General features: G+C 71.0%; 55 protein-coding genes (2 of these 55 running past the window's edge). 21 read left to right on the top strand and 34 right to left on the bottom strand.

Features of this window, described 5'->3' with window-relative positions; translation table 11 throughout:
• Positions 1-822, bottom strand: the 5' end (the start) of a protein-coding gene (gene gltB, locus ACFYY8_RS05105) for a glutamate synthase large subunit (protein ID WP_390037294.1). It extends 3684 nt beyond the left edge of the window; only the first 822 of its 4506 coding nucleotides appear in the window; the start codon lies at positions 820-822; the stop codon falls past the left edge of the window.
• A gap of 199 nt (positions 823-1021) precedes the next feature.
• Between gltB and ACFYY8_RS05100 the strand changes: the two genes are divergently transcribed.
• On the top strand, positions 1022-2554 hold the full coding sequence (locus ACFYY8_RS05100; RefSeq protein WP_390037292.1) for a bis-aminopropyl spermidine synthase family protein: 1533 nt from the start codon (positions 1022-1024) through the stop codon (positions 2552-2554).
• A 6-nt stretch (positions 2555-2560) separates the two neighbouring features.
• Here ACFYY8_RS05100 and ACFYY8_RS05095 read toward each other — a convergent pair whose 3' ends face one another.
• The 14 genes from ACFYY8_RS05095 to ppk2 all read right to left on the bottom strand — a co-directional run bounded on the left by ACFYY8_RS05095 (position 2561) and on the right by ppk2 (position 13987).
• A complete protein-coding gene (locus ACFYY8_RS05095) occupies positions 2561-3196 on the bottom strand; it encodes a hypothetical protein (protein WP_390037290.1) in 636 nt (211 codons plus the stop codon).
• A 26-nt stretch (positions 3197-3222) separates the two neighbouring features.
• Positions 3223-4065: a hypothetical protein gene (locus ACFYY8_RS05090; protein WP_390037288.1), complete on the bottom strand. Its 843-nt coding sequence runs from the start codon at positions 4063-4065 to the stop codon at positions 3223-3225.
• Entirely contained in the window at positions 4062-4781 is a 720-nt protein-coding gene (locus ACFYY8_RS05085) for a VIT1/CCC1 transporter family protein (RefSeq protein ID WP_390037286.1), read from the bottom strand. Before ACFYY8_RS05085 ends, ACFYY8_RS05090 begins: the two co-directional genes overlap by 4 nt.
• A gap of 43 nt (positions 4782-4824) precedes the next feature.
• Entirely contained in the window at positions 4825-5937 is a 1113-nt protein-coding gene (lgt, locus tag ACFYY8_RS05080) for a prolipoprotein diacylglyceryl transferase (RefSeq protein ID WP_390037284.1), read from the bottom strand.
• 26 nt (positions 5938-5963) lie between these two features.
• Entirely contained in the window at positions 5964-6728 is a 765-nt protein-coding gene (locus ACFYY8_RS05075; RefSeq protein WP_390037282.1) for a DsbA family protein, read from the bottom strand.
• Positions 6728-7234 carry a DoxX family protein gene (locus ACFYY8_RS05070; RefSeq protein ID WP_390037280.1) on the bottom strand — a complete coding sequence of 169 codons (507 nt, stop codon included), beginning with the start codon at positions 7232-7234 and terminating at the stop codon, positions 6728-6730. The genes ACFYY8_RS05075 and ACFYY8_RS05070 overlap by 1 nt, the downstream gene beginning before the upstream one ends.
• A gap of 651 nt (positions 7235-7885) precedes the next feature.
• Positions 7886-8680, bottom strand: coding sequence for a tryptophan synthase subunit alpha (gene trpA, locus ACFYY8_RS05065; RefSeq protein ID WP_390037278.1), 795 nt, complete (start codon positions 8678-8680; stop codon positions 7886-7888).
• 66 nt (positions 8681-8746) lie between these two features.
• Positions 8747-9970, bottom strand: coding sequence for a tryptophan synthase subunit beta (gene trpB / locus ACFYY8_RS05060; RefSeq protein ID WP_390038002.1), 1224 nt, complete (start codon positions 9968-9970; stop codon positions 8747-8749).
• Between the two features lie 22 nt (positions 9971-9992).
• Positions 9993-10802 carry an indole-3-glycerol phosphate synthase TrpC gene (trpC, locus tag ACFYY8_RS05055; protein WP_390037276.1) on the bottom strand — a complete coding sequence of 270 codons (810 nt, stop codon included), beginning with the start codon at positions 10800-10802 and terminating at the stop codon, positions 9993-9995.
• 168 nt (positions 10803-10970) lie between these two features.
• A complete protein-coding gene (locus tag ACFYY8_RS05050; protein WP_390037274.1) occupies positions 10971-11411 on the bottom strand; it encodes a DUF2752 domain-containing protein in 441 nt (146 codons plus the stop codon).
• A 103-nt stretch (positions 11412-11514) separates the two neighbouring features.
• On the bottom strand, positions 11515-11898 hold the full coding sequence (locus ACFYY8_RS05045; RefSeq protein ID WP_390037272.1) for a DUF4190 domain-containing protein: 384 nt from the start codon (positions 11896-11898) through the stop codon (positions 11515-11517).
• A gap of 105 nt (positions 11899-12003) precedes the next feature.
• Complete coding sequence (locus tag ACFYY8_RS05040; protein ID WP_390037270.1) at positions 12004-12639, bottom strand: Trp biosynthesis-associated membrane protein; 636 nt, start codon at positions 12637-12639, stop codon at positions 12004-12006.
• A complete protein-coding gene (gene hisI / locus ACFYY8_RS05035; protein ID WP_390037268.1) occupies positions 12636-12983 on the bottom strand; it encodes a phosphoribosyl-AMP cyclohydrolase in 348 nt (115 codons plus the stop codon). The genes ACFYY8_RS05040 and hisI overlap by 4 nt, the downstream gene beginning before the upstream one ends.
• A gap of 44 nt (positions 12984-13027) precedes the next feature.
• Positions 13028-13987, bottom strand: a complete 960-nt coding sequence (gene ppk2, locus ACFYY8_RS05030; protein WP_390037266.1) for a polyphosphate kinase 2 — start codon at positions 13985-13987, stop codon at positions 13028-13030.
• Between the two features lie 467 nt (positions 13988-14454).
• Between ppk2 and ACFYY8_RS05025 the strand changes: the two genes are divergently transcribed.
• From ACFYY8_RS05025 to ACFYY8_RS05010, 4 genes are read left to right on the top strand one after another with little or no spacing between them, the layout of a single operon-like run.
• On the top strand, positions 14455-15519 hold the full coding sequence (locus ACFYY8_RS05025; protein WP_390037264.1) for an LLM class flavin-dependent oxidoreductase: 1065 nt from the start codon (positions 14455-14457) through the stop codon (positions 15517-15519).
• A complete protein-coding gene (locus tag ACFYY8_RS05020) occupies positions 15516-16409 on the top strand; it encodes an amino acid ABC transporter permease (protein ID WP_390037261.1) in 894 nt (297 codons plus the stop codon). The genes ACFYY8_RS05025 and ACFYY8_RS05020 overlap by 4 nt, the downstream gene beginning before the upstream one ends.
• On the top strand, positions 16406-17170 hold the full coding sequence (locus tag ACFYY8_RS05015; protein ID WP_390037259.1) for an amino acid ABC transporter ATP-binding protein: 765 nt from the start codon (positions 16406-16408) through the stop codon (positions 17168-17170). The genes ACFYY8_RS05020 and ACFYY8_RS05015 overlap by 4 nt, the downstream gene beginning before the upstream one ends.
• Positions 17171-17215: 45 nt before the next feature.
• Positions 17216-18226 (top strand): ABC transporter substrate-binding protein, encoded by a 1011-nt coding sequence (locus tag ACFYY8_RS05010; protein WP_390037257.1) that lies wholly within the window; start codon positions 17216-17218, stop codon positions 18224-18226.
• A gap of 41 nt (positions 18227-18267) precedes the next feature.
• On the opposite strand, the gene ACFYY8_RS05005 is transcribed toward ACFYY8_RS05010, so the two are convergent.
• On the bottom strand, positions 18268-20040 hold the full coding sequence (locus tag ACFYY8_RS05005; RefSeq protein WP_390037255.1) for an ABC transporter ATP-binding protein: 1773 nt from the start codon (positions 20038-20040) through the stop codon (positions 18268-18270).
• Positions 20037-21827 (bottom strand): ABC transporter ATP-binding protein, encoded by a 1791-nt coding sequence (locus tag ACFYY8_RS05000; protein WP_390037253.1) that lies wholly within the window; start codon positions 21825-21827, stop codon positions 20037-20039. The genes ACFYY8_RS05005 and ACFYY8_RS05000 overlap by 4 nt, the downstream gene beginning before the upstream one ends.
• 244 nt (positions 21828-22071) lie before the next feature.
• Here ACFYY8_RS05000 and ACFYY8_RS04995 point away from each other — a divergent pair, with 244 nt between their 5' ends.
• The gene (locus ACFYY8_RS04995) at positions 22072-22704 is read left to right on the top strand and encodes a TIGR03085 family metal-binding protein (RefSeq protein WP_390037251.1); all 633 of its coding nucleotides are present in this window, start codon (positions 22072-22074) and stop codon (positions 22702-22704) included.
• Between the two features lie 43 nt (positions 22705-22747).
• Here the strand turns inward: ACFYY8_RS04995 and ACFYY8_RS04990 are convergent, their stop codons facing one another.
• Positions 22748-23635 (bottom strand): hypothetical protein, encoded by an 888-nt coding sequence (locus tag ACFYY8_RS04990; protein WP_390037249.1) that lies wholly within the window; start codon positions 23633-23635, stop codon positions 22748-22750.
• A gap of 525 nt (positions 23636-24160) precedes the next feature.
• Positions 24161-24892 (bottom strand): MerR family transcriptional regulator, encoded by a 732-nt coding sequence (locus tag ACFYY8_RS04985; RefSeq protein ID WP_390037247.1) that lies wholly within the window; start codon positions 24890-24892, stop codon positions 24161-24163.
• 88 nt (positions 24893-24980) lie between these two features.
• Here ACFYY8_RS04985 and ACFYY8_RS04980 point away from each other — a divergent pair, with 88 nt between their 5' ends.
• The 3 genes from ACFYY8_RS04980 to ACFYY8_RS04970 all read left to right on the top strand — a co-directional run bounded on the left by ACFYY8_RS04980 (position 24981) and on the right by ACFYY8_RS04970 (position 27993).
• Positions 24981-25976 carry a hypothetical protein gene (locus ACFYY8_RS04980; protein ID WP_390037245.1) on the top strand — a complete coding sequence of 332 codons (996 nt, stop codon included), beginning with the start codon at positions 24981-24983 and terminating at the stop codon, positions 25974-25976.
• 321 nt (positions 25977-26297) lie between these two features.
• Positions 26298-26459 carry a hypothetical protein gene (locus ACFYY8_RS04975; protein ID WP_184714415.1) on the top strand — a complete coding sequence of 54 codons (162 nt, stop codon included), beginning with the start codon at positions 26298-26300 and terminating at the stop codon, positions 26457-26459.
• 139 nt (positions 26460-26598) lie between these two features.
• On the top strand, positions 26599-27993 hold the full coding sequence (locus ACFYY8_RS04970) for a glutamine synthetase family protein (RefSeq protein WP_390037243.1): 1395 nt from the start codon (positions 26599-26601) through the stop codon (positions 27991-27993).
• A 2-nt stretch (positions 27994-27995) separates the two neighbouring features.
• Here the strand turns inward: ACFYY8_RS04970 and ACFYY8_RS04965 are convergent, their stop codons facing one another.
• The 3 genes from ACFYY8_RS04965 to ACFYY8_RS04955 form a co-directional block, all read right to left on the bottom strand.
• Complete coding sequence (locus tag ACFYY8_RS04965) at positions 27996-29417, bottom strand: DHA2 family efflux MFS transporter permease subunit (protein WP_390037241.1); 1422 nt, start codon at positions 29415-29417, stop codon at positions 27996-27998.
• A gap of 76 nt (positions 29418-29493) precedes the next feature.
• On the bottom strand, positions 29494-29982 hold the full coding sequence (locus ACFYY8_RS04960; protein WP_390037239.1) for a MarR family winged helix-turn-helix transcriptional regulator: 489 nt from the start codon (positions 29980-29982) through the stop codon (positions 29494-29496).
• 50 nt (positions 29983-30032) lie between these two features.
• Positions 30033-31271: an MFS transporter gene (locus tag ACFYY8_RS04955; protein WP_390037237.1), complete on the bottom strand. Its 1239-nt coding sequence runs from the start codon at positions 31269-31271 to the stop codon at positions 30033-30035.
• A 138-nt stretch (positions 31272-31409) separates the two neighbouring features.
• Between ACFYY8_RS04955 and ACFYY8_RS04950 the strand changes: the two genes are divergently transcribed.
• Positions 31410-31769 (top strand): ArsR/SmtB family transcription factor, encoded by a 360-nt coding sequence (locus tag ACFYY8_RS04950; protein ID WP_390038000.1) that lies wholly within the window; start codon positions 31410-31412, stop codon positions 31767-31769.
• A gap of 238 nt (positions 31770-32007) precedes the next feature.
• Here ACFYY8_RS04950 and hisF read toward each other — a convergent pair whose 3' ends face one another.
• The 8 genes from hisF to hisD are packed head-to-tail and all read right to left on the bottom strand — an operon-like array spanning position 32008 to position 37631.
• Positions 32008-32778, bottom strand: a complete 771-nt coding sequence (hisF, locus tag ACFYY8_RS04945; RefSeq protein ID WP_390037235.1) for an imidazole glycerol phosphate synthase subunit HisF — start codon at positions 32776-32778, stop codon at positions 32008-32010.
• Entirely contained in the window at positions 32775-33494 is a 720-nt protein-coding gene (gene priA / locus ACFYY8_RS04940) for a bifunctional 1-(5-phosphoribosyl)-5-((5-phosphoribosylamino)methylideneamino)imidazole-4-carboxamide isomerase/phosphoribosylanthranilate isomerase PriA (RefSeq protein WP_352009036.1), read from the bottom strand. Before priA ends, hisF begins: the two co-directional genes overlap by 4 nt.
• A gap of 4 nt (positions 33495-33498) precedes the next feature.
• A complete protein-coding gene (locus tag ACFYY8_RS04935; RefSeq protein ID WP_390037233.1) occupies positions 33499-33840 on the bottom strand; it encodes a hypothetical protein in 342 nt (113 codons plus the stop codon).
• A gap of 22 nt (positions 33841-33862) precedes the next feature.
• A complete protein-coding gene (gene hisH, locus ACFYY8_RS04930; RefSeq protein ID WP_390037231.1) occupies positions 33863-34498 on the bottom strand; it encodes an imidazole glycerol phosphate synthase subunit HisH in 636 nt (211 codons plus the stop codon).
• Positions 34489-34644 carry a hypothetical protein gene (locus ACFYY8_RS04925; protein WP_390037229.1) on the bottom strand — a complete coding sequence of 52 codons (156 nt, stop codon included), beginning with the start codon at positions 34642-34644 and terminating at the stop codon, positions 34489-34491. The genes hisH and ACFYY8_RS04925 overlap by 10 nt, the downstream gene beginning before the upstream one ends.
• Entirely contained in the window at positions 34641-35330 is a 690-nt protein-coding gene (gene hisB / locus ACFYY8_RS04920) for an imidazoleglycerol-phosphate dehydratase HisB (RefSeq protein WP_390037227.1), read from the bottom strand. The genes ACFYY8_RS04925 and hisB overlap by 4 nt, the downstream gene beginning before the upstream one ends.
• The gene (locus tag ACFYY8_RS04915; protein WP_390037225.1) at positions 35258-36328 is read right to left on the bottom strand and encodes a histidinol-phosphate transaminase; all 1071 of its coding nucleotides are present in this window, start codon (positions 36326-36328) and stop codon (positions 35258-35260) included. Before ACFYY8_RS04915 ends, hisB begins: the two co-directional genes overlap by 73 nt.
• Positions 36318-37631, bottom strand: a complete 1314-nt coding sequence (gene hisD / locus ACFYY8_RS04910) for a histidinol dehydrogenase (RefSeq protein ID WP_390037223.1) — start codon at positions 37629-37631, stop codon at positions 36318-36320. The genes ACFYY8_RS04915 and hisD overlap by 11 nt, the downstream gene beginning before the upstream one ends.
• A gap of 100 nt (positions 37632-37731) precedes the next feature.
• Here hisD and ybaK point away from each other — a divergent pair, with 100 nt between their 5' ends.
• Complete coding sequence (ybaK, locus tag ACFYY8_RS04905; protein ID WP_390037221.1) at positions 37732-38232, top strand: Cys-tRNA(Pro) deacylase; 501 nt, start codon at positions 37732-37734, stop codon at positions 38230-38232.
• The gene (locus ACFYY8_RS04900) at positions 38232-39623 is read left to right on the top strand and encodes an amidase (protein WP_390037219.1); all 1392 of its coding nucleotides are present in this window, start codon (positions 38232-38234) and stop codon (positions 39621-39623) included. Before ybaK ends, ACFYY8_RS04900 begins: the two co-directional genes overlap by 1 nt.
• A gap of 9 nt (positions 39624-39632) precedes the next feature.
• Here ACFYY8_RS04900 and ACFYY8_RS04895 read toward each other — a convergent pair whose 3' ends face one another.
• Complete coding sequence (locus ACFYY8_RS04895; protein WP_390037217.1) at positions 39633-39998, bottom strand: hypothetical protein; 366 nt, start codon at positions 39996-39998, stop codon at positions 39633-39635.
• Between the two features lie 79 nt (positions 39999-40077).
• Positions 40078-40629: a hypothetical protein gene (locus tag ACFYY8_RS04890; RefSeq protein ID WP_390037215.1), complete on the bottom strand. Its 552-nt coding sequence runs from the start codon at positions 40627-40629 to the stop codon at positions 40078-40080.
• A 106-nt stretch (positions 40630-40735) separates the two neighbouring features.
• Between ACFYY8_RS04890 and murA the strand changes: the two genes are divergently transcribed.
• Together murA and ACFYY8_RS04880 are read left to right on the top strand one after the other, a co-directional pair.
• Positions 40736-42052, top strand: a complete 1317-nt coding sequence (gene murA / locus ACFYY8_RS04885; protein ID WP_352009025.1) for a UDP-N-acetylglucosamine 1-carboxyvinyltransferase — start codon at positions 40736-40738, stop codon at positions 42050-42052.
• A 52-nt stretch (positions 42053-42104) separates the two neighbouring features.
• Positions 42105-44429: a transglycosylase domain-containing protein gene (locus ACFYY8_RS04880; RefSeq protein ID WP_390037213.1), complete on the top strand. Its 2325-nt coding sequence runs from the start codon at positions 42105-42107 to the stop codon at positions 44427-44429.
• Positions 44430-44470: 41 nt separating this feature from the next.
• On the opposite strand, the gene ACFYY8_RS04875 is transcribed toward ACFYY8_RS04880, so the two are convergent.
• The gene (locus ACFYY8_RS04875) at positions 44471-45751 is read right to left on the bottom strand and encodes a serine hydrolase domain-containing protein (protein ID WP_390037211.1); all 1281 of its coding nucleotides are present in this window, start codon (positions 45749-45751) and stop codon (positions 44471-44473) included.
• Positions 45752-46467: 716 nt separating this feature from the next.
• Between ACFYY8_RS04875 and ACFYY8_RS04870 the strand changes: the two genes are divergently transcribed.
• From ACFYY8_RS04870 to ACFYY8_RS04860, 3 genes are all read left to right on the top strand, one after another.
• Complete coding sequence (locus tag ACFYY8_RS04870) at positions 46468-47061, top strand: class IV adenylate cyclase (protein ID WP_390037209.1); 594 nt, start codon at positions 46468-46470, stop codon at positions 47059-47061.
• Between the two features lie 166 nt (positions 47062-47227).
• On the top strand, positions 47228-48607 hold the full coding sequence (locus ACFYY8_RS04865) for an amino acid permease (RefSeq protein ID WP_390037207.1): 1380 nt from the start codon (positions 47228-47230) through the stop codon (positions 48605-48607).
• 24 nt (positions 48608-48631) lie between these two features.
• Positions 48632-48958 carry a PadR family transcriptional regulator gene (locus tag ACFYY8_RS04860; RefSeq protein WP_390037205.1) on the top strand — a complete coding sequence of 109 codons (327 nt, stop codon included), beginning with the start codon at positions 48632-48634 and terminating at the stop codon, positions 48956-48958.
• A gap of 19 nt (positions 48959-48977) precedes the next feature.
• On the opposite strand, the gene ACFYY8_RS04855 is transcribed toward ACFYY8_RS04860, so the two are convergent.
• The gene (locus ACFYY8_RS04855; protein WP_390037203.1) at positions 48978-49919 is read right to left on the bottom strand and encodes a chorismate mutase; all 942 of its coding nucleotides are present in this window, start codon (positions 49917-49919) and stop codon (positions 48978-48980) included.
• A 328-nt stretch (positions 49920-50247) separates the two neighbouring features.
• Here ACFYY8_RS04855 and ACFYY8_RS04850 point away from each other — a divergent pair, with 328 nt between their 5' ends.
• The 4 genes in view from ACFYY8_RS04850 to ACFYY8_RS04835 are tightly spaced (at most 53 nt apart) and all read left to right on the top strand, a layout consistent with a single transcriptional unit that may run on beyond the window.
• Positions 50248-52404, top strand: coding sequence for a protein kinase (locus ACFYY8_RS04850; protein ID WP_390037201.1), 2157 nt, complete (start codon positions 50248-50250; stop codon positions 52402-52404).
• A gap of 51 nt (positions 52405-52455) precedes the next feature.
• A complete protein-coding gene (locus ACFYY8_RS04845) occupies positions 52456-54504 on the top strand; it encodes a protein kinase (protein ID WP_390037199.1) in 2049 nt (682 codons plus the stop codon).
• A gap of 53 nt (positions 54505-54557) precedes the next feature.
• Positions 54558-55433: an AraC family ligand binding domain-containing protein gene (locus ACFYY8_RS04840; RefSeq protein WP_390037197.1), complete on the top strand. Its 876-nt coding sequence runs from the start codon at positions 54558-54560 to the stop codon at positions 55431-55433.
• Between the two features lie 10 nt (positions 55434-55443).
• Positions 55444-56084, top strand: the 5' portion of a protein-coding gene (locus ACFYY8_RS04835; RefSeq protein ID WP_352009015.1) for an AzlC family ABC transporter permease. It continues 40 nt past the right edge of the window; the window shows 641 of its 681 coding nt (coding positions 1-641); its start codon is at positions 55444-55446; its stop codon lies beyond the right edge, outside the window.

The raw sequence follows: 56084 nt of genomic DNA, 5'->3' as shown, positions 1-56084 counted from the left end.
CAGGTCGCCGGGCAGGGCGGCGGTGCTCAGCATGGCCTCGCGGGCGCGCATCCAGTTGCGGTTGCCCTTGACCGTGTTGATCTCGCCGTTGTGCGCGACGTAGCGGTAGGGGTGCGCCAGCGGCCAGGAGGGGAAGGTGTTGGTCGAGAAGCGCGAGTGGACCAGCGAGATGGCGGTCTCGTAGCGCTCGTCGCTCAGGTCGGGGAAGAACGGCTCGACCTGGCCGGGGGTGAGCATGCCCTTGTAGACGATCGTCCGTGAGCTGAGCGAGGGGAAGTAGACCTTCGTCTCGTGTTCGGCCCGCTTGCGCAGGCAGAAGGCGATCCGGTCCAGCTCAAGGCCGCTCTCCCCGCCGGGGGAGGAGACGAACAGCTGCGCGAAGTGCGGCATGGTCGCACGGGCGCTGGGGCCGGGCAGTGCCCGGTCGGTCGGGACGTCGCGCCAGCCGAGGACCATGAGGCCCTCCTCGTCCGCGATCCGCTCGATCCGCCGTACCGCGTCGTGGCGGGCTTCCGCCTCGGCGGGCAGGAAGGCGGTGCCGACCGCGTACGAGCCCGCCTCGGGGAGCGGGAAGCCCGCCTCCGCGCGGAGGAAGGTGTCGGGAATCTGCGTGAGGATGCCGGCACCGTCACCGGTGTCGGGCTCGCTTCCCTGGGCTCCCCGGTGGTCGAGGTTGCACAGGGCCGTCAGCGCCTTTGTGACGATGTCGTGGCTGCGGCGGCCCGCGACATCGGCGACCATGGCGACGCCACAGGCGTCGTGCTCGTTCGAAGGGTGGTACAGGCCCTGGGGCTCGGGGAAACCGAGGTGGGCAGCAGGCATCGAATCCCTCCCGTCGTCTCGCTGCTCTGGATCAAGCTAGGGACGACGTTGGCCCTGCTGCGTGGTGGGTAGACATTACCGTACCCTGCCGGAAAGCTACCTACCCGGTCCGCATAGCGACCATTTAGTACAGGTTTGCCCACTTCAGTCAACATGCCTGTACGGCACGGCATTCCATCGGGCGCCCTAAGGTTGGCGCATGGACGCGATTGCGGATCTTCTCGCGCGGGCGGGAGTCGACGGCAGGAGACCGAGGGCGGTGCTGGCCGCGCTGGGCGACGGCCGCTGGTGGACCCTCGCCGATCTGGTCAGACTGACCGCGACGTCACGGCGGACGGTCGAGTCCCTGCTGCGTGAGCTCGACCTGGAGCGTTCCGGCGACCGGTTCAGGCTCAGGGCCCCGCTGCCTGAGACGCCCGTGTCCCGTGCGCCCGCCGACCCGGTGGCCCATCTGCTGCCCGAGCAGGCCGGCCTGGTCGCCACGATGGAGAAGCTGATCGCCGGCGCGCCCCGGGGGCGTCACACGCTCGACCACGTGTCGGCGACCGCGGAGACCGTGGTCAGGCGGGCCCTGCTGCTTGAGGCCAGGTTCTGGCTCGACGGCGCCCGGCTGCTGTGCGTCGGCGACCACGACCTGACCTCGCTGGCCGTCGCGGCGCTGTGCCCCGGCCTTGAGGTGACCGTCGCCGACATCGACGAGCGCATCCTCGGCTACATCGCCGAGCAGGCCGGACGCCTGGGCCTGCCGGTGCGCACCCGCTGGGCCGACCTGCGCCTCGGGCTGCCCGCCTCGGCCCGTGGATGGGCCGACCTGGCGATCACCGACCCGCCCTACACGCCCGAGGGGGTCGGGCTGTTCGTCGCCCGCGCCGCCGAGGGGCTGCGCGACCGCGACCAGGGCCGCGTCCTGCTGGCCTACGGCGCCAGCGAACGCACTCCCGCCCTGGCGCTGAAGGTGCAGAACGCCCTGTCCGCCCTCAACCTCGTCAACGAGGCGATCTACCCCGACTTCAACCGCTATCTCGGCGCCGAGGCCATCGGCTCGGCCGCCGACCTGTACGTCCTGCGGCCGACCACGAAGACCTGGCCCGCCGTGGCCGCCCGCGTCGAGGGCCTCAGCGCCGCCATCTACACCCAGGGGCCCCAGGCGGTCGAGTCGGCCGCCTCGTCTGCGCCCCCTCCCCCGGTCACCGGGAGCCCCGAGGTGCTGGTCGGGGACTGGCCCGCCCAGGTTCTGCCCCGCACCCCCAGGGCCCGCCTGTCGACCTGGCTCGCCAAGCCGTACGCCACCGACCCCGCCGAGGTGGCGATCGCGGTGCCCGCGGGGCTTGAGGCCGCGCTGCCCCGGCTGCTGCTGGCCACCCGCGCCGACCGGGTCCAGATCACGCTGGCCGAACCGCCCACCGGCCTGCCCGCCGAGCTGTCGGCCGTCTACGAGCTGACCGCCGAGGGCCGGACCGTGCACGCCGTACGGCTGCCGCCCCCGCAGACCGACGAGGGCCGCGTCCTGCGGCGCATCCTGGACAACGCCCACGGCAAGGTCGCCAACACCTGGCGGGAGGCCCTCATCTCGGTCAGAGGTGAGCTGACCAAACGGCAGGCCAGGGCACTCGTCGCACTGAGCGCGCCGTGGGCGCAGGACGTCACCGTCCTCGAACTGCCCGCGCACCGGCTGCGGGAGCTCCAGGACGCGGTCGCCCGCTCCCTGACCGCGCCCGTGCCTGCGGGCTGAGCGCCCTCAGCGCACCAGGCGGTGCTGGAGCAGCAGGCTGGGGCTGTCGACGGCCACCTGCGGGTAGGTCAGGTCGGTCTTACCCGCCCCCTCCCCCGTGTTCCCGGCGGGGGCGACCCAGCTGACGGTGACGTAGTGGCCGAGGGCGCGGGCCTGTGCCCAGCCCGCGGCCCCCTGGAAGCCCTCCGGAGTACCCGGGACCGGCCGTACGAAGCCGTCACGGCCCAGCGCGCCGACGAGCCGGTCGGCGGCGGCGGAGTCGGCCAGGTTGAAGACGACGAACTGCCCGAGGACCCGGCCGTCACGGGTCGCGTAGCGGGCGCGCAACACCTGGGTGCATCCGGCCACGGCCTCCCGTGCCCCGCCCCAGACCGCCGAGGCGCAGTCGGTCAGCTGTTCGGTGCCCTGGCGCGTGAGCGTGACGCCGCCCGCACTCACCGAACCGGTGGGGAAGACCTCCGCGACGGTCAGCGGGCCGGGATCGGCGGCCCGGGTGGCGATGGGGTCGTAGTGCGCCGTGGTCCGCTCGGCCCTGAAGGTCGCCGGACGCTGGGTTTCCGTACCCGCCCGTGACCACAGGAACACCGCCGTCCCCGCGGCGGCGAGGGCCACGACGGCGACGGCGATGATCCACTTACGCATGACCGATGAGCCTACTGTCCGTGGGGTCACGAGGGGGACGCGGCGGGCTTCACCGCGACGACACGACGGAAAACGGCCCTCTCCGCGCCCCTGACCGCCAGGGACAGGGAGACGAAGTCGTCCTTCTCGCCGGGATCGGCACCGTCTGCGCGGCCGATCCAAACCAGGGCCGCGTAGTGGCCCATGGCGTTGCCGCTGCCCTCGCTGTAACCGGAGGAGGAGAACGGCGCCCTGCCGCCCTGCCCCAGCGGTTGCGGCCAGCCTCCCCGGTAGCCCGCGGTCAGGGACTGGACCAGTTCGTTGGCCGCGGCGGTGTCACGCAGGTTGAACAGGGTGTACTGCGCGGTGTAGCGGCCGTCCGCGCTGGTGTAGGTGCCCCGCAGCGCCTGGGTGCAGCCCGACCTGGTGAGCTGGTCGGCCAGTTCCTGCCCCCAGACCGCCGCCGAGCAGGTCGCGTCGAGTTTGGTGGCGCCCAGCTTCAGTGTGATCGCGCCCTCTTTGAGGGTCCTGACGGGGAAGATCTCCTTGAGGGTGAGCGGCGCCGGGTCGGCCGTGTTCCGCTCGATGGGCGCGAACAGCTTCGGCGAGTTCCACCCCTTGTAGGTGTCGGGCCTCGGCTGGGTCACGATGGCGGCGGCGGTCGCCCGCTCGGGGACGAAGTCGTTGCCGACCGCGGAGATCACGAAGGCCAGGACGACCGCGGTCACGATCACTCCGACGACGGAGCCGCCGATCATCAGCAGTCGCTGCTGGAGGCGGCTCAGCCCCAGTTCCCGCAGTCTGCCGCCGTCCACGGACTGCGCCGTCCTGGACGAGCCGCGGCGGCGCCTGCGCGGCGGGGTCGGGGCCTGGGGGGTGGGCGCGTTCACAGGCCGCCCCCGCCCAGCAGGTGGCCGAGACCGAAGGTCAGGAGCGCGGCGAGCGCGCCGACGCCGAGCTGGCGCAGCCCGCTGTACCACCAGCTGCGCGCGGTGACCCTGGAGACCAGTGCCCCCGCCCCGAACAGCGCCAGGCACGAGACGATCGCGGAACCGACCAGGCTGGTGACCCCGAGAAGGTACGGCAGCAGCGGCAGGACCGCGCCGACGCTGAAGGACAGGAACGAGGAGACCGCGGCGATCTTCGGCGAGGGAAGGTCCCCCGGGGTGACGCCGAGTTCTGCGCTGGTGTGCACCTCAAGCGCCTTGTCGGGGTTGAGGGAGATCTGCCTGGCCACCTCCGCCGCCAGCTCGGGCTGGACGCCGCGCGACTCGTAGAGCTGGGCGAGTTCGCGCAGTTCGGCCTCGGGATTGCGTTCCAGCTCGCGCCGCTCGACGTCGATCTCGGCGACGGCGAGCTCCCGCTGGCTGGCGACCGAGACGTACTCGCCACCCGCCATGGAGAACGCCCCCGCCGCCAGGCCCGCGATGCCCGCCAGCACGACGACCCTGGTGCTCGTCGTGCCGCCCGCGACACCGGCGATCAGTGCGAAGTTCGACACGAGCCCGTCCATCGCCCCGAAGACGGAGGGCCGCAGCCAGCCGCCGTTGACATCCCGGTGGGCGTGGTGGATCTCGGCGCGCTCCTGGGCGCCGCCCTGACTCATCGTTCCTCTTTCTTCGCCTGGTTCCTTCAGCGGGGAGCCCGGCTCACGCCGTGCCTTTCTCCCCGGCCGTGCGCTCGCCGTCGGCCACGGCCGTCTCGGCCTCGTCGGCCTGGTCGGACCCGTGGGCGGGGTCGGTCTCTTCGCCCGTCTGGGCGAAGGCGGACACGAGCTCCGCCTTTCCATCCTGCCCGTCCTGCCCGCCGTCCTGCCCCGAGGGGGGTGCGGAATCGGCGGGCCGGTCGTCCTCGGACTCCGCCCGCGGCGCGGTCTCGTGCTCGTCGGCCTGGTCGGCGGCGTGCGCGGGGTCGGCCGGATGGTCGGCCTCCTGGTCCTGCGTCACCCCGACGACCCGCTCCTCACCGGTCTTGTTCCTGGTGCTCCAGAACCAGACGAGCGCCGCGACGAACAGCACGATGGAGGTCCACTGGTTGAGCCGCAGGCCGAGGATGTGGTGGGCGGTGTCGATGCGCAGCCCCTCGATCCAGAACCGGCCCAGGGTGTAGCCCGCGATGTAGAGCAGGAACAACCGGCCGTGCCTGAGGGCGAACCTGTGGCCCGCCCAGACCAGCACGAGGGCCAGGCCCAGGTCCCACACCATCTCGTACAGGAAGGCGGGGTGGTAGGTGGAGACCCCCGGTATCGTGCCCGGCTTGTCGGGGTCGATCTCCAGGCCCCACGGCAGGTTCGTCGGGCTGCCGAACAACTCCTGGTTGAAGTAGTTGCCCAGCCGGCCGATGGCCTGGCCGACCGCGATGGCCGGGGCCACGACGTCGGCGACCGCGGACACCGAGATCCCCCGGTTGCGGCAGCCGAACCAGACGCCCAGCGCCCCCAGGGTGACGGCCCCCCAGATGCCCAGCCCCCCGTTCCAGATGTAGAGCGCCTCGATGGGCGTGTGGGGGGCGTCAGGACCGAAGTAGAGCTGCCAGTCGGTGATGACGTGGTAGAGACGCCCGCCGACCAGGCCGAACGGCACGGCCCAGACGGCGAGGTCGACGATGGTGCCCGGCGTTCCCCCACGGGCGCGCCAGCGGCGCTCGCCGATGGCGACGGCGACGATGACGCCGAGCACGATGCACAGCGCGTAGGCCCTGATGGGGATTACACCGAGGTACCAGACCCCCTGCGAGGGGCTGGGAATCGAGGCGAGGGGCATGTCAGGTGACGTTACCGTGTCGCGGGCTACTTGGCGGCATCGAGAACGGCTTTACGGAGATCCGCGGGCTTGAACGCGACGTCGTTGCCGATCTCGGTTCCGTTGATCTTCAACGTCGGGGTGCCGCTGAGCTTGGCGCCCTGCATGGTCCTGGTGCTGTAGTCGATCTGCTCCTGGGCCTTCTGCTGGGTGGTCACGCAGGTGGCGAAGGCCGAGCCGGTGACCCCTGCGTCTCTGCCCCAGTCGACCATGTCGTCCACCTTGAAGCCCTCGACGGTCTCGGAGGGCTGCTCCTTGAACAGCCTGTCGTGGAACTTCGACCACGGGGTCCCTCCGGGGATGCACCGGGAGGCGGCCCCGGCACGCAGGGAGTTACCCCTGGTGACGCCCTGGTTCATCTCCTGCGAGAAGATCGTGATGGGGTGGTAGACCACCTTGACCTTTCCCTCGGCGGCCAGGTTCTTGATGGTGGGCCCGCTGGTCTGCTCCATCGCCCTGCACGCGGGGCACTGGAAGTCCTCGTAGACGTCCAGGACCGGCTTCTCGACGCCCGCGACGGCCATCACGACGGAACCGTCCGGGGAGGCGGTGATCGGCGCGAGCGCCTGGGTGACCTCCTCGGGCTTGCTGCCGTTGGCGGCGTACCACCATCCGGCCCCGATCGCGCCGAGGGCGACGACCACCACGGTCGTCACCGTCGCGACGCGCTTGAGCCGCTCCTTCTGCCGCTGCTCCTCCCGCTGTGCCTTGATCCGCTCACGCACCGAGTGCTCCCGTGCGGCCTTGCCCATCAGTGGTCCTCCTGTTTCCGTGGTTCCTCCTCGCCGTCCACCTCGTCGTACGGCTCCCGCTCAGGGGCAAGCCCGAGCGCGGAGTCCAGCGCGAGTCGTCCCGGGCCGAACCGGGCGACGAGCACGCCGAGAACGAAGAGACCGGAGTCCCGCAGGATGTCGACGAGGTAGTCGGGCTCGACCCCCGGCTTGAGCTGGCCGCCGCCGCCGAAGCAGCCGCAGTCGATCCGCAGGCCGCGCGCCCATACGGAGGCGATGCCGATGACGAACGCCAGCATGAGCAGCGCGGAGATGCCGCCCACGACGCGGGTGAGCAGTCCGACAACCAGCAACACCCCAATGACGATCTCCAGGATGGGCAGGCCGTAGCCGACCACCGTGGCAAGCGAGTCTGGAAGCAGTTCGTACGCCTTGACCGACTGGACGGAAAGCACAGGCGTGCCGATCTTGCCCCAACCTGCGACAATGAGCACCCCCGCCAGCACCAACCGCGAGACGGTCGTCACCCAGGGTAGCGTCGAACTAGCTCTGCGCGACCTCGGGGGGGCCTGCTTTTCAGAAGTCACGAGCATCATCGTCTCCCATTCCGGACCTGCGTCGCGGCCGTCGTCAGCGGCTACACGCGTTCCTGAGGAACCCCATCACGTGCTGGATAAGCGTTGGGTAAGTCAATCGGCCGGCCGTAACGCGCTCCGTGAAGGTCCCGAAACTCGGGTCTCCCGTTTGCCGGGCGTGGCATGGCGCGAAGGCGGGGACGGCGTGGCCGCCGCCTCGGCTCGTCCGCCACTGGCACACACCCTCCAGGTTCGATGGCCGTCCCGGTTTCCCCCATGTCCCTCCGCCTGTGCGATCGGCGGGCCGAGCCTGTTTGAACTGGGAAATCGTAGCCGAGGCACGGTCCTCGCGGCGTTTTCAGGTCAACGGGGGGAGCGCACGGACTGAACCGGGAGGGAGGTCTCGCACCCCCGGGGCCGATGCGCCGCTTCCAGCGTACGCATTTCCAGGGTACGCCGCAGCCTTCCGCGCAGGTCGGCGGGCATGACGACGCCCCGGCTCCATGGACGGCGCCATACGAGGAACGCGGCCGTCCCGTGTGGACGGCCGCGTCGTATGAGATTTCAGGCGTGTCCCGGGCAAGCCCGGTTTTCGGCGACGAATCAGGCGCGCACGCCCGCCGCCATCTCGGCTCCCAGTTTCCTGACCGCGGCCAGGCCCGAGGCCTCATCCGGAGCGTCGAGCAGGCGGCGGATGAACGCCGAGCCGACGATGACACCGTCGGCGTAGCGGGCGACCTGGGCCGCCTGCTCGCCGGTGCCGACTCCGAGGCCGACGCAGACCGGCAGTGAGGTCTGCCTGCGGGTCCGCTCGACCAGGCCTTCTGCGGCCTCGCTGACCGTGGCGCGCGCCCCGGTGACGCCCATCAGGGAGGCGGCGTAGACGAAGCCCGTACAGCAGTCGGCGACGGCCTTGATGCGTGTCTCGGGAGAGCTGGGCGCGACGAGGAAGACGGTGTCGATTCCGGCCCCCGCGCTGGCCTCCCGCCACGGCCCCGACTCCTCCGGGGTCAGGTCGGGGGTGATGGTCCCCGTCCCGCCCGCGGCGGCCAGGTCGCGGGCGAACCGGTCGGCGCCGTAGCGGTCGATCGGGTTCCAGTAGGTCATGACCAGCGTGGCGGCGCCCGTCTTGGCCACCCCCTCGACCGTGCGCAGCACGTCGGCGATGCGGGTGCCGTTGATCAGCGACCGGTGCACGGCGTCCTGGATGGTCGGGCCGTCCATGAGCGGATCGGAGTAGGGCAGGCCGATCTCGATCACGTCGCAGCCGGCCTCGACCATGGCGGTCGCGGCCGCGATCGCGCCGTCCTTCGTGGGGAACCCCGCGGGGAGGTATCCGATGAGGGCGGCGCGATCGTCCGCCTTAGCCTTGGCGAACACCGTCTGAAGAGTCGTCATCGTTGGTTCCGTTGTCGGTCGTGGCCTCCGTCCCCTCCGCGGGGCGGAGGGGAAGCAAGTCGGTCGTCAGAGGTTGAAGTACTTCATGGCGGTGCCCATGTCCTTGTCGCCCCGGCCGGAGAGGTTGACCAGGATGAGCGCCTCGGGACCGAGCTCGCGGCCGAGCTTGAGGGCTCCGGCGAGCGCGTGCGAGGACTCGATGGCCGGGATGATGCCCTCGGTCCTGGCGAGCAGGGCGAAGGCGTCCATGGCCTCGGCGTCGGTGATGCCGTGGTAGGCGGCGCGTCCGGTGTCCTTGAGCCAGGCGTGCTCGGGACCGACGCCGGGGTAGTCGAGGCCGGCGGAGATCGAGTGGGACTCGATCGTCTGGCCCTCGTCGTCCTGCAGGACGTAGGTGCGCGACCCGTGCAGGACCCCGATGGAGCCCTCGGTGAGGGTGAGGGCGTGCTCGCCGGTCTCCTTGCCGCGGCCGCCGGCCTCGTAGCCGTGCAGCCGGACGTCCTGGTCCTCAAGGAAGGCGTGGAAGATGCCGATGGCGTTGGAACCGCCGCCGACGGCCGCGGCCACCGCGTCGGGCAGCCTGCCCGCGAGGTCGAGGATCTGACGGCGGGCCTCGACGCCGATGATGCGGGCGAAGTCGCGGACGATCTCGGGGAACGGGTGCGGTCCGGCGATGGTGCCGAACAGGTAGTGCGTGTGGTCGACGTTGGCCACCCAGTCGCGGAAGGCCTCGTTGATGGCGTCCTTGAGGGTCTGGCTGCCGTTGGTCACCGGGACGACACTGGCGCCGAGCAGCTTCATGCGGGCGACGTTGAGCGCCTGGCGCTCGCAGTCGACGGCCCCCATGTAGATCACGCACTCCAGGCCCATCAGGGCCGCGGCGGTCGCCGTCGCGACGCCGTGCTGGCCCGCGCCCGTCTCGGCGATCAGGCGGTTCTTGCCGAGCCGCTTGGTGAGCAGGGCCTGGCCGAGCACGTTGTTGATCTTGTGGGCGCCGGTGTGGGTCAGGTCCTCGCGCTTGAGCACGATCCGGGCGCCGCCCGCGTGCTCGGAGAAGCGGGGAACCTCGGTGAGGGTGGTCGGCCTGCCCGCGTAGGTGCGCAGCAGGTGGTCGAACTCCCGCAGGAAGGCGGGGTCGTTCCTGGCCTTCTCGTACTCGGCCGCCACCTCGTCCAGCGCGGGGATGAGGGCCTCGGGGACGTAGCGCCCGCCGAAGACGCCGAACTTGCCGTCGGTGTCCGGGTCGTCGCCGTGGACGCCGTTGCCCGCGAGGTCCGCGGAGGTGAGGATGCCGTCTGTCACTGTCACGTGCTCACTGTCCCTCTGGTCGGGATGCGGGGTGGGCTCCGGCGGTGACCAGGTCGACCACGGCGGCCCTGGGGTCCTTGCCGGTCACCAGGCTCTCGCCGACGAGAACGGCGTCCGCCCCCGCCCTGGCGTAGGCGAGCAGGTCGTGAGGACCGCGCACACCCGACTCGGCGATCTTGATGATGCCGTCCGGGATCTTCGGGGCGATCTTGGCGAACACCTCGCGGTCGACCTCAAGGGTCTTGAGGTTGCGCGCGTTGACACCGATGATCTTCGCTCCGGCGGCGAGCGCCCTGTCGAGCTCCTCCTCGGTGTGCACCTCGACCAGCGGGGCCAGCCCGATCGACTCGGCCCGCTCGATGAGTGAGATCAGCGCGTTCTGCTCGAGCGCGGCCACGATCAGCAGCACCAGGTCCGCGCCGTAGGCGCGAGCCTCCCACAGCTGGTAGGCGGTGACGACGAAGTCCTTGCGCAGCACCGGGATGTCGACCACGGCGCGGACGGCGGCCAGGTCCTCCAGGCTGCCGCCGAAGCGGCGACGCTCGGTCAGGACGCTGATGACGTGGGCGCCGCCGGACTCGTAGTCACCGGCGAGCGCGGCAGGGTCGGCGATGGCGGCCAGCGCCCCCTTCGACGGGCTTGAGCGCTTCACCTCCGCGATGACCGCCACCTGGTCGCCGCCGAGAGCGGCGTAGGCGTCACGGGGGGCGGGTGCCCGCTCCGCGCGTTCCTTGAGCTGCGCCAGCGACACCGTCTGCTGCCGGTCGGCCAGGTCCGCGCGGACTCCTTCGAGGATCTCCTCCAGCACGCTCACCTGTCCTCCTCGCGAAACTCGGAGGTCATGTCGGCGAACGCTGCCGTGCGCATGGTCCGCTCACTCCACTCGCTCACGAGTAAGGCCCCTCCCGATCGATTGCCTTGTCTCGCCGATGCTATCGGCCTTGCCGTGGTCGCCCCGCCACCGGGTGACGCCTATAGGTGACTATGGGGCCAAGAATTCCCCAAAGGGAACATTCCGCACTATCCAAAAAACGATCATTAAACCAAGAAATGCCCATATATAGGCAGGATTTATAACTTTTCCGGCATCTCGTCTTCCCTGCCAGGAGAACAACGTCCAGCGTCCCCACAGCAGGACCACCACGGGGGCCATGATCACGACGAGCGGATTGAACCCCAGCGCGGCGGCGGGGTCACCCTGGGTGAGGGCGTGCACCGCCCGCAGCCCTCCGCAACCCGGGCAGTACAGCCCGGTGAGGGTGAGGAAGGGGCAGGTGGGATAGTGCCCCGGCTCGCCGGGATCGACCAGCGCGACCAGGAGGGTTCCCGCGCCCGCCGCCACGGCCAGGCCGAGCGGCGCCAGCACGGCCCGTACCCGCCGTGCTCTCGGCTCTCCCGCCCTCGCGGCCCCGCCGGTCACCATCTGCCCGCCCGCACCCCTTCTCCCGCGAAGACCGTCACCGGCAACGATACTCAAGGCGGCGCCGGATGACCTGCGACGCCCCGGCGGGGAACGGCCGGGAGTCCTAGTAGCCGTAGGTGGCGGAGCCCGCCAGGACGCCCATCGCGACCAGCCAGACCACCAGCACGATCAGCCAGCAGGCGACACCGAAGTAGGACAGGACCAGGCCCGCGATGGCCATGCCCCGTCCCTCCTCGCCGGTGCGCTTGATCTGGCCCAGCGAGATGTGACCAAGCACGATGCCCACGATCGAGGTCACGCCGCAGACGAAGAGCCCGGCGATGCCCATGATGAGGGCGGCGATGGCCATGCCGTTGTTGCCTCGGGGCGGCGGCGCTCCGTAGCCATAGGGATCGTAACCACCGCCGGGCGGCGTGCCGTACCCACCGGGTGGCCCGTAGCCGCCCTGCGGGGGCCCGTAGCCGCCGGGCTGATTCCCATAGCTCATGAATTACTCCCTCTACACACGTTGCGGGCGAAATCCTAGCGAAATCAGATCATCGCGGCGGTGCGCCGCCTAGTCCGTGGGCAAGTTGTGACCGTACGCCGCGGCTCAGCGCCTGTCGCGTCCCGGCTCGGCAGCAGGCTCGTCGGTGGAATCAGTGGCGGGGTCGGCTGTCGGGTCGGCGCCGAGGTCGATGGCGTCCCACATGGCCCGGCCGCTGCCCGAGGCTCCGGCGCGCGCGAGGGCCTCGCTCCCCCGGGCCGCGCCCCTGCGCTCGTAGCGCTCCGACATGCCGGGCCAGTTCCCGCTCCACAGCGCGGCGACCGCTCCCCCGGCGAGCAGCACCAGGCCGCCCGCCCCGGCGAGCACCGGCCAGAGGAGGTGGCCGGTGGCCCGCGCCGTCTCGGCGGCCGCGGCCATGGGCGTGTGCCCGGCCGCGGCGGCGAGGCCGGCGTCGGTTCCGCCTCCGGCGACCACCGCGGCGATCACCCCTGCCCCGCACAACGCCATCACGACGCCGATGACCCTGCGCCACACGCCTCGCGTCGCGAGCACCGCGACCACCGCGGCCAGCGCCGCCCAGGCCGCGGGCGCCAGGGCGGGGGCGAGTTCGGCGGCGGAGACGGGTACGGCGCGCGTGCCGTACCTCACCGTGACCCAGTCGCGGCCCGCGGCCAGCAGCACCAGGCCCGCGCCCGCCGCGCACGCGGCGACCCAGGTCCACAGCGCCCGGCCCGCTCTCACGCCGGGGTCACCGCCAGCCGGTCGGCGTCGAAACAGGTCCGGTCGCCGGTGTGACAGGCGGCTCCCACCTGGTCGACCCTCAGCAGGATCGTGTCGCCGTCGCAGTCGAGGGCGACGGACCTGACGTGCTGGACGTTGCCCGAGGTCTCGCCCTTGACCCAGTAGGACCGGCGGCTGCGCGACCAGTAGGTGGCACGGCCGGTGGTGAGCGTGCGGTGCAGCGCCTCGTCGTCCATCCAGGCGAGCATGAGCACCTCGCCGGTGTCGTGCTGCTGGACCACGGCGGGCACCAGTCCGTCGGCGGTGCGCTTCAGTCGGGCCGCGATGGCCGGGTCAAGGGGCATGTGGCAATTGTGCCGCACCTGGGCGGAGGTCCCGCGTCCGGCGGTCAGCGGGTGCGGTCGTCGTCGAACAGGTCGGCCGCGTGCACGACGATCCTGGGGTCGGGCTCGCCGACGATCTCGTGATCCTTGTTGGTGTACTCGAACCGGCTCAGGAGATAGCGCATGGCCTCGACCCTGGCCCGCTTCTTGTCGTTGCTCTTGATCACCGTCCACGGCGCCTCCTCCGTGTCGGTGTGCAGGAACATGTCCTCCTTGGCCTGGGTGTACTCGTCCCACTTGTCCAGCGACTCCAGGTCCATCGGCGACAGTTTCCACTGCCGCACCGGGTCGACCTGGCGGATGATGAAGCGGGTGCGCTGCTCTGATCGGGAGACCGAGAACCAGAACTTCACCAGGTGGATGCCGTCGCGGACGAGCATGCGCTCGAAGGCAGGCGCCTGCTCCATGAACTCCGTGTACTCCCCGGGCGTGGCGAAGCCCATCACGCGCTCGACCCCGGCGCGGTTGTACCAGGAACGGTCGAAGAAGACCATCTCCCCCGCGGCGGGCAGATGGGAGACGTAGCGCTGGAAGTACCACTGGGTGCTCTCACGCTCGCTCGGCTTCTCCAGGGCGACCACGGTGGCCCCGCGCGGGTTGAGGTGCTCCATGAACCGCTTGATCGTGCCGCCCTTGCCCGCCGCGTCGCGCCCCTCGAACAGGATCAGCAGCCGCCCGCCGGTGTCCTTGATCCAGTACTGCAGCTTGAGGAGCTCGATCTGGAGCAGCCGCTTGGTCCTGTCGTACTCCGAACGGTCCATCCGCTCCGGATAGGGGTACTTCTCCCGCCAGGTGTCCACCGGGGTGCCGTCCAGCCGTACGAGTACGGGGTCGTCATCGTCGTCGTCGAGGACCCGCAGGTTCGGCAGTTCGTCGAGCAGGTCACTGCGGGACGCGGCGGAGCGCACGTCGAGTACGGGGTAGCCGCCGCCCCGCACGGGTTCCTCACCCACCAGATCGGTCATGGACGTCCTTCCCCGCTTCCCCCGGGCGGGGAGCCCGGGCGGTGGTCCCGCGGCTCCCTTACCTCCATCTCAGCACGTTAATCCCCGACATGAGGACATGAACAGCCCATTTGATGACTTGTAGGCCACTGTTCATCCCTCCCCAACTTCCCCCATGACAATAAACCCACTAAACCAGTAGGTCTTGACGGGATTGAGTTCCTGTGTTGGAGTGAGGCCATGCAGGCTGAGCTCCCACCGGCGGTCCGCGGTCACCTCGCGCCGTGCCGCGCGCTGTCCCGTTCCTGTCGCCACTGACCTCGCGCACCGGCCGCGCCCCTCCGGTGCCGCGCGCCACCGTGCCGCCGTCCCCGCTCCGGACGCCCCCGCCCAGACGACCTGCCAGAAAGGCCTCAGTCATGCCCGTCGAGTTCCTAGGCATAGGTGCCACGAACGACGGATCGGAGACCAGACCCCGCTCCGGGCCCGTGTTCGACAGACAGTTCACGCTACGGCTGGCGCGGGCCCACCACGAGCACGGCTGGGACCGGATCCTGTTCGCCTACGGCTCGGGCTCGCCGGACCCCGCGCAGGTGGCCGCCCTCGTCGCCGGGCAGGTCGAGGGGATACAGCTCCTGCTCGCCCACCGGCCGAACGTCTCCTACCCGACGTTCGCCCTGAAGTCCTTCGCCACGCTCGACCAGATCAGCGACGGCAGGCTGACCGTGCACTTCATCACCGGGGGCAACGACCGCGAGCAGGCCCGCGAGGGCGACCGCCTGTCCAAGGACCGTCGCTACGCCCGCACCCGGGAGTACATCCAGATCGTCAAGAAGGGCTGGACGTCCAGGACGCCCTTCTCCCACGAGGGAGAGCACTACCGCTTCGACGACTTCCTGTCCGACGTCTTCCCCGTGCAGCAGCCCCGTCCGCTGGTCTCCTTCGGCGGCTCCTCTCCCGCGGCGTACGCGGCGGGCGGCGCCGAGGCCGACATCTACTGCCTGTGGGGCGAGCCGCTGGCCCAGACCGCCGAGCAGATCGCCGCGGTCAGGAGCGCGGCGCTCGCGTCGGGACGCAGGGACCTGCCCAGGTTCCAGGTGGCCTTCCGGCCCGTCATCGCACCGACCGAGGAGAAGGCCTGGGAGAAGGCGGCCCGCACGCTTGAGGCGATCAAGTCGCGTGGCGTCTCCCCCCGGCGGCTGCCCGCGGGCCATGCCCCGGAGAACGCGGGCTCACAACGGCTCGTCGCGATCGCCGCCGGGGGCGACAGGTACGACCGCGCGCTGTGGACCCCGACCGCCGCGGCCACCGGAGGGGCGGGCAACTCCACCGCCCTGGTCGGCACCCCCGAAACCGTGGCCCAGGCGCTGCTCGACTACTACGACCTCGGCGTGGAGATCCTGTCCGCGCGCGGCTACGACCTGCTTGAGGACGCCGCCGACTTCGGCCGTCACGTCATCCCCATCGTCCGCGAGGAGGTGGCCAAGCGGGACCGCGAGCGTGAGGCCGCCGAGTCCCGGCAGCACCCGGCGACCAGTCTGGCGGGCCGGTGAGCCGCCCCGCGGTCGAGACCCGGCCGCAGGACGACACGGACGCCGGGACGGCCGGCCCGGACGTCCCGCCCGCGCTGCGGGTCGTCACCACCAGGCATCCCGGCCGGTGGGCGGCGGCGGCGGGGGTCGGCGTGCTGCTCGCCATGGCGGCGAGCGCGCTGATCACCAACCCCGCCTGGGACTGGAACGTCGTCGGGGAGTACCTGTTCGCGCCCTCGGTGCTGCACGCCGTGCTGTTCACGCTCCAGCTCACCGCGCTCGGCATCGGCATCGGCTTCCTGCTCGGCACCGTGCTCGCGATCATGCGGCTGTCGAGGAACCCGCTGCTGTCCTCGGTCGCCTGGGGTTATGTCGCGCTGTTCCGGTCGATCCCGCTCATCCTGCAACTGCTGTTCTGGTACAACCTGGCGCTGCTGTACCAGCGGATCTCCTTCGGCGTTCCGTTCGGCCCCTCCTTCTTCGACATCGGGACCATGGACCTGATCAGCCCGGTCACCGCCGCCGTGCTCGGGCTCGGGCTGCACCAGGCCGCCTACTGCTCCGAGATCGTCAGGGCGGGGCTGCTCTCGGTCGACCCGGGCCAGCGCGAGGCCGCCGCCGCGTTGGGCATCCCCTGGAGAAGGCAACTGTTCAGGATCGTCCTTCCGCAGGCCATGCGCTCGATCGTGCCCACCGCGGGCAACGAGATCATCGGCCTGGTCAAGGGCACCTCGGTGGTCTACATCATGGCCCTGCCCGAGCTCTTCTACCAGATCCAGGTGATCTACAGCCGCAACGGCAGAGTCATCGCGCTGCTGCTGGTCGCGACCGTCTGGTACCTGATCATCACCTCCGTGCTGTCCGTCGCGCAGTACTACGTCGAACGTCACTACGCCAGGGGTCGCAGATGAGCGCCGTGATGGTCGATCTGCGGGGCGTGCACAAGAGCTTCGGCCCCCTGAAGGTCCTGCGCGGCGTCGACCTGCGGGTCGCCAGGGGTGAGGTCACCGTGATCCTCGGCCCCTCGGGCTCCGGCAAGTCGACCCTGCTGCGCACCGTCAACCACCTGGAGAAGGTGGACAGCGGATCGGTGCGCGTCGACGGTGAGCTGGTCGGCTACCGGCAGTCCGGCGACAGGCTCTACGAACTGCGCGAACGCGAGATCCTGCGGCAGCGGACCCGGATCGGGTTCGTCTTCCAGCACTTCAACCTCTTCCCGCACCTGACCGCGCTGGAGAACATCGTCGAGGCGCCGCTGTCCGCGCAGCGAAGGCCCAGGGCCGAGGTGCACCGGCTGGCCGTACGGCTGCTCGACCGGGTCGGCCTGGCCGACAAGAAGGACGCCTACCCCGGGCAGCTGTCCGGAGGGCAGCAGCAGCGGGTCGCCATCGCCCGTGCGCTCGCCCTGGAGCCGAAGGTCATCCTCTTCGACGAGCCGACCTCCGCGCTCGACCCCGAACTGGTCGGCGAGGTGCTCGACGTGGTGAAGGACCTCGCCAGGAGCGGCACCACCATGATCGTCGTCACCCACGAGATCGGGTTCGCCCGCGAGGTGGCCGACACCGTCGTCTTCATGGACGACGGACGCGTCGTCGAACAGGGTCCGCCCGCCCAGGTTCTCGACTCCCCCCGGCACGAACGGACCCGCTCCTTCCTCAGCAAGGTCCTCTGATCCGTGACAACCCCTCTCTGCGATTCCCAGAAAAACAGGACTGAAATGTCGTTCCTCTCCAGGCTCAAGCCCGCCCTCCTCACCGCCCCGCTTCTGCTCGCCGCCGCCTGCGGCTCGACCGGGACCACCTCCGCCGCTCCCCAGAGCGACGCCAAGCCCGCGGAGCAGGCCTCCGCCCCCGCGGGAACCGGCGGCTCGAAGATCAACATCTCTCCGCAGCAGAACCGGATCCAGGCGGAGAAGGTCGACGCGATCGCCGCCCAGGTGCCCGAGGCGATCCGCGCGAAGGGTGAGCTGGTCGTCGGCTTCAGCGGGGACGGCGCGCCGCCGCTGACCTTCCTCGCCGACGACGACCGCACCATCATCGGCGTGGAGACCGACATCGCCCACATCGTGGCCGACGTCCTCGGCCTGAAGGCCAAGGAGGAGGTCACCTCCTGGGAGAACCTGTTCCTCTCGGTGAAGTCCGGCAAGTACGACGTGGCCTTCAACAACGTCACGGTGACCGAGGAGCGCAAGGACATCTACGACTTCGCCACCTACCGGGTCGACCAGCTCGCCTGGCAGACGGCGAAGAACAGCCCGATCACCTCGATCAAGCAGCCCTCGGACATCGCCGGGCGCCGGGTCGCGGTCGGCTCGGGCACCAACCAGGAGAAGATCCTGGTCGACTGGGACACGCAGAACCAGAAGGCGGGCCTGAAGCCCGCGCAGATCCAGAACTACCAGAAGTACGTCGACGCCCTGCTGTCCCTGAAGTCGGGCCGCATCGAGGCCTACTTCGGCCCCAACCCCTCCCTCGCCTACCAGGACGCCGTCGGCGGCGACACCAAGATCGTCGGCACCGTCTCGGGCGCGGGCCCCGACCTGCAGGGCCTGATCGCGGCCATGACCAAGAAGGACAACGGCCTCGTCAAACCGCTCAACGCCGCGATCAACGAACTCATCAGGAACGGCAAGTACGGCGAGGTCCTCAAGCGCTGGAACCTCTCCAACGAGGCCATCCCCGAGTCGCTGGTCAACCCGCCCGGCCTGCCCAGGCAGACGGCGAAGTGACGGCCCCGGGCGGCGGCGCGCCGCCGCCCGGGAACCCGTGGTCAGGATCTGGCGGCCGAGACCCAGGAGGCGTGCAGGTCCGCGTAGACGCCGGGCTCGCCGACCAGCTCGGCGTGCGGGCCGCGCTGGACGATGCGGCCCCCGTCGAAGACCAGCACCTCGTCGGCGGCCTCCGCGGTGGACAGGCGGTGGGCGATGGAGACCGCGGTACGGCCCCGCGTCACCCCGTCCAGCGCGCGGGCCAGCCGTACCTCGGTCGCCGGGTCGACGGCGGAGGTGGCCTCGTCGAGCAGCAGCAGGTCGGGGTCGGCCAGATAGGCGCGGACCAGGGCGACGAGCTGGCGCTCCCCCGCGGACAGGGACTCTCCCCGCTGGCCGACCGGGGTGGCCAGGCCCTCGGGCAGTCCTTCGAGCCAGTCGGCCAGCCCCAGCTCGGTCAGGGCGAGCAGGATCTCCTCGCTCGTCGCCGAGGGACGGCCGAAACGGATGTTCTCCTCCAGGGTCCCGTCGAACAGGAAACCGTCCTGCGGCACCATGACGATGCGCTCGCGCAGCGAGGAGAAACGGACCCCGCGCAGGTCGTGCCCGTCGACGGTGACCTGACCCGTGACCGGGTCCATCAGGCGGGTCAGCAGCTTGGCGAAGGTCGTCTTGCCCGAGCCGGTCTCCCCGACGACCGCGATCCGCGAGCGCGGCGGGATGTTCACCGTGACGCCGGTCAGCACCGGCGCGCCACCCGGGTAGGAGAAGCCGACCTCCTCGAAGGACACGGAGATGGGACCGCGCGGCAGCTCGACGCCGTCCTCGCCGGGGTCGGCGACGTCCGGCGGCGTGTCGAGCACGCCGAGGATGCGGCGCCAGCCGGCGATGGCGTTCTGCGCCTCGTTGAGCATCTCGGTCGCGGTCTGCAACGGCGAGACGAACAGCGTGATCAGGAACAGGAAGGCGATCAGGCGCCCCGCGGTGATGTCGCCGGCCACGCCCAGCCGCACACCGATCAGCACGACCGCGGTCGTCGCCAGCGCCGCGACGATCTCGGTCACCGGGAAGACCGTGGCGACGATGCGCTGGGTGCGGGCCTGCGCGGCCTTGTTCGCCTCGATGGTCACGTCCAGCCGTTCGGCGGTGCGGGCCTCCGAGCCGTGGGCCCTGATCACGGCCGCCCCGACGACCGACTCGCCGACCGCGGCGAGCATGTCGCCCGCGCGCTCGCGCACCTGCGTGTAGGCGCCGGAGAGCCACCGCTGGAAGCGCGGCAGCACGATCATGAGCGGCAGGAAGCACAGCCAGACCGTCAGGGCGAGCTGCCAGGAGTAGACGAACATCAGCACGGTCGCGACGAGGAGCTGGCCCATGGCGATGATGATCATCAGCCCGCCCCACTGCATGAAGACGCTGATCTGGTCCACGTCCCCGGTGACCCTGGAGACCAGGGCGCCGCGCCGCTCGGAGTTCTGGGTGAGCACCGACAGGTCGTGCACGTGCCGGAAGCCGCGTGTCCTGAGGGTCGCGAGGGAGGACTCGGTCGCCTGGTACAGACGCACGTTCATCAGGTAGGCGCACAGCGCGGTGAGCACGACGGCCGCCGCGCACAGCAGCACGGCGCCGCGGATGTAGGGCAGGTCGGGGACCGATCCCTTCAGTCCCGTGTCGATGGTCTGCTGGACGGCGATCGGGACGATGACCTTGCCGATCGTCGCCAGCACGGCGAGCGCGAGCGTCCCGGCGATCCCCTTGCGGAACTCCGGTGTCAGCGACAGGCCGTGCCGTACGGTGGCCAGCGCCGACCTTTCGACGCCGTGGAGCGAACTCACGCGCTGACCTCTTCCTCTTTCTCGGCTTCCTCGGCGTCGAGCGCCTCGCGCTCGGCCTCCTCACGTTCGTAGGCGGTGACCAGGTTGCGGTACCCCTTGCACCTCGTGAGCAGCAGCTCGTGCGGACCCTGGTCGGTCACCCTGCCGTGTTCGAGGTAGACGACCTCGTCGGCCAGGGCGATGGTGGCCATCCGGTAGGCGACGACGACCACGGTCGAGGCCTGGGCGGTGTCCCGCAGGCCCTGCAGGATCTTGGCCTCGACCTGGGGGTCGACGCTGGAGGTCGCGTCGTCCAGGACGAGCAGCCTGGGGCGGCGGACCAGCGCGCGGGCCAGGGCCAGGCGCTGGCGCTGTCCCCCGGACAGGGAGGTGCCCCGCTCGCCGACCTTGGTGTCGAGCCCTCCGGGCAGGGCGCTGACGAAGCCGTCGGCCTGGGCCAGGCGCAGCGCCGCCCAGACGTCCTCGTCTCCCACGGGCAGGCCGAGGGTGACGTTGCCCCGCACGGTGTCGTCGAACAGGAAGGTCTGCTGCGGCACCAGCGCCACCGCCTCGCTGACTCCGCCGCGGGCCACCTCGCGCAGGTCGATCCCGTCGATGAGAACGGCCCCTCGCCCCGGGTCGACCAGGCGGACGAAGGTCTGGGCGAGCGTGGACTTGCCCGAGCCGGTCGGCCCGACCAGCGCCACCGTACGGCCGGGCGGGATGTCGAGGTCGACCTCGTGCAGCACCGCGGAGTCCCCGTAGGAGTAGCCGAGGCCCTGTACCCGCAGGCCCGCGGGCTTCTCCCCGGTCAGGGTCGCCGAGCCGTACTCCATGGAGCCGGTCGTGTCGAGCACGGCCCGCACCCGCTCGTAGCCGACGACGGCACGGGGCAGTTCGGCCAGGACCCAGCCGAGGGCTCGGATGGGGAAGGCCAGCAGGGTGAACAGGTAGGCGACCTGGACCAGCACGCCGGGGGTGATCGCCCCGCTCTCCAGACGTCCCGCGCCGACCAGCAGCACGGCGAGCACGCCCAGGGTCGGCAGCGCCTCGAGCAGGGGGTCGAACAGGCCTCGCACCCGGCCGACGGCGATGTTGGCGTCGCGCAGTTCCTCGGCTCCGGCGCGGAACCTGGCGGTCTCCTCGTCCTCACGGCCGAGGGTCTTGACGACCAGGGCTCCGTCGAAGCTCTCGTGCGCGACCTCGCTCACCTCGGCGCGCAGCTGCTGAGCCCTGGTGGCCAGTGGGCTGAGCCTGCGCTGGTAGACGAAGTTGAGCACGGCGATGGCCGGGAAGATCAGGAACCCGACCAGGGCGAGGACCGGGTCGGTGGCCACCAGCGCCACGGCCGCGGTGACCAGCATGACGACCACGCCGACGGCCATCGGCAACGGGGCGAGCGGCGCCCAGGCGGCCTCGGCGTCGGCGCTGGCGTTGGACAGCAGCTGGCCGGTCGGGTGCTTGTGGTGCCAGGCCAGGGGGAGCCTGAGGTACTGGCGGGTGACCTCCCTGCGGGAGCGCGCCTGCATCCGGTACTGCATGACGCCCGCGAAGTAGCGCCGTCCCGCGACGCCCATCGCCTTGAACAGCGCGACACCGAGGATGAGGAGGACGGCGGCGGTGAGCGCGCCGTCCGCGACCCGGCCCTCGGCGAGGGAGGGAAGCACGAGGTTCTGGGTGGCCCACCCGAGAGCCCACGCGGAGGCGACCGTCGTGACGCCGTAGACGGCGCTTGACAGGACCGCGACGGCGAAGACCCCTCTCTCGGACCGGATGGCCACCCCCAGGACGCGGAACCCTTGACGCATGACGGCGGAGGTCACCTTGCTCGCCACTCGGGGGGTGTCCTTTCGTTGAGGTTGTCACTACTTATGTGACTATCACTCTCAATCAAGCACTTATTCCCCCACGCCCATGGATCAACTGCTTTCGTAGCATCAGTGACACCTCTCGGGCGTGGAGGCCACGAGGTTCACCTGCTTCCGACCCCGACTTCACCAAGTGTCGGACATATCACGATTTGTTATGACGTTGCGTTGTTAGGATCGCCGGATGACGCATGCCAGCGCCGAACGCGCCGCGCTCGCCGACCTGCTCGACCGGCTCGGCCAGGACGCCCCGACCCTCTGCGAAGGCTGGACGACCTTCGACCTCGCCGCCCATCTCGTGCTGCGGGAAAGGCGCCTGGACGCCGCGGGCGGCATCGCGCTCGCCCCGCTGGCCCGGCGCACCGCCTCGGTTCAGGAGTCCCTGAAGGCCAGGTACGGCTACGCGGGCCTGACCCGGCTCGTCCGCACCGGCCCCGGAGGCGTCTACCGCCTGGTTCCCGGGCTGGACGAACTGGTCAACCCCCTCGAACTCTTCGTCCACCACGAGGACGTACGGCGCGCCCGCCCCGGCTGGGAGCCACGCGAGCTTCCCTCCGGCCTCGACGAGGTCCTCTGGAGGCGGCTGCGGATCGTGGGACGCCTGCAGCTGCGCAGGTCCCCGGTCGGCGTGGTGCTGCACCGCACCGGCGGCGGCGTCGTGCTCGGCGGCGGCCGGGGAGGGCCCCGGGTCGAGGTGCGGGGCACCGCGGGTGAGCTGACGCTGTTCTGCCTCGGCCGTCAGCGGCACGCCAGGGTCGAGACGATCGGTGGCGACGAGGCCGTCTCCCGGCTGCTGGGCACGCCGCTGGGCCTGTGACCGGCACCGGACGCCGCTGAGGCGGCACCGGCGTGAACACCGGTCAGCCGCACAGGCGCAGCAGCGGGCGATGCGGGTCGGAGTAGTGGTCCAGGACTCCGTCGCAGAAGCCCGCGTACGTCTCCATGAACAGGTGCGCCTTGGCCTGCCAGCTCTGCTCCGTCCCCTCGTCGATCCTGGGCATCCGGGCGAACAGCGCGCGGCTGAGCGCCCCGTGACGACGGGCCGCCCCGGCCCTGGCGTGCGCGCGCATCGGTTCGACGAAGCCGGGGGTCAGCCCCACCCGGTCGCAGGCGGCCAGGAAGGGACAGCGGGCCGCGGGCCCCTCGTCCTCCGCTTCGAGACGCTCCTCGATGACGCCGATCGTGGCGACGAAGAACAGCGGGTCGGTCCGCGCCCACCAGGACAGCATCTTGATCAGGGCCGCGGTCGTCGGCAGCGGACGGGCGCGCAGCAGGTCGCCGCGCGTGGCGCCGAGGGACCTGAAGGCGTGGACCGCGACGTCGTCGTGGCGCCTTCCCCTGCGGTCGAAGTCGTCGAGCGCCCCCCTGAGGTCGGCGTTCTCCGCCAGGGCCCGTACCGCTGAGCCGAGCTCGCTCTCCCTGGAGAGCAGGAACCAGTTCTCCAGCCCGAAGCCGAAGAAGACGTTGGGGTGCAACCGCTGCGGGCGCTCCAGGATGCGCCTCCAGAACGGGCCGGTGAGGACCAGGTCCTCAAGGAGGTGGTTGAGGAGGCCCTCAAGACGGGCCAGGGCGGCCGTCCCCGGGGAGAAGGCCGGCACGGCACCCTCGTCGATCAGCCCCTGCACCACGGCGGGCTCGACGACCTCGCGTACCGCCTCACCGTCAAGGCCGGTCTCGCGTTCCAGGTCCTCGATGGTCCTGCTGCCGTCGAGACGCCTGAGCAGATCGAGAAAATCGTCCCTGCTCATGCCCTCCGGGACTTCGACCTCCAGAACCCCTGAGGGGGTATGCAATTCCGCCTCGCCCTTCTCACCGATGCGGAGGGAGGCTCGCAGACAAGGCTTTACCGGGAGGAAGTTCACAGCCAATGTCAATTTCCTTTGATGTCGGAGAACGCCCGAAGCGAGATGACACACGGGAGGAAGGCCCGTATCAAGGACACCGACCCCCCTGGTCGGTCACGACCGGTCACATCATCGGTGAGCGGCAGAAACAGCGGTCACCCCGACACAACGCCTGACCCGCACGGCACACCCCCTCAACTCCCCGTTGATCACAAAAAGCTGCCCCGTCGTACATACTGACCGATTTACCAGGATTCCCTGATCAGTGTCAGACATTAAAGCCGTCACATACTCCCGTCAACCCTGACATACTCAGTTGACATGAATCTGCATTTTCAGTTGATGTCTCTATGAGACTTACTTGAAGTGATTTTTCGTACTAAGACACCACACAGCGGGCGTCGCCCAAGTCCGCCACGCCCGGGGCGCTCAGGTCTCCGGCCCACCACAGATCTCCCCTTCGGGAGCGGGCCCCTCGAAGGCGCCCCCCTGCCGCCGGACATCCTCCCAGTCCACGTTCTCCCACTGCGCGACCTTCCAGTCGTCGCCGAACAGACGGGCCGAGACGTTGGCCTGCGCGACCCGGCGCAGCGCCGCGACCAGCGCGTCCCCGAGCGAGGTCCCGACAACGACGATCTCGATCATGCGCTCCAGGTTCGGCTCCTCGGCCATGCCCGCGACGTCGGCCCTGGCGATCGTGCCCGCCGCCTCCGCGTAGTCGTCGAGCCGGTCGAGGATGCCCTCGTAGCCGAGCCCGCGCAGGGTCAGCAGCACCCCGGCCACGCTCCGCATCGGAGAACTGTCCGGGTGATGCCGCCAGCCATGCCGGGCGATCAGCTCCTCGGCCTCGCGCATCGCCTCGGCCCACTCCTCCCCCTCCCCCGGCTCGCGCTTGGGCGTGATGCTCGTCTGGGCGTGACCGAGACGATCGTGCAGACCGTGCGAGGGGTCGTCGAGATGACCGAGCACGTCGCGAATCTCAGCGATCGACAGACCGGCGTAGTCGGCCATGGCCCGTACCAGCTTGATCCGCCGCACGTGCTCCTGGCCGTATTTCGCCTGGTTGGGACTGGTCCGCTCCCCGCTGGGGAGCAGCCCCTCCCGCAGGTAGAACTTGATCATCGGGACCGAGACACCCGTCGCCCGACTCAGGTCCGCCATCCGCACCGCAACTGCCTCCTCTTGTGATCGCACCTGAGTTTAGCTATAGATAACGGATAAATCCGTTATCTATTGAAGGATCTTTTGGATGACCCGCTGGCATCGCCCGCTCCTCCTCATGTCCGCGATCATGGCCGTCCTGTCCGTGATCTCCCTCTTCGGTGTCCTCCTCGACCACCGCACCCTGGACGGCCTGCCCATCTGGCTCAAGCCCCTGAAGTTCACCCTCTCCTTCGTCGCCTACGGGCTGACCTGGGCCTGGCTGCTGTCCCTGCGGCGTACGGCGCAGCGCGCGAGCCGGCTGCTGGGCAACGTGATGGCGATCGCGTGCGTCGTCGAGATCACGGTGATCATCAGCCAGGTCATCCGGGGACGGCGCAGCCACTTCAACTTCTCCACCGCGCTGGACTCCTCCCTGTACGCCCTGATGGGCACGACCGTCATGCTCCTCATGCTGGTCAACCTGGCCGCGGCCTTCCTGGTGCTGCGTGAGCGCCACGCGACCCCGGCCGACACCTGGGCGATCCGCGTCGGACTCGTCGTCTCGGCCGCCGGTCTCGGCGTGGCCGTCCTGATGCTCCCGCCGACCTCCGCCCAGCTCGCGGAGGTCACCACCACGGTCCTCGGCGCGCACGGTGTCGGCGTCCCCGACGGCGGTCCCGGCCTGTCCCTGCTCGGCTGGAGCACCACCGGCGGCGACCTGCGCGTGCCGCACTTCTTCGGCATGCACGCCCTGCAGGTCCTGCCGCTGGTGGCCCTGCTCACCCGGGGGATCCGCGACCAGGCCGTCCGGCTGCGCCTGGTCCTGACCGCCGGGGCCTCCTACACCGGCCTGGTGGCGCTGGTGACCTGGCAGGCGCTGCGCGGCCAGCCCCTGGTGCGGCCCGACGCCCTCACCCTGGGCGTGGCGGGCCTGCTCCTGGCCGGTACGGCGATCGCCGTACCCCTGTGCCTGCTGCCGCTGCGTGGCGGGCGTGTGGGCCCCGCCGAGGCCACGCCCACCCCCGCCCACGGACCCGCCGAGCCCGCCGAGCCCGCCGAGCCCACAGACGACGCGCGGGAGGCCGCCGCGGTCGAGGCGTAGGGCGGCCAGGAGCCCCAGCACGAGGGAAAGGTTCCGCGGCCGGCGCGAGGGGCCGGTCCGCTGGTCACACCCCCTGCCGGGTGTCAAAGATCTTCGCGGCGCCCTAACGCTAGCGGTATATCTGGCATTCGGGATTGGACAGAACCGCTTCGCCACCGCACCATTGCGGAGGTGACTCATGCCAATCTCACGATCTGGCCATGGATTCCCACCGCTCAACAGGTATGATCATCAAAATCCGGGAGCCACCCGGGCCGAAGATGCCAAAGATCATTAAAATCCGGGTATAACGGCTGGGACTGGAGCAGCAGGAGGCCCCCCATGCAGGTCAAGAAGGTCGCCACCTATGTAGCGGTGGCGTTCGTGGCCTTTTATCTGTTCACCAGGCCCGCCGATGCGGCGAACGCGGTGAACGGAGTCTTCGACGGGATCGTGAGGGCGGCGGACCAACTGTCGCTGTTCTTCACACGTGTGTTGAGCTGACCGATGGTGGGGGTTTGCCCCACCTCTGACCTGTTTCTCCGGCGTTTCCGCATGCCCTACGCGGGACCGCGTACCCCGTGACGCCGCGTCGCCACGCGATGTGCTTCCACCGTCCTCCGGGACGTGTTACGCAGGAAGCATGGCAGAGCGCTACAGCGTCACCGGGGTTCATCCTCTTGATCCCGAAGAGCGGCGCGTCCTCGAACGCGTCGAGACGGAGGGCATCGAGCTGGTCCGTTTCCTGTACGCCGACCACGGCGGTGTGATCCGCGGCAAGGCCGCCTCACGCTCCCGGCTGGCGGAACGGCTCGGCTCCGGCATCGGGCACACCGTGGCGATGATGGCGATGAACATGCTCGACCAGCTCCAGGAGGTCGAGGGACTCGGCCCGGTCGGTGAGGTCCGTCTCGTTCCGGATCCGTCCACCTTCGTCGCCCTTCCCCACGCCCCCGGGGCCGCGGCCATGCTTGCGGACCTGCGCGAGATCGACGGCTCTCCGTGGGCGGCGTGCCCGCGCACCTTCCTCCGCGAGGCCGTGGCCGCCCTGTCCGAGGAGAGGCTCGTCGCGGTCGCCGCCTTCGAACCCGAGTTCACCCTGGGCCGCCGTGTCCCCGGCACGGACGGGGAACCGGACAGGCTCCTCCCCCTCGACGACAGCCTCTGCTACGCCACCTCCGGTTTCGACCATGCCCACGACTACGCCATGCGCCTGGTCCGCGCCCTGCAGGCGCAGGGCCTGCGGGTCGAGCACTACCATCCCGAGCTCGGTCACGGCCAGCAGGAGCTGTCCGTCCGCCACGCCCCGGCCATGCGCGCCGCCGACAACCAGATCATCTACCGGGAGACCGTGCGCGGCGTCGCCTTCGGCATGTCGCTGTGGGCCTCCCTCGCTCCCAAGCCGATCGCCGACCAGGCCGGGAACGGGGCGCACCTGCACATCTCCCTGTGGGACCCCGGGTTGCGCTCCAACGCCTTCAGCGACCCCGCCGACCGGTACGGCGTGTCGGCGACCGCCTACCGGTTCATCGGCGGCCTCATCGCGCACCTTCCCGCGCTCACCGCGCTGACCTGCGGCTCGGTGAACAGCTTCCGGCGGCTGGCACCGAGGATGTGGTCGAGCGCCTACGCCTGCTACGGCATGGACAACCGAGAGGCCGCGGTGCGGATCTGCTCCCCCATGCGAGGGGCGGCCGAGGCGTCGGCCAACCTGGAGATCAAGCCTTCCGACTCCTCCGCCAACCCCTACCTGTCGCTCGGCGCCATCATCCACGCGGGCCTGGACGGCATCCGCAGGGAGCTCGACCCCGGCGAGGCCGTCGGCGTGGACCCCGCCACCCTCCCCGAGGGAAGCGTGCCCCGCCTGCCCCGGTCGCTGGACGAGGCCCTGGACGCCCTGGAGGCCGACGATCTGCTGATGAACGCCCTCGGCCCGCTCCGCTCCTCCGCCTACCTGGCCGTCAAGCGCTCCGAGGCCCGCGCCTTCGCGGCCGAGGACGTCTCCTACGAGCTGTTCAACCACTTCCGCGTCTTCTGAGGTCACCTGGTACGGCGTGGCTCGCGCAGCACGAGGAAGGCGACGACGAGGGCCGTGGCGAGGAGCCCCGCGCCGACGGTGAAGGCCAGGCGGTAGCCACCGGTCAGCGCCTCGGCCTGGCTTCCGCCGCCGGCGAGCAGGTCACCGGTGCGGGAGGCCGCCAGGGTCGACAGCACCGCGACGCCCAGGGCCATGCCGATCTGCTGCGTGGTGTTGAACACCCCGGACGCCAGTCCGGCGTCCTCCTCCCCGGCACCCGACATGCCGAGCGTGGTCAGCGCGGGGAGCGCGAGACCGAAGCCCGCCGCCAGCAGCATCACCGGAAGCAGGTCGGTGACGTAGTCGGCGCGCACCGGAAGCCGGGTGAGCAGCCCGAGGAGCGCGACCAGGAGCACCAGCCCGGCCAGCAGCACCCTGCGCTCCCCGAAGCGGACGTTGAGCCTGGCGGAGACGCCCAGGGAGACCACGCCGATGACCACGGCCGCGGGGAGCATCGCGAAGCCGGTCTGGGCGGCGCCGTACCCGAGGACCCGCTGGAGGTACAGGGCCAGGAGGAACTGGAAGGCGAACAGCGCGGCGACCATCAGGATCTGGACCAGGTTGGCCCCGGAGACGCCGCGTGATCTGAAGATCCGCAACGGCATGAGCGGGGCCTTCGCGGTGGCCTGGCGGATGATGAACCCGGCGAGCAGGGCGAGGGTGAGGACGCCGAAGCCGAGGGTGCGCGCCGAGAGCCAGCCGTGCTCCTCGATCCCGACCACGGTGTAGATGCCGAGCATCAGGCCGCCGGTGACCAGGAGGGCGCCGGGCACGTCGACTCCGGCGGAGAGGCCGGGCCCCCGGTCCGCGGGCAGTACGGACACCGCGACCGCGAGCGCCGCGATCCCGATCGGCAGGTTGATGAAGAAGATCCAGTGCCAGGTGAGGGCGTCGGTGAGGAGACCGCCGAGCACCGACCCCAGGGTGGCGCCTCCCGCGCCGGTGAAGCTGAAGACGGCGATCGCCCTGGCGCGCTCCCCGGGGTCGGGGAACAGCGTCACCAGGATGCCCAGGCCGACCGCCGCGGCCGCGGCGCTGCCGACCCCCTGCAGAAACCGGGCCACGATCAGCAACTCGGCGCCGGTGGACACCCCCGCCAGCAGCGAGGAGGCGACGAACACCGCGGTGCCCGCGAGAAAGACGCGTTTGCGGCCGATCAGGTCACCGAGTCGCCCGGCCAGCAGAAGCAGGCTGCCGAACGCGATCAGGTAGGCGTTGACCACCCAGCTCAGTCCGGCCGGGGAGAAGCCCAGGTCGTTCTGGATGGCCGGCATCGCCACGGTCACGATGCTGCCGTCGAGGACGGTCATCAGCAGGCTTGTGGCGATCGCTCCGAGGGCGATCCAGCGTGACCTGGTTGCCGGAGCGGCGGAGGTGACGGACATGGGTTCTCTCCTGTCGAATGAGGGCGACAGGAGAGAACGTAGCAGATTGTTTTGTAGTAGACGATTTTCTTCGGATCTAAGTTGTCCGCTGGCGGGCGCGCCGTACCGGCTGAGGGTTCTCCACGGGAGTGGCCAGATGGCCGGTCGCCAGACGGCCGAGGGCTCGCAGGAGGATCTCCCGTTCCTCGTCGGGGAGCGTGGCGAGGGCCTCCCGGTGCACACGGTCGACGATCTGCTGGCTCCGCTCGGCGATCCGCGCGCCCTCCTCGGTGACCGCGATGATCCGGGCCCGCCGGTCGGTGCCGGACGGACGGCGCTCGGCGAGACCGGCCCGCTCCAGGGCGTCGACCGTCACCACCATCGTGGTCTTGTCCATGTCACCGATCTCGGCGAGCTGGATCTGGGTGCGCTCCTCCTCGAGCGCGTGCACCAGCACACAGTGCATGCGGGCCGTGAGCCCGATCTCGGCGAGCGCGGCCGACATCCGGGTCCGCAGGACATGGCCGGTGTGGTCCAGCAGGAACGACAGGTCGGGCGCTGTGCTGGTCGGTGCCATGGCGGTCATGCCCACAGCATAGTCACCGATTCCGTAGCGGATCGTCCGGTGAGAACCGGCTACGGCAGTACGACCCTCCGGCTCCCGGCGGCGCCTCCGGCCAGGACCGCGACGCCTCCGGCGACCGCCAGAGCCGTCAGCGCGACGCCGAAGACCGTGGCCCCGGTGGTGAGGCCGACAGCGTCGCTGAGATAGCCGGCGGAAACGGGCAGGAGCCCGGCGGGCAGGTAGCCGCCCACGTTGAGGGCCGCGTTGGCCTCCGCCAGCCGCCGGGGCGCGACCCCGGAGTTGAGCAGGGACAGCCCGCCGAGTTGTCCCATCCCCTGCCCCGCACCGGCCAGCAGCGCGCAGGCGACGAGCGCGAGGACGGACGAGGTACGCACGGCGGCGATCAGGGCCAGCGTTCCAGCCGCGGTGCTGGCCGCGCCCGCCAGAAGGATGACGCGACGGCTCAGCGCCCGGACGGCGAACTGGACCGCGGTCGCGGACAGGAACATCGCGAACGCCAGGGCTCCCGCGACGACCCGGCTGGTCGTGCCCAGCAGCCCGGACAGCAGCGAGGGGCCGAGCGAGAGCACGAACGAGGTCGCGGTGATCCCCGGGGCGAACACGGCGACACCGGGGATCAGCAGCCCGCCGTCGCCACGGGGAACACGCGGCAGCCGTACCCAGGCTCCCGTCCCGGGCGCCGGGCGCGCCAGGGGTGCGCGCGCCACGGCCAGGACCGCCAGGGCGAGCAGTACGGCCTCCACGGCGAAGACGGTCACGGTGGGACCCGGCAGGGTCTCGGACAGCACTCCGGCCAGCAGCGGGCCCAGGCCCGCGCCGAAGACCATGGCACAGGAGGCGAGCAGCGCAGCGAGCCGCCCCCGGGCCGGGCCTGCCACGTCGGTGACCGCCGCCATGCCCGCCGAGACCACGGCGCCGACGGCGACGCCGGTGAACAGCCGGGCCACGACCAGCGCCGGCACCGTCGAGGCGGTCGCGAACACGGCGCAGGCGACGAGGGCGAGACCGAGCGCGGGCAGCAACACGCGTTTACGCCCGAACCGGTCGGACGCCACCCCGGAGACGAGCAGGGAGCCCAGCAGCCCGACGATGTAGAAGGCGAAGATCACGGTGAGCGTGCCCCGGGAGAAACCGATGTCGCGCTGCCACAGCACGTACAGCGGGGTCGCGGCGTTGGAGAGCACGAACACGGCGGTGACCGGCCAGGCGGCCAGCCACACCCAGCGAACCGGAACCGGGCGTGCGACCTCCCCCGCCCTCTCCTCACGAACGATCACGCTTCCCGGCATGACGACCTCCCAGGTAGGGGAAAGTACGACTTATCCCGAACCAGTACGAATAAAGTCGAACTTAACATGCAGTACGATTGAAGTCGAACATAGGGATCGCCCGAGGAGACCGCCGTGCCGACGACCGCGCCACCGACCATGGCCGCCCCCGCCGTCAGGGAACTACCGGAACCCCCTGGCCTGCCCCAGCCGCTGCCCGAACCTCCGGTCGGGGAGCTTCGCCTGGAGACGGTGCTGGGCGCGCTGAGTGATCCTCTGCGCATACGGATCGTGCGCAAGCTGCTGGTCGAGCGGGAGCAGTTCGACCATCCCTGCGGCTGGTTCGGCCTCGACCGCCCCAAGTCGTCGCTCACCCACCACTTCAAGGCCCTGCGCGAGGCCGGGCTCATCAGGCAGCGTCAGTACGGCCTGGAGCGTCGCAGCCACGTGCGCGTGGCCGACCTGGAGGCTCGCTTCCCCGGCCTGCTGAACCTGATCACCGCCTGGACCCCCAGCTGAGCGGCGGCGCCCCGGAACGGAAGCCGTAGAAGTCGTCCCCGCGGGCCAGGGTGCCCGGTCACCGGGCGAGGAAACAGTCACACACCGTGCGAAACGGTCGGCCCTGGTGCGCAGGAGGGGGTGAAAAGATCGGGGCCCCGCGCATCCGAACAGGCGGAGCCCCCGCGGCGCGTCCCCGGAGAACCCTCCGGAGACCGCCGGACCTCAAGAACCCGGAAAACGTCCGGGAAGGGGTACCTCAGCGAACCGGATGCCCCGCCCGCCGGAGCGCGTCCTTGACCTCGCCGATCTTCAACTGCCCGAAGTGGAACACCGAGGCCGCCAGGACCGCGTCCGCCCCCGCCTCCACGGCCGGGGGGAAGTCCTCAAGCGCCCCGGCCCCGCCGCTGGCGATCACCGGCACCGAGACCACCGCCCGCACCGCGCGGATCATCTCCAGGTCGTAGCCCTTCTTGGTGCCGTCACCGTCCATGGAGTTGAGCAGGATCTCCCCGGCGCCGAGCTCCTCGGCCCTGCGGGCCCACTCGACCGCGTCGATCCCGGTGCCCCGGCGTCCTCCGTGGGTGGTGACCTCGAACCCGGAGGGAGTCGGCGGGCCGTCCACGACCCGGCGGGCGTCGACGGACAGCACGATGCACTGCGCGCCGTACCGCTGGGACGCCTCGGTCAGCAGTTCGGGCCTGGCGATGGCGGCCGTGTTCAGTCCCACCTTGTCCGCGCCCGCCCGGAGCAGCCTGTCCACGTCCTCGACCGAACGCACTCCCCCGCCGACGGTCAGCGGGATGAAGACCTGCTCGGCGGTCCTGCGCACCACGTCGTAGGTCGTGGAACGGTCGGAGCTGGACGCCGTGATGTCCAGGAAGGTCAGCTCGTCGGCCCCTTCCGCGTCGTAGCGGCGGGCCAGCTCGACCGGGTCCCCCGCGTCACGGAGGTTCTCGAAGTTGACCCCCTTGACCACCCGCCCGGCGTCCACGTCCAGGCAGGGGATCACACGTACCGCGACAGTCATCTGACCGCCGCCAGGGCGTCCTCAAGGGTGAAGGCCTGCGCGTAGAGCGCCTTGCCGACGATCGCGCCCTCGACGCCGAGCGGGACCAGCTCCGCCAGGGCGCGCAGGTCGTCCAGGGAGGAGACGCCGCCGCTGGCGACCACCGGCCGGTCGGTGCGGGAGCAGACCTCGCGGAGCAGGTCGAGGTTGGGGCCGCGCAGCGTGCCGTCCTTGGTGACGTCGGTGACGACGTAGCGGGGGCAGCCGTCGCGCTCGAGCCGCTCCAGCACCTCCCACAGGTCGCCGCCCTCCTCGGTCCAGCCTCGCGCGGCCAGGGTGGTGCCGCGCACGTCCAGGCCGATCGCGATGCGGTCGCCGTACTCAGCGATGATCTTGGAGCACCAGACGGGGTTCTCCAGCGCCGCGGTGCCGATGTTGACGCGGCGGCAGCCGGTGGCCAGCGCCGACTCCAGGGAGGCGTCGTCGCGGATGCCGCCGGACATCTCGACCTTCACGTCGAGCGCGCCGACCACGGAGGCCAGCAGCTCACGGTTGGAGCCCCGGCCGAAGGCCGCGTCGAGGTCGACCAGATGGATCCACTCGGCGCCCGCCTCCTGCCAGGCGAGCGCGGCGGACAGCGGGTCGCCGTAGGAGGTCTCGGTGCCTGCCGCCCCCTGGACCAGGCGGACCGCCTGGCCGTCCGCGACGTCCACGGCGGGCAGCAACTCTAGCGACATCTGATCAGGACCTCCGGTCGAAGACGAGAGTGACAAAAAGCGGTACAAGAAGAACAGAAATAACAAAGACCCCGAACCGTGCGGTCCACGAGGACCACAGCAGCCAGGCGATGACCTGGGCGATGAGGAACAGGACCGCCACGACGCCGTTCTGGGCCCTGCGACGGCGAGCCTTGATGCCGCGCTGGGCGGCGATTCTGACGGGCCTGCCGGGCAGGAGCGCGGTGACCCGCCCGGCCAGCTCACGCCGCCGGGCAAGCCTGGCCTCCCGTACAGCGCGCAGGGCGGCCTGCTTGGCCTGCTCGGCCTCGCGTTCCGCCCTGCGCCTGGCCCGTTCCCTGCTCACGACGACCTCGGCGAGAAAGACGTCACCCGAGGGTGCCGAGCCAGTTGGTGAGCAGCTGCGCCCCCGCGTCGCCCGACTTCTCCGGATGGAACTGGGTGGCCGTCAGCGGGCCGTTCTCCACCGCGGCGACGAACGGCACGCCGTGCTCCGACCAGGTGACCAGGGGGTCGGTGAACCCCGGGCCCGCCTTGAGCTCCCAGTCGCGCACGCCGTAGGAGTGGACGAAGTAGAAGCGCGTCTGCGGGTCGAGCCCGTCGAACAGCACGCTGCCCTCCGGCACGCTGACGGTGTTCCACCCCATGTGGGGCAGGACCGGCGCGTCGAGCCGCTCCACGGTGCCCGGCCACTCGCCGCAGCCCTCGGTCGTGACTCCGTGCTCGATGCCCGTCTCGAAGAGGATCTGCATGCCGACGCAGATGCCGAGGACCGGCCTGCCCGCGGACAGGCGACGGTCGATGATCCGCTCTCCCCGTACGGCCCGCAGCCCCGCCATGCAGGCCGCGAAGGCGCCGACGCCGGGGACGACCAGGCCGTCGGCCTCAAGCGCCTGTGTGTAGTCGGAGCTGACCGTGACGGTCGCGCCGACCCTGGCCAGCGCCCGCTCGGCGGAGCGGAGATTGCCCGACCCGTAGTCGAGAACCGTGACCCTCACCACCACAACACCGCCGCGGTGGTCGCCAGGGCCGCGAGCGCGCCCAGGAGCAGCGCGCCCTTCTTGAGGCCCTGCTTGAGGAAGGACACGATCCCGCCCACCATGAACAGGGCGATGAAGGCCATGGCGACGGCCGTCCAGTTGCCGGTCACAGGACGCCCTTGGTGCTCGGCACGCCGCTGGCGCGGGGGTCGGGCTCGCTGGCCTCCCGCAGCGCCCTGGCCAGCGCCTTGAACTGCGCCTCCACGATGTGGTGCGCGTTGCGGCCGTAGGGCACGTGGACGTGCAGGCAGATCGCGGCCTGCGCGACGAACGACTCCAGGATGTGCCTGGTCATCGTCGTGTCGTAGGCGGAGCCGATCATCGGCGCCATGCCCTCGGGCTCGGTGTGCACGAGGTACGGCCTGCCCGACAGGTCGACCGTGACCTGTGCGAGGGCCTCGTCCAGCGGGCACGACGCGTTCCCGTAACGCCTGATGCCCGACTTGTCGCCCAGCGCCTCCCGGAACGCGGCGCCCAGCGCGAGCGCGGTGTCCTCGATCGTGTGGTGCGAGTCGATGTGCAGGTCGCCCTCGGTCTTCACGGTCAGGTCGAACAGACCGTGCTTGCCGAGCTGGTTCAGCATGTGGTCGTAGAAGCCGACCCCGGTGGACACGTCGACGTATCCGGTGCCGTCGAGGTTGACCTCGACCAGCACGGACGTCTCCTTGGTCGCGCGCTCGACGCGGCCGAGGCGCCGGGTGGGCTCGGCTCCGGCAGAACTGCTCACAGGGTTCCTTCCAGGGCGGCGCGGAAGGCCGCCATTTCCTCGGTCGTTCCGATGGACACGCGCAGCCATCCGGGCGGCCCGACCTCGCGGATCAGCACCCCGCGGTCGAGCATGTCCCGCCAGACGGTGCGCCTGTCGGTGAAACGGCCGAACAACACGAAGTTGGCGTCGGAGTCGGCCACCTCAAGGCCCTTGGACCGCAGCCACCCGACCGTCGCGTCGCGCTCGGCGCGCAGCGTGTCGACGGTGCCGAGCAGCTCCCCGCGGTGGGCCAGCGCGACGCGCGCGGCCGCCTGGGTGAGCGACGACAGGTGGTACGGCAACCGCACCAGCAGCAGCGCCTCGATCACCGCCGGGTGGGCGGCGAGATAGCCCAGCCGGGTCCCGGCCATGGCGAACGCCTTGGACATGGTCCGCGTCACGATGAGCCGGGGGTTGCCCGGCAGCAGCGTCAGCGCGGACGGCGTTCCCTCACGGGCGAACTCGAAGTAGGCCTCGTCCACGACGACCATGCCGGGCGCCGCCTCCACGATCCTGGCGATGACCTCGGGGTCGAGCGCGGTGCCGGTCGGGTTGTTCGGCGAGGTCAGGAAGACGACCGCGGGCCGGTGTTCCTCGATCGCGGCGATGGCCTTGTCCGGGTCGATCCCGAAGTCGTCCTCACGCGACCCGGCGATCCACTCGGTCGAGGCGCCGGTGGTGATGATCGGGTGCATCGAGTAGGACGGCTCGAAGCCGAGCGCCGAGCGACCCGGCCCGCCGAAGGCCTGCAGGATCTGCTGGATGACCTCGTTGGAGCCGTTGGCGGCCCAGACCCGCTCGTGGGTCAGGCCGTGCCCGAGGTAGGCGGCCAGGTCCTCACGCAGGGCGACGGCGTCCCGGTCGGGATAGCGGTTGAGCTCGCCCGCCTGGGACCGTACCGCCTCGGCCAGGTCGGCGACCAGGGACTCGGAGGGGCCGTAGGGGTTCTCGTTGGTGTTGAGCCGCACCGGGACGTCGATCTGGGGCGCGCCGTACGGCGTGCGTCCCCGCAGGTCGTCACGGACGGGCAGGTCCTCAAGCCTCATCGGGGATCTCCCATCCGAACCGGGCTCGTACGGCGGCGCCGTGCGCGGGCAGGTCCTCGGCGTCGGCGAGCACGCACACGTGCGCGGCCGAGCGTGCCAGCGCCTCGCGACTGTAGTCGACGACGTGGATGCCGCGCAGGAAGGTCTGCACGGACAGACCGGAGGAGTGACAGGCACAGCCGCCGGTCGGCAGCACGTGGTTGGAGCCCGCGAGGTAGTCGCCGAGCGAGACCGGCGCGTGGGCGCCGACGAAGATCGCACCCGCGTTGCGCACCCGGGCGGCGAGCGCGGCGGCGTCCGCGGTCTGGATCTCCAGGTGCTCGGCGGCGTAGGCGTCGACCACCCGCAGCCCCGCCTCCATGTCGTCGACGAGCAGGATGCCCGACTGACGGCCGGACAGGGCCTCGGTGACGCGTTCGCCGTGCTTGGTCGCCGCCACCTGGCCGGGCAGCTCACGCTCGACGGCGTCGGCCAGCTCGACCGAGTCGGTGACCAGCACCGAGGCGGCGATCACGTCGTGCTCGGCCTGGCTGATCAGGTCGGCGGCCACGTGCACCGGGTCGGCGGTGGCGTCGGCGAGGATCGCGATCTCGGTGGGGCCCGCCTCCGAGTCGATGCCGATGACGCCCTTGAGCAGCCGCTTGGCCGCGGCGACCCAGATGTTGCCGGGGCCGGTGACCATGGTGACCGGCTCGCACTCCTCGGTGCCGTAGGCGAACATCGCGACCGCCTGGGCTCCGCCGACGGCGTAGACCTCATCGACCCCGAGCAGCGCGCACGCGGCCAGGATCGTCGGGTGCGGCAGGCCGCCGAACTCCTTCTGGGCGGGCGAGGTGACGGCCAGCGAGGGCACGCCCGCCTCCTGGGCCGGCACGACGTTCATCACGACGCTCGACGGGTAGACCGCCCTGCCGCCCGGCACGTACAGGCCGACCCGTTCGACGGGGACCCAGCGCTCGGTGACGGTGCCGCCCGGCACGACCTGGGTCGTGACGTCGGTGCGGCGCTGGTCGCGGTGGACCAGGCGGGCCCTGCGGATCGACTCCTCGAGGGCGGCCCTGATCCTGGGGTCGAGGTCCTCCAGCGCGCGGGCGATCGCCTCGGCGGGGACCCGGGTCGAGTCCAGCTCGACACCGTCGAACCTGGCGGTGAGCTCCCGTACGGCCGCGGTGCCGCGATGATGCACGTCCTCGCAAATCGGCCGGACCGCTTCCAGAGCGGTTTCGACGTCGAGCTCGGCACGGGGCAGCACGGCGCGGAGGTCCCTCGGCAGGGACCCGCGCAGGTCGGTACGAGAAATCACCCGTCCAGTCTACGGAGGTCCGGCACCCGGTCTTGTTCCGTACCATCATACGGACACGTCCTTTACGTTGTAGATTTTTCCTGGTGGTTAGACTCCCCTCGTGAGCAAGAGCAGGAACAAGGGCGGCCAGGGCACTCCGGCGACGGTCGCGCTGACCCAGGCCGGGATCGGATTCACCCTCCACCCCTACGAGCACGACGCGGCCTCCCAGGCCTACGGCGAGGAGGCGGCCGACGCGCTCGGCGTGCCGTACGAGCGGATCTTCAAGACACTGGTCGCCGAGGTCGAGGGCGGCCTGGCCGTCGCGGTCGTGCCGGTCGCGGGCAAGCTCGACCTGAAGGCGTTCGCCGCGGCGCTGGGCGGCAAGCGGGCGGCCATGGCCGAGGCGGCCAAGGTCGAGCGGGTCACCGGCTACGTGGTCGGCGGGATCAGCCCGCTCGGCCAGCGCAGGCGGCTGCCGACCGTGGTCGACGACTCCGCCCTGGAGTTCGACACGATCTACTTCTCCGCCGGGCGCAGGGGCCTGCAGATCGAGGCGGACCCCGCCGGGCTGGTACGGCTGACGCAGGCCGTCACGGCCCCCATCGGCAAGACGGGCTGATGTTCTATCTGACCGCCCTGGAGATGCTGGAGCTGCTGCGGACCCGGCAGGTGGGGGCCGTCGAGCTGCTGCGGGCGCACCTGCGCAGGATCGAGGAGGTCAACCCGCGCGTCAACGCGATCGTCACGCTGGCGGCCGAGCGCGCGCTCGCCGAGGCCGAGCAGGCCGACCGCGACCTGGCGCGGGGTCACCTGCGCGGCCCGCTGCACGGCCTGCCGGTCGCGCACAAGGACCTGACGGAGACCGCGGGCATCCGCACCACCTACGGCTCGCCGCTGTTCGCCGACCACGTCCCGCCCCGCGACTCCATCCTGGTACGGCGGATGCGCGAGGCCGGGGCGATCACGGTCGGCAAGACGAACACCCCCGAGTTCGGCACCGGCTCCCACACGGTCAACGAGCTGTTCGGCGTGACCCGCAACCCCTACGACCTGTCGCGTTCGGCGGGCGGCAGCAGCGGCGGGGCCGCGGCGGCTCTCGCGGCCGGGATGGTCCCGCTGGCCGACGGCTCCGACATGGGCGGCTCGCTGCGCAATCCGGCCTCCTTCTGCAACGTGGTCGGGCTGCGGCCGACACCGGGACGTGTGCCCGCCCCCTCCCCCACCGCCGCGTGGTTCACCCTCGGTGTGCCGGGGCCGATGGCCCGCACCGTCGCGGACCTGGCGCTGCTGATGAGCGTGATCTCCGGTTTCGACGCCGCCTCCCCTCTCTCGGTCACCGAGAGCGGCGCGGCGTTCGCCGGGTCGCTGGAGATCGACCCGGCGCGGCTGCGGATCGCGTGGAGTCCCGACCTCGGCGGTCTGCCGGTCGACCCGGAGACCGCCCGGGTCACCGCGTCGGCCCCGGAGGTCCTCGAAGGTCTCGGCGCCCGGGTCGAGCAGGTCAGGCTCAATCTGTCGGACGCCGAGGAGGCCTTCCGCGTCTACCGGGCCTGGTACTACGCGCTGTCCTACGGCGGCATGCCCGCCGAGCGGCTCGGGGCCAACGTGCGCTGGAACGTCGAGCAGGGCCTGAAGGTCACCGGCGCCGACCTGGCCAGGGCGGAACGGCTGCGCAGCGGCCTGTACCGGCGGATGGGCCGTTTCTTCGGCGACCACGACTTCCTGCTGGCGCCGGTCAGCCAGGTGCCGCCGTTCCCGGTCGCCGAGCCGTACGTCTCGGAGATCGACGGCGAACCGATGCCCGACTATCTGGCGTGGATGCGCTCGGCCTACTGGGTCAGCGTGCTGCACGCCCCGGCGATCTCCGTGCCCTGCGGTTTCACCCGGGACGGCCTGCCGGTCGGCGTGCAGATCATCGGGCGGCCGTTCGACGACCTGGGCGTGCTGCGCCTGGCCCAGGTCTTCGAACGGGCGACCGGCCACGGCGCGCGCAGGCCGGACCTGCGCTAAACGGTCCCCTCAGGCCCGCCGGGGCCTCGGAGCACGTGCGCGCATGAGGAACAGGACGAGGCATCCGGCCAGGCTCGCGGAGGCCCCGGCGCCCAGGAGCGCGGCGGAGGTGAACTGGGAGCGGTGCTCCTCGTCGTCGGCCCCGGCGAAGCCGAGGTAGCGCTCCGCCTCCGCCGTCAGCTCGTCGTAGCGCTCCCGGTCCTTCTCCTTGACGGTCTCCGCCTCGGCGAGCAGGTCGGACACCTTCTGCCGGTGCCCGTCGAGCCGCTCCCCCGTCTCGCCCGCCCGCAGGAACGCCAGGGTGCTCAGTCCCGCCAGGACCAGGGCCACGGCCACCAGGGCCACCCCGAACCACATACGTCTCGCCGTCGTCATGGCAGAGGAACGTAGTGCGGCGCCCAGGACGGCCGAACCCGCCGCGAGGGTGATCCCGTCTCCCCCGCCCGGGTGATCGTCAGTGCCCGCTGATGTCGTAGCCGGACAGCGGGCCGTAGGGGTCCCGGCCGCCGAACGGCGTGCGCAGCGGCGAGTCACGGTAGCCCGCGATGCCCTCAAGCGCGAAGAACAGGCCGACCGCCAGCGTGGGCCAGGCGAACATGACCCCGGTGGCGGTCAGGGCGAGCGGGCCGGGGAACAGGGAGACGGAGGTGCCGGAGGCCACGACGTCGGCCGCCGGGGCCAGGTTGACGGCCCCGCCGGTGAGGCTCGCGAGGTAGGACCCCAGCAGGCCCCCCGCCGCCAGGCCGAGGACGATCGCCAGCGGCCTGCCCCGGCGCGACAGGCTGTAGCCCACGGCGCCGCAGGCCAGCCCGATCACACCGGTGACGGCCGCGAACAGGCCGTCGTCCGCGATCAGCGCCTGGGTGGAGGGATCCGCCAGCAGCGGGCCCTGCCCGGTCATCACGTACGGCGGGCGAGGCGCGAGCGTCGACCACAGGACACCTGCCACCACCCCGAGGATCCCCAGGGCCAGTACGGTGACGGCGAAGTCGCGCGCATGCCGCAAAGTCTCCCCCTACCCGCTGTACTGATGTCTGTGCTGATGTGCCCGATGTTACCGATCCCGGGTCGTGTTCCCGGAGAGTCAGTGCGAATCCCGTTACGCTGTCCGGGTGAACGAAGAGGTGTGGCTGATCGAGCCTTCCGGACCGCTCCGCGGCGACGTCGAGGTCCGCGGCTCCAAGAACGCCGTGTCCAAGCACATGGTCGCCGCGATGCTCGGCGCCGGGGAGAGCACGATTCACAACGCCCCCGACGTGGGTGAGGTCGGCATCACCGCGCAGATGCTACGGGCACTCGGCATCGACGTCGAGATCACGCCCAGGGAGATCAGGGTCGCCCGGGGAGAGCGGATCAACCCGCACGTCCCCGCGGCGTTCACCGGCCTCAACCGCATCCCCATCCTGATGCTCGGCCCGTTGCTGCACCTGGCCGGTGAGGCCTTCGTGCCGCTGGTCGGCGGTGACCCGATCGGGCGCAGGCCCGTGGACTTCCACGTCGAGGCGCTGCGCGCGATGGGCGCCGAGGTCGAGGTGAGCGACACCGGGGTCTACGCCAAGGCCAGGAGGCTGCGCGGCACCCGGATCGAGCTGCCCTATCCCAGCGTGGGCGCCACCGAGACGATCCTGATGTCGGCGGTGCTCGCCGAGGGCAAGACCGTCCTCAAGGGCGCCGCCATGGAGCCCGAGGTGGTGGAGCTCGCCCTGTTCCTGCAGCGGATGGGTGCGCGCATCGAGCTCAGCCCGGACCGGCGCATCGTCATCGAGGGCGTCAAGCGGCTGCGCGGCGCCTCGACCTGGCTGAACGGCGACCGGATCGAGGCCTTCTCCTACCTCGCCGCGGGCCTGATCACCGGCGGCGAGGTCAGGGTGCACGGCTGCCCGCAGGACCGCCTGGTGACGGCCATCACCACCCTCGCCAGGATGGGCGCGGAGATGGACATCACCGACGACTACGTCTCGGCCTCGGCCCCCGAGGGGCTGCGGGCCGCCGCGGTGCAGACCGACACGCACCCGGGGTTCATGACCGACTGGCAGACGCCGCTGATGGTGCTGTTCACCCAGGCCCAGGGCATGTCCGTGCTGCATGAGACGGTCTTCGAGAACCGGCTGGTCTACGTGCCCGCGCTGCAGCGGATGGGCTGCGAGATCGAGGTCTTCGACGTGTGCCTCGGCGGCCCCGCCTGCCGTTACCACGACACCAACGCCAAGCACTCCGCGGTCGTGCGGGGCGTGTCGAAGTTGCGCGGCGCCGACGTGACGCTGCCCGACATCAGGGCCGGGTTCTCCGCCGTACTGGCCGCCGCGGCGGCCGAGGGCACCTCGACGCTACGCGGCGTGCACCACATCGAGCGGGGCTACCACCGCCCGTTCGAGCAGTTCGCCTCCCTGGGCCTGCAGGTCAGCAGGGAAGCGGTCGGGGAAGGGTAAAGATTCACGGCCGGGCGTTTGCCCCAGCCCGTCCGGCCGCACGTTACTGTCTGTGACATTTCGATCATCCGAGGTGAGACGCGGGCTCGCCGGGTGCCTGTGGGGCCTGACGGCCTGCGGTGTGCTCGGCGGGCTCCTGGTCGCGGCCGTCGCCCTGCCGGCGGTCGGCGGCGCGGGCATCACCACCAACACGGTCACACACCTGTTCATCGACCTGCCCCCCAGCCCGAGGGAGGACCCGCTTCCCGAGCGGACGATCCTTCTGGACAGGAACGGCAAGCAGTTCGCCCAGTTCTACACGGAGAACCGGAAGATCGTGAAGCTCGACCAGATCGCCCCGGCCATGCGCCAGGCGATCGTGGCGATCGAGGACTCCCGTTTCTACGAGCACGCGGGCCTGGACATCAAGGGAACGCTGCGGGCCCTGGTGACCAACACCCAGGCGGGCGGCGTACGGCAGGGCGGCTCCTCCCTCACCCAGCAGCTGGTCAAGAACATCCTGGTCGAGAGCGCCGAGACCGACGCCGAACGGGACAGGGCCCGCGAACCGAGCCTCAGACGCAAGATCACCGAACTGCGCTACGCGCTGGCCATGGAGAACAAGTACTCCAAGGCGGAGATCCTGGAGCGCTATCTCAACATCGCCTACTTCGGCGCCGGGGCCTTCGGGGTCGAGGCGGCCGCTCAGCGGTTCTTCTCCGTCTCGGCCTCCGACCTGACCCTGAAGCAGGCGGCGACGCTGGCCGGGGCGGTGCGGACGCCGTACTCGACCGACCCCTCGCTCGGCCCGCAGCGCAGGCACCGCCTGCGGGAGCGCAGGGACATCGTGCTCGACCGGATGGCCCAGCTCGGCGACATCCCGGCGGCGCAGGCCGAGGCGGTCAAACGCACCCCGCTGGACATCCGCATGCGGCCCGAGCCCGGTGGGTGCGCCGGGAGCGCCTACCCCTACTTCTGCCTCTACGTCCACAAGGAACTGGTGACCAACCCCGCCTTCGGCCCCACCAGGGCCGCGCGGGAACGGCTGCTGGCCAGGGGCGGCATCGTGCTGCGCACCACCCTCGACCCGACGGCCCAGCGGGCCGCGCAGCACGCCGTCTCCTCCCATGTCTCGCCGAAGGACACCGAGGTCGCCGCGGAGGCCATGGTCGAGCCGGGAACCGGCCGGATCAGGGCGATGACGGCCAGCAAGAGGTACGGCGTCAACTCGGGCAACGCCAAGAACGGCCCGAGCACCACCTACAACCTCCCGGCGGACATGGCGCACGGCGGCGGGCAGGGCTTCCAGGCGGGGTCGACCTTCAAGGCGTTCACCCTGGCGACCGCCCTCGCCAGGGGCTGGCGCTTCGACGACGGCTTCATGACGCCGGGCAGGTTCGTGCCCTCGGGGGGCTACTTCGACTGCCGGGGACACCGGGTGAACGACCCGCGCAGCCAGATCTTCAACGCCAGCGGTGAGGGCAGCGGCGGGCCGCAGAGCATCTCGACGGGCACCTGGAAGTCGGTGAACATCTTCTACATGATGCTGGAGCGCCGGGTCGGCCTGTGCCAGGTGGTCAAGACCGCCAAGGCGCTCGGCGTGGTCCGCGCCGACGGCACACCGCTGCGCGAGGTGCCGACCTTCACGCTCGGGGTCAACGAGATGGACCCGGTGACGGTCGCGGCGGCGTTCGCCGCGTTCGGCGCGCGAGGCCGTTACTGCAGGCCGATGGCGATCGTCGACATCGTCGAACGGGACGGCACGCACCTCCCGGTGCCGCCGAGCTGTGTGCAGGCGATCGAGCGTGACGTGGCCGACGCGGTCAACCACGTGCTGTCCGGGGTGTTCAGCAAGGGAACCATGACGGGACAGGACATCGGGCGCGACGCGGCGGGCAAGACCGGCACGAACAACGGCTACACCTCCGCCTGGTTCGCCGGGTACACCCCCGACCTGGCCGCCGCGGTCAGCGTCGGCGACATCAGGGGCGCCTACCGCTACCCGCTGCGCGACGTGACGATCGGCGGCGAGTACTACGGACAGGTGCAGGGCGCCTCCCTGCCGGGCCCCATCTGGGTCTCCTCCATGGAGGCCGCCCTGCGCGAGGTCGAGGCGTCCTCCTTCCATCACCCGGACATGTCACGCTTCGGTGGTGGCTACACCCCGGGCATGGACAAACTGCTGGAGGCCGAGAAGAAACGCGACGGCCGGAACGGGGACGGCGGAGCGGACGGGCAGGACGCCGGGGAGCCCGACGAACGGCACAGCCTCGGCGCCGACCACGGCTACCGGGGCGGCAGAGCCCACTGGAGGGAACCCCGCCACCGGCAACGGCAGCAACAGCGGCACCGGCAGCAACGACATCACCGGCCCGGCCCCGGTCACCGGGCCCGCTGAGGAGGCCCGGGGCCCTCCCCACGCGGGACGGCCCCGGAGACCTACCTCTTGACCAGGGCCTGCTGGGTCGGGAAGGGCACCAGGGCCGTTCCCCGGGCCAGGGCGGCACCGGGACCGCACAGCGCCCGCAGCACGTGGTCGACCAGCGCCTGGTCGATCGGATGCGGCTGCAGAACCCCCTCGGCGTCGAGGCGCTGGTACTTCATCAGGTTCATCCCGAGGGAGATCTGGCGGCGGCCGTCCTGACTGGACAGGGAGAAGGTGCCCATGCCGAAGACCGCTCCGTCGTGGCCCCAGAACCGGCCGCAGGGCAGGTCCTGGGCGTAGACGCCCAGGCCGTAGTTCATCAGGACGTTGCCCTGGCCGTCGGTGACGGGCACCGTGGTCTGCATCTGGGCGAGCTGGGCCTTGGGCAGCAGCCTGCCCTCGAGCAGCGCCCGGTAGAACCGGTCGAGGTCGCCGGTCGTCGAGACGACGGCGCCCGCGGTGTACGCCCACGACATGTCGTAGACGCTGTAGTCACGCGGCGGGTCGATGAGCCCGTAGAACGACTCGTAGGCCTTGGAGTGCGGCCCGGGGATGACCGGCGTGCGGGGGAAGGAGGTCTCGCGCAGCCCGGCCCTGTGGATGACCTCACGGGTGATGTACCGCTGCGCCGGTTCGCCGGTCACCGCCTCCAGCAGCAGCCCCGCGATGACGTAGTTCGTGTTGGAGTAGGACCAGCGCTCCCCGGGCTCCCCCGTCGGCGGGGCCTGCAGGCCGAGTCTCACCAGCTCCGCCGGCGCGATGGAACGGAGGCGTTCCTCGTCCAGGCTCGCGGCCGACCCCTGGGCCAGGGAGGGGAAGGCGCCCAGGACGTAGTCGCCGATGCCGCTGGTGTGGTTGAGCAGCATCCGCACCGTGACCCTCCGCCCGAGGTCGGCGGGCAGCAGGCTCGGCAGATAACGCGCGACGGGCGCGTCCAGGTCGACGCGCCCCTTCCCGGCCTGCTGGAGGATCGCGACCGCGGTGAAGGTCTTGGTGATGCTGCCGACCCGGTGACGCATGCCCGGCCGTACCGGTCTGCCGGTTTCCACGTCGGCGACCCCGGCCGCACCGTCCCACGCCCGCCTGCCGTCCCGGACGCTGGAGTAGAGCCCGTACATGCCCGCGTCGCGGACCGCCTTGAGGGTCGCCTCCAGTCCTTGACGGTCGAGACCCTGCGGCGCCACCGGGCCGGACTCCGAGGACGCCGGCGGCGTCTCCTCCGGCGGCTCCGCCGCCTGCGCGGGCAGGGCGGCGCCCGCCACGAGCACGGCGCTCAGCCCAAGCCCAACGATCACAACCCCACGACGCCTCATGAAGGCCGCCATTCGCCATCTCCTCGAAACTGGGAACACGACCTCATCACAATCACAAAATCACCTCCCCAGGACCTCCCCTTTCCGGACGAATTAACATTCGTTCTCAGGAATGACAGTCGTCGCCGAACGACCGCGTACCGGTCCGCCCGCGACCCGTCGCGGGCTTGGCCGAATGCCATGGCGGGTGAAACACGTCATCGGCCTCGGGGCCCCGGACGGTCGGCACAGGTGGTCCCACATCGTCGGCGCGGACGGCGATGCGCACCTCCCACGGCGTTCGGGACCGTGCGCTGAGCAGCGGTCTCCCCTCGAAGACCGAGAAGCCGCGATCCGCGCGGAGGGCAGAGGAATCCGCTTTCTCCTCCCGAATATTCCGCCCGGTCACAATCGAAGACTCCCGCCGTACAATCGGTGAACGACAGGAAAAGGAAAACACGTATACGCGGTGACACGACCCCGCACCGCGCTTCACCATTCACCTCCGGTCAGGAAAGCCAGGAGAAACCGCCGGGACCATCGGATTCACGCGATGTCCGGCACCCGGCCTGGAGCCGCTCCGCCCTCCTGTGGCTGTGAGATCCTGCTGATCTTGAGGACGGACGGGTTCCCGGACGAGCCCCGTCGGCCCGCCCACCGCACGGGCCTGTTCCCCGCGGCCCGCGCGTCCGGACGACCGGCACCGGAGGAAAGAGACCATGAAACACGAGTACGAGGCCACGTTCCTGTCCGTCGAAGTCGCCGACCTCCGGACCAGGCTGATCTCCCTGGGTGCCGTCCAGGTGTTCCCCCGCACCCTCCTGACCAGGAGGATCTTCGAGAGCGACGCCTTCGGCGACGGTCAGTGGCTCCGGCTGCGCGACGAGGGGGGCCGTTCGACCCTCACGCTCAAGCAGGTCACGGACGCCACCGTCATCGACGGCACCGTCGAGGTCGAGACCGAGGTGGGCGACGCGCGGGCCATGGCCGAGATCCTGCGGTGTCTCGGCCTCCGGGAGGCCCGCTACCAGGAGAACTACCGGGAGGAGTGGAAACTCGGCGACGTCGTCTTCGACATCGACACCTGGCCCGGCCTGCCGACCTTCGTCGAGGTCGAGGGGCCGGACGAGGCCGCGGTCCGCCAGGCCTCGGCCCTGCTCGGATTCGACTACTCCACGGCCCGTTTCGGCAGCGTCGACGTGATCTACCGCAGCGAGACGGGCCGGGACATCCTCTCCGAGCCCACCCTCCTGTTCCCCCGGGAGGACCGGGAGGACCGGGAGGAGAGAGCCGAGCCCCCGGCGAAAGGCTGACCTGCCGAAACCCTCGCGCCCGGACGGTTCCCCCTCACGCCGAACGCGAGAACGAGGAGGAGGCCGACGTCCTTCTCCGGCCTTCCGGGCACCCGGCGCCGCACACCCTGAGCGACGATTGGATACTGTCCGTAACGTCGTTTCCTGGTGACTGGCGGGGGGACCCATGAAGACGGACGAGGGCTACGTCCACGCGCTCGGCAATCGCCAGGTGCAGATGATAGCGATCGGCGGCGCGATCGGCGTCGGCCTCTTCCTCGGGGCGGGCGGGCGGCTGCAGGCGGCCGGTCCCGCCCTTGTGCTGTCGTACGCCGCCTGCGGGCTCGTGGCCTTCTTCGTCATGCGGGCCCTGGGTGAACTGGTGCTCTACAAACCTTCCTCAGGGTCGTTCGTCGAGTACGCCGGCGACTTCCTGGGGCCGTGGGCCGCCTTCGCCAGCGGCTGGATGTACTGGGTCAACTGGGCCTTCACCGGCATCGCCGAACTGACCGCCATCTCCACCTACGTGGGGCTGTGGGCCCCGCACTTCCCCCGCTGGCTCACCGCGCTCATCGCGCTGGCGTCCGTGCTGATCGTCAACCTGCTGTCGGTGCGGCTCTTCGGCGAGCTCGAGTTCTGGTTCGCCATGCTCAAGGTCCTGGCCATCTGCGCCTTCCTGGTCGTCGCCCTGGCACTGGTCGCCTTCGGCACCTCGCTGGGCGGCGGCACCGCGGGCCTGGGCAACCTCGTCGCGCACAAGGGCTTCTTCCCCAACGGCTTCCCCGTGGTCCTGATGAGCATGCAGTCGGTGATCTTCGCCTACTCCGCGATCGAACTGGTCGGCATCGCCGCGGGTGAGACGAAGAACGCCAGGCAGGTCATCCCGAGGGCGATCAACGGTGTGATCTGGCGGATCGCGATCTTCTACGTCGGCTCGGTGCTGCTGCTGGCCATGGTCCTGCCGTGGACCGCGTACGGCCCCGGCCAGTCGCCGTTCGTGACGGTCTTCGCCGCTCTCGGCGCCCCCTGGGCCGCCGACGTCATGAACCTCATCGTGATCACCGCGGCCCTGTCGTCGTGCAACTCCGGCCTGTACTCCACGGGACGCATCCTGCGGGCCATGGCCGTCAAGGGCGAGGCCCCGGCGTTCGCGGGCCGGATCGGCTCCCGCCACGTCCCCTACGGGGGCATCCTCATCACGGCGAGCGTGTTCGTGGCCGGGGTCGTCCTCTACTACTTCGTGCCGGAGCGCGCCTTCAACATCGCGACCGCGGTCGCCTCCCTCGGCGTCGTCACCACCTGGGGGACCCTGCTGCTGTGCCAGATCCGCCTGCGCGAGGCGGCCGGGAGGGGACTGCTCGTGCGTCCCTCGTTCCGGATGCCGGGCGCGCCGTACACGGGCTGGGGCAGTCTGGCCTTCCTCGGACTGGTGGTGCTGCTGATGCCGTTCGCCGACGCCGACCAGCGGGTGGCCTTCTTCTGCGTCCCGCTGCTGGTCGCCGGGATCGCGGCCGGGTGGCGGATCGTCGGCTCACGCCGTTCCACCGGAACACCTCTTGATCAATAGTACGTTGCACGATATATATCGACCGTGGGCTTACGCGAGCAGAGCTATCTGATCCTGCTGGCCCTCTCAGAGGGGCCTCTGCACGGATACGGAGTGACCAAGACGGTACGGGAGCTGTCCGAGGAGCGGGTACGGCTCGGCGCGGGCACGCTGTACGGCGCCCTGGACCGGCTGGCCACGGACGGTCTGGTGACCATGGCGGGCGAGGAGGTCGTCGACGGCCGTCACCGGCGTTACTACGACCTGACGGAGCACGGCCGCGAGATCCTCACCGAGGAGACCGCCCGCCTGATCCGCCTCACCGCGACCGCCCGCCGCCGTCTCGCCCTCCGTCCCGCGCCCGAGCCGTGAGCCCCGGATCCCTTCCCGGTCAGTCCCGGCGGGTCCCGGCGCGTTCCTCGGCGAGGTGCAGCCCCGCCTCGATGACGGCGTTCATGATGGGGGCCAGGCGCTCCTCACCGAGGGTGGGGGCACGGCGGGCCATCTCTGCGACCAGACGACGCTCACGGTCCATGTCGCGCCCCGCGAAGCCGCCGACGGGCTTGAGCCGCTGGATGGTCCCCGCCAGCTCGGCACGGCGCTCCAGCAGGACGGCCAGGACGGCGTCCACCCGGTCGATGGCGCCACGGGCCTCGGGCACCGAGCCCGGCGTCTCCCGGCGGACGACCACCCCGACGATCCGCGCGATCTCCCCGGCGTCCAGGGCGGCCTGTTCCGGAGCGTCGGGGTCGAGCAGGAGGCCGTCGGCCCCCGCGGCGACCGCCGCCGCGGCCAGGGTGGGGTCCTCGCCGAGGCCGACCAGCACCGGGCGGCCCGAAGTCCGCCGCGCCGCCCGCATCAGGGCCAGGTCCAGGGTCGTCCCCGCCTGGTGCGTACGGCTGCCGCTCTCGCACAGCGCCACCTGGTCGTTGCCCTCGGCCACGCAGTAGTCGGCGATGGCCAGCCACTCCTGGAGGGTCGCGGCGGGCCCCCGCTGCACGAGCACCGGAAGCCCGAGCCTGGCCACAGCCCTGACCAGCTGGAAGTCCTGCATCCACGCCGCACCGATCACGACCCCGTCGGCGTGGGCCGCGATCTCCGGCAGATCGGCCGCGGAGAAGGGCTCGACCAGCAGCGGCCCCGACCACCCGGCGCGGGCCTCGGCCACGGCCTGGGCCGCGGGCACCCGCCCGTGGTGGTCGCGCAGACTGATCCAGCGGGCGTCGGCACCCTCTCCGCCGATCACCACGGCCGGTCCCGCTCCCACGCTGAGCGTCCCGACCCGCACGGCTCCGCGTTCCAGGTTTCGCTCCAGGTCTGCGGTCAACGACATCTCGGCTCCCATGCTCAGCCGGCACGCATCCCTGGGCCGGCGAATCGTAAGAAACAAAAAAGGCAGAGACCTTGTCTCTGCCTGGTGCCGGCTCCGAACGGTCGCTACGTCACGCTGTCACGACCGGCTCCCCGGAGCCGGCTCGGTAAACACGAAGTAGAACGTCATGAAAACGACGATAGGGCATCCTCGCCTCAGGCGCCACTCGCAGGCCAGGGGGCTGTAGGGGGAGGGAGATCCAGATCTCAGGAGAGTCGATCACCCTCCTCGGCCTATGAGAGTATTCGGTGGTTCCGGAAAGGGGCCAGGAGAGGGGGAGGTGCGATCGATGGCCGAAGCGCAGCCTGAGGGACGTCGCGTCGCCTCCCGTTACCACCTGCTCGAACCCATCGGCCGTGGCGGCATGGGCATCGTCTGGCGGGCGCACGACGAGTTCCTCGACCGTGAGGTCGCCGTCAAGGAGGTCCGCTACGCCGACATGCTCGGCGAGGACAGCCAGGAGGACTTCAACCGCCGCACCAAGCGGGAGGCCAGGGCGGCGGGACGGCTGACGCACCCGAACGTGGTCGTCGTCCACGACGTGGTCGAGGAGGACGGCAGGCCCTGGATCGTCATGCAGCTGGTCGAGTCCCGCTCGCTCGGCAAGGTGCTGCGCCAGGAGGGGCCGCTGCCGTACCGGCGGGTGGCGGAGATCGGGTCGCAGGTGCTTGAGGCGCTGCGCGCCGCCCACGCCCAGGGGGTGCTGCACCGGGACGTCAAGCCGGAGAACGTGCTGCTGGCCGACGACGGCCGGGTGGTGCTGACCGACTTCGGCATCGCGACTCTGGAGACGGAGACCGCGCTGACCATGACGGGGATCGCGGGCACGCCCGCGTTCATCCCGCCGGAGCGGATCAAGACCGGCACCGCGCAACGCGAGTCCGACCTGTGGTCCCTCGGGGCGACGCTGTACGCCGCCGTGGAGGGCAAGCCCCCGCACGATCGGGGCGGGGCGCTGCCGACCATGCACGCGGTGCTGAACGACGAGCCGGAGCCCCCCGTCCACGCCGGGCCGCTGGCGCCCGTGCTTGAGGGGCTGCTGCGCAAGGACCCCGAGCTGCGGATGTCCTACGACGAGGCGGCCCGGCTGCTGCGCCAGGTGGCCGAGGGTCCGCAGGAACGGCGGCCGCCCGCGAGGACGGCCGTCATGCCCGCCGTCGCGGGTGAGGCGGGTGCCGAGACCGATCCGGACATCCGGTACCGCCCGGAGGGGGTGCCCGCGACGGGGCTGAAGCTGGGCTCCGCCGCGCCCGCCCCGGCTCCCCCCTCGGAGGAACCTCCGACGCAGGCGCGCAGGGACCGGCCCTCCGGCACGGGACAGGGAGCCGCCGCGCAGGGAGCGCGGAAACCGGCCGCCGAACCCGCCCAGAAGGCCCCGCGGCAGGCCGTACCGAAGACTCCGCAGCAGGCGCAGCAGGCCGCCGCGACGCGGAAGGTCACGCCGAAGCCCGCCGCGAAGCCGGTTTCCGCGACTCCGGTGCCGCCGCGCGCCCAGGCCGGGAAGGCGGCTCAGCCGCCGCTCTCCAAGCCCTCGGTGCCCTCGGCGCCCTCGGCGCCCTCGGCCAGGCGTGAGTCCGCACCGGTACGGCCGCCGGTCCCCGTCTCGCGGCCCGAGCCCTCCTCCGCTCCCTCCGCCGTTCCGCCGCCTTCGGCAGCGGAGTTCCTTCCCACGTCGCCCTCCGGGGCGGGGAAGCCCTCCTGGAGCTGGGACTCCATGCCACCGCTGCGGCGGTGGTCACTGCTGCTGGTGCCCGTGCTGGTGATCATCATGATCGTCGCGGGTTACCTCGGAATGCGCTACGGCAGGGAGGTCGGGCTGCCCGCGCCCAGGACGAGTGAGTCGAGTGAGACCGTAGGGGCGGCCGACCGGCCCGTGGAGACGATCACCGAGCCGATATCCGAACACTCCCCCTCCGAGAGCGCGAGTCCCAGCCCCGTCGAGAGTCCCACCAAGGACGACGAAGACGATGAGGACGGCAAGAAGGAGGACAAGAAGAAGGACTCCGGGCTTCCCGAGGGCTGGCGCACGCACAAGGACTCCAACGGGTTCTCCGTCGGCCTGCCCAAGGGGTGGGACGTCGACAGGCGTTCCGGTCCTTCGGTGTGGTTCCGCGGCCCCGACCGGGTGAGCTACCTGCTGATCGAGTACACCAACACTCCCAACTCCGACCCGAAGAAGGACTGGGAGGACCAGGAGCGCTACAGCAGGGGCAACTTCAACGGTTACAAGCGCATCCGGATCGAGAAGGTCGACTACATGAAGAAGGCCGCCGACTGGGAGTTCACCTGGAACACGAGTGCCGGTAAGGCGCGGGTGATCGACCGGGGCTTCGTGACCGAGGGCGGCAGGGGTTACGCCATCTACTGGCACACCATGGCCGACGAGTGGGACAAGAACCTCGCCCTCTTCAGGGGATTCACGGAGACCTTCTCCTCGAAAAAGTAGGTGAGCCTCCCAACCGGCTACGATGCGTGGGTTTGGGAGGGGCTGGAGAGAATGACCGAACGGAAGGTCGCGGGCCGGTATCGCCTGCTCGAACCCATCGGCGAAGGCGGGATGGGCGTCGTCTGGCGTTCCCACGACGAGCTTCTCGACCGGGTCGTGGCGGTCAAGGAGGTTCGTTACCGCGGGATCGACGAGGCCGCGCGGGCCGACCTGAACCGGCGGACGATCCGGGAGGCCAGGAGCGCCGGACGGCTCGACCACCCCTCTGTGATCATCGTGCACGACGTGGTCGAGGAGGAGGGCAGACCCTGGATCGTCATGCAGCTGGTCCGCTCCCGCTCCATGGGCGAGGTGGTGCGCCGGGGTGGGCCGCTGCCCCCGTCGCGGGTCGCCGAGGTCGGGCTGCAGGTGCTCGGCGCGCTGCGGGCCGCGCACACGGCCGGGGTGCTGCACCGGGACGTCAAGCCGGAGAACGTGCTGCTCGCCGATGACGGCCGGGTGGTGCTGACCGACTTCGGCATCGCCTCGATGACTCAGGAGACCGGGATCACCCGCACCGGGGGGATGGTCGGCACCCCGGCCTTCCTGCCCCCGGAGCGGCTGCACGGCATGCCCGCCACCCCCGAGTCGGACCTGTGGTCGCTGGGGGCGACGCTGTACGCGGCGCTTGAGGGACGTCCGCCGTTCGAACGGCCGACGGCCGCGGCGACCATGATGGCGGTCCTGAACGGCGAGCCGAGCCCCATGTCGCACACCGGCTCCCTCGTCACGGCGATCCTCGGCCTGATGGCCAGGGAGCCCGCGGCCCGGCTGACCGCCGACGCGGCCGAGGCGCTGCTCACCCGCGCCTGCACCGAGCCCGCGGGGGGTACCCAGGCGGGCCCGGCCACCCGGCACGGCCGCCCGCACCCGGCTGAGCCGCCCCGCCCGGCCTCCCACACGGACAACGGCTCCTACCCGCCGCCCTCCGGCGGATACGCCGCAGATCCCCGGTACGGCGGCGAGCCCTGGCAGGCGGCACCCCAGCCAGGCACCCGGCCGGGAACGGTCCCCCAGGACGCCTCCCCGTGGGCCGGGCAGACGGCCGGGCAGCCGGGCCAGGCGCCCTCGTGGCACACCGGCCAGGCCGGGGCGCCCCACGGCGGCCCGGCGCCCGCCGGAGAACCGGCGCGTTCCCCCTACCGTGACGACGCGACCCGGGCCGGGCAGCCGCCCTACCCCAACGACCCCTTCCAGGCCTACCACCCGGGCGGGCAGGCGCATCCCGGTGATCCGTCCCCCCACGCCCAGGCGGGCTTCCAGGCCCAGGGGGGGTACCCGCTGCCCGACAACCCGTTCGGCGGGCCCCCGCCCGGTCCGTCCCACGGCACCCAGCCGGCGCACCAGGGTCCCGGCGGACGGCGGGGCAGGCGTGCCGCGCCCGGCGCTCCGGTGTCCGCGCGACGGCCGGCCGTACGGCGGGCGGTTCTGATCGTGGGGATACCGGTGCTGGTCGCGGGGTTCGGCGCCGGAGGGTGGCTGCTCGCGGGCAACTTCGGCGACGGCCGGACGACGACCCCGACGACCCCCGCGACCTCCGCCCCGGCGAGCCCGTCCGTCAAGCCGTCGAAGAGCCCGCGTCCGTCCTCCACCGCCTCCCCAACGGTGCGCCCGACCAGGCTGCCGGAGGGCTGGCAGTACTACCGGGACCCGACGATGGGCTTCACCGTGGCCTTACCGCGCGGATGGGCGAGCAAGCGCTTCCCCGGGCGTGACCGGGTGGAGTTCAGGAAGCCCGGCTCCTCCGCCCTGCTGTGGATCGAGTCGACCGACGATCCGGAGAAGGACCCGGTCAAACACTGGGAGAAGCTTGAGAAGGACCGCGTGGTCAAGAAGCTCTGGCCGGGCTACGAACGCATCGGCATAACCCCGCTGCGATACCGTGGTGTGGAGGCGGCCGACTGGGAGTTCACCTACCTGAAGAACGGCGTCCGGACACACGTCCTGGACCGGGGGTTCCACACGATCACGGGCCGTCCTTACGCGATCTACTGGGAGAGTCCTGAGTCCGAGTGGGACCGGGCGTTCTTCAACAGGTTCACCGAGACCTTTCGTCCGTGACCGGCGGCCGGAGGTCGGGCCGGGAGACACGACTGGAGACACGACCGCGGTCCTTGGAGACGGAGACGGGGCTGGAGCCGGGGAGCGGAAGCCTGGAGGCGGCACGCTTCTGGCGTAACCCGGCGCTGCCCGGGGTCGATCTGCTCAAGGCGAGATACGTGACCCACCGGTTCACCCGGCACGCCCACGCGGGCTACGCGATCGGGGTGATCCTCACCGGGATCGAGGAGTTCGACTATCGGGGCGCCCGGCACCGCGCGGGCGCGGGAAGCGTGGTGCTGGTCGACCCCGACCAGGCGCACAACGGTCACGCGGGTGAGCCGGGCGGCTGGGCGTACCGGATGCTCTACCCCTCCGTCGAGGTCCTGTCCGAGATCGCCGAGGAGTTGCTCGCCGGGCGGGGCACGCCGTACTTCCCCGAACCCGTCGTCTCCAGCGCGCGCGGTGCCGCGCTGCTCAGGAGGGCGCACGACGCCGCCGAGCGCGGGGACAGCCTGGCCTCCTCGACGCTGGCCCGTACGGCCTTCGGCACGCTGCTGCGCCTGCACGCCGCCCGGCGCCCGCAGGAGACGCGCCCCGGCGGCAACGACCTGGCCGTACGGCTCGCACGGGAGATCCTGCACGAGAGGCTCATCGACCCGCCCACGATCGAGGACCTGGCGCTGGCCGTGAGGGCGAAGCCGTTCGGGCTGATCAGGGCCTTCAAGGCGGTCACCGGGCTGCCGCCGCACGCCTACCTGAACACGCTGCGGGTCAGCCGGGCGCGTGGCCTGCTCGACGCCGGAGTGCCCGCGGCCCAGGTCGCCGCGGACGTCGGTTTCACCGACCAGGCTCATCTGACCAGGCATTTCAAGCGGGTCGTCGGTGTTCCCCCGGCCGCCTACCAACGTGCAGGAACGTACAAGACCGAGGCAGAAAACTCCACATAACCTCACCATCATGGAAATATCCACTCGTTCCTCAGCGACAAGGGACGGACTGGGGGTGGGGATCGCGGTCGGGCTGTCCGGCGTCGCGTTCGGCGCCAGCGCGGTCACCGCGGGACTGAGCGTCGCCCAGGCCTGCGTGCTGAGCCTGTTCGCCTTCACCGGAGCCTCACAGTTCGCCCTGGCGGGCGTCATCGCGGGTGGCGGGAACCTCGTCGCGGGCACCGCGGGCGCCCTGCTGCTGGGAGCCCGCAACAGCCTGTACGGCCTGCGCATGGCCGACGTGCTCGGCGCCAGGGGCGGTGCCAGGTTCGTCACCGCCCACGGCGTGATCGACGAGACGACGGCGGTCGCCCTGGCCCAGCCCGACGAGGAGTCGGCCAGGACGGGATTCCTCGTCACGTTCGCCAGCCTCTACCTGACCTGGAACCTCACCACCCTGCTCGGCGCGGCGGGCACCTCCTGGGTGGCCGATCCCGCGCTGCTCGGCCTCGACGTGGTCGGGCCCGCGACCTTCCTGGCGATCCTGTGGCCCAGGCTCACCGGCGGCGGCCGGGAGACCGGCGCGCTACGGCTGGTCGCGGGGACGGGCGCCGCGATCGCACTGGCCGTGACCCCCTTCGCCCCGCCCGGGGTGCCCGTGCTGATCGCCGC

The sequence above is a fragment of the Streptosporangium sp. NPDC001559 genome (genome assembly GCF_042893955.1).
Classification (GTDB): Bacteria; Actinomycetota; Actinomycetes; order Streptosporangiales; family Streptosporangiaceae; genus Streptosporangium.
This window is presented reverse-complemented; position numbering and strand designations above follow the sequence as displayed.

Coding starts and splice junctions, on each gene's coding strand:
- ACFYY8_RS05100 (WP_390037292.1), top strand. CDS start 1,022: ATGGACGCGATTGCGGATCTTCTCGCGCGGGCGGGAGTCGACGGCAGG.
- ACFYY8_RS05095 (WP_390037290.1), bottom strand. CDS start 3,196: ATGCGTAAGTGGATCATCGCCGTCGCCGTCGTGGCCCTCGCCGCCGCG.
- ACFYY8_RS05085 (WP_390037286.1), bottom strand. CDS start 4,781: ATGAGTCAGGGCGGCGCCCAGGAGCGCGCCGAGATCCACCACGCCCAC.
- lgt (WP_390037284.1), bottom strand. CDS start 5,937: ATGCCCCTCGCCTCGATTCCCAGCCCCTCGCAGGGGGTCTGGTACCTC.
- ACFYY8_RS05075 (WP_390037282.1), bottom strand. CDS start 6,728: ATGGGCAAGGCCGCACGGGAGCACTCGGTGCGTGAGCGGATCAAGGCA.
- trpA (WP_390037278.1), bottom strand. CDS start 8,680: ATGACGACTCTTCAGACGGTGTTCGCCAAGGCTAAGGCGGACGATCGC.
- ACFYY8_RS05050 (WP_390037274.1), bottom strand. CDS start 11,411: ATGGTGACCGGCGGGGCCGCGAGGGCGGGAGAGCCGAGAGCACGGCGG.
- ACFYY8_RS05045 (WP_390037272.1), bottom strand. CDS start 11,898: ATGAGCTATGGGAATCAGCCCGGCGGCTACGGGCCCCCGCAGGGCGGC.
- hisI (WP_390037268.1), bottom strand. CDS start 12,983: ATGCCCCTTGACCCGGCCATCGCGGCCCGACTGAAGCGCACCGCCGAC.
- ppk2 (WP_390037266.1), bottom strand. CDS start 13,987: ATGACCGATCTGGTGGGTGAGGAACCCGTGCGGGGCGGCGGCTACCCC.
- ACFYY8_RS05015 (WP_390037259.1), top strand. CDS start 16,406: ATGAGCGCCGTGATGGTCGATCTGCGGGGCGTGCACAAGAGCTTCGGC.
- ACFYY8_RS05010 (WP_390037257.1), top strand. CDS start 17,216: ATGTCGTTCCTCTCCAGGCTCAAGCCCGCCCTCCTCACCGCCCCGCTT.
- ACFYY8_RS05000 (WP_390037253.1), bottom strand. CDS start 21,827: ATGCGTCAAGGGTTCCGCGTCCTGGGGGTGGCCATCCGGTCCGAGAGA.
- ACFYY8_RS04995 (WP_390037251.1), top strand. CDS start 22,072: ATGACGCATGCCAGCGCCGAACGCGCCGCGCTCGCCGACCTGCTCGAC.
- ACFYY8_RS04990 (WP_390037249.1), bottom strand. CDS start 23,635: ATGAGCAGGGACGATTTTCTCGATCTGCTCAGGCGTCTCGACGGCAGC.
- ACFYY8_RS04985 (WP_390037247.1), bottom strand. CDS start 24,892: ATGGCGGACCTGAGTCGGGCGACGGGTGTCTCGGTCCCGATGATCAAG.
- ACFYY8_RS04980 (WP_390037245.1), top strand. CDS start 24,981: ATGACCCGCTGGCATCGCCCGCTCCTCCTCATGTCCGCGATCATGGCC.
- ACFYY8_RS04975 (WP_184714415.1), top strand. CDS start 26,298: ATGCAGGTCAAGAAGGTCGCCACCTATGTAGCGGTGGCGTTCGTGGCC.
- ACFYY8_RS04970 (WP_390037243.1), top strand. CDS start 26,599: ATGGCAGAGCGCTACAGCGTCACCGGGGTTCATCCTCTTGATCCCGAA.
- ACFYY8_RS04965 (WP_390037241.1), bottom strand. CDS start 29,417: ATGTCCGTCACCTCCGCCGCTCCGGCAACCAGGTCACGCTGGATCGCC.
- ACFYY8_RS04960 (WP_390037239.1), bottom strand. CDS start 29,982: ATGACCGCCATGGCACCGACCAGCACAGCGCCCGACCTGTCGTTCCTG.
- ACFYY8_RS04955 (WP_390037237.1), bottom strand. CDS start 31,271: ATGCCGGGAAGCGTGATCGTTCGTGAGGAGAGGGCGGGGGAGGTCGCA.
- ACFYY8_RS04950 (WP_390038000.1), top strand. CDS start 31,410: ATGGCCGCCCCCGCCGTCAGGGAACTACCGGAACCCCCTGGCCTGCCC.
- hisF (WP_390037235.1), bottom strand. CDS start 32,778: ATGACTGTCGCGGTACGTGTGATCCCCTGCCTGGACGTGGACGCCGGG.
- priA (WP_352009036.1), bottom strand. CDS start 33,494: ATGTCGCTAGAGTTGCTGCCCGCCGTGGACGTCGCGGACGGCCAGGCG.
- hisB (WP_390037227.1), bottom strand. CDS start 35,330: ATGGCTGCGCGTGTCCATCGGAACGACCGAGGAAATGGCGGCCTTCCG.
- ACFYY8_RS04915 (WP_390037225.1), bottom strand. CDS start 36,328: ATGAGGCTTGAGGACCTGCCCGTCCGTGACGACCTGCGGGGACGCACG.
- ACFYY8_RS04900 (WP_390037219.1), top strand. CDS start 38,232: ATGTTCTATCTGACCGCCCTGGAGATGCTGGAGCTGCTGCGGACCCGG.
- ACFYY8_RS04895 (WP_390037217.1), bottom strand. CDS start 39,998: ATGACGACGGCGAGACGTATGTGGTTCGGGGTGGCCCTGGTGGCCGTG.
- ACFYY8_RS04870 (WP_390037209.1), top strand. CDS start 46,468: ATGAAACACGAGTACGAGGCCACGTTCCTGTCCGTCGAAGTCGCCGAC.
- ACFYY8_RS04865 (WP_390037207.1), top strand. CDS start 47,228: ATGAAGACGGACGAGGGCTACGTCCACGCGCTCGGCAATCGCCAGGTG.
- ACFYY8_RS04855 (WP_390037203.1), bottom strand. CDS start 49,919: ATGTCGTTGACCGCAGACCTGGAGCGAAACCTGGAACGCGGAGCCGTG.
- ACFYY8_RS04850 (WP_390037201.1), top strand. CDS start 50,248: ATGGCCGAAGCGCAGCCTGAGGGACGTCGCGTCGCCTCCCGTTACCAC.
- ACFYY8_RS04845 (WP_390037199.1), top strand. CDS start 52,456: ATGACCGAACGGAAGGTCGCGGGCCGGTATCGCCTGCTCGAACCCATC.